Source organism: Bradyrhizobium iriomotense, assembly GCF_018130765.1.
In the GTDB taxonomy this organism is placed as follows: Bacteria; Pseudomonadota; Alphaproteobacteria; order Rhizobiales; family Xanthobacteraceae; genus Bradyrhizobium; species Bradyrhizobium iriomotense_A.
The window spans coordinates 227,102-273,346 of sequence record NZ_JAFCJZ010000009.1; the positions used below are offsets into that span (position 1 = coordinate 227,102).

The 46,245-nt window shown below is 64.3% G+C and carries 49 protein-coding genes and 1 pseudogene (1 of these 50 running past the window's edge); 23 read left to right on the forward strand and 27 right to left on the reverse strand.

Features of this window, described 5'->3' with window-relative positions; all coding sequences use genetic code 11:
- Both JQ635_RS17925 and JQ635_RS17930 read right to left on the reverse strand, forming a co-directional pair.
- On the reverse strand, positions 1-63 hold the 5' portion of the coding sequence (locus JQ635_RS17925) for a hypothetical protein (RefSeq protein WP_211411158.1). It extends 528 nt beyond the left edge of the window; only the first 63 of its 591 coding nucleotides appear in the window; its start codon is at positions 61-63; the stop codon falls past the left edge of the window.
- Entirely contained in the window at positions 35-508 is a 474-nt protein-coding gene (locus JQ635_RS17930) for a helix-turn-helix domain-containing protein (protein WP_246583606.1), read from the reverse strand. The genes JQ635_RS17925 and JQ635_RS17930 overlap by 29 nt, the downstream gene beginning before the upstream one ends.
- Before the next feature lie 150 nt (positions 509-658).
- On the opposite strand from JQ635_RS17930, the gene JQ635_RS17935 reads away from it, so the two are divergent.
- From JQ635_RS17935 to JQ635_RS17945, 3 genes are all read left to right on the forward strand, one after another.
- Complete coding sequence (locus JQ635_RS17935; protein ID WP_211411159.1) at positions 659-1,654, forward strand: GSU2403 family nucleotidyltransferase fold protein; 996 nt, start codon at positions 659-661, stop codon at positions 1,652-1,654.
- Positions 1,655-1,802: 148 nt separating this feature from the next.
- Positions 1,803-2,312 carry a hypothetical protein gene (locus JQ635_RS17940; protein ID WP_211411160.1) on the forward strand — a complete coding sequence of 170 codons (510 nt, stop codon included), beginning with the start codon at positions 1,803-1,805 and terminating at the stop codon, positions 2,310-2,312.
- A 9-nt stretch (positions 2,313-2,321) separates the two neighbouring features.
- Positions 2,322-2,726: a DUF6262 family protein gene (locus tag JQ635_RS17945; protein ID WP_211411161.1), complete on the forward strand. Its 405-nt coding sequence runs from the start codon at positions 2,322-2,324 to the stop codon at positions 2,724-2,726.
- A gap of 213 nt (positions 2,727-2,939) precedes the next feature.
- On the opposite strand, the gene JQ635_RS17950 is transcribed toward JQ635_RS17945, so the two are convergent.
- A complete protein-coding gene (locus JQ635_RS17950; RefSeq protein WP_211411162.1) occupies positions 2,940-3,725 on the reverse strand; it encodes a hypothetical protein in 786 nt (261 codons plus the stop codon).
- A gap of 148 nt (positions 3,726-3,873) precedes the next feature.
- On the opposite strand from JQ635_RS17950, the gene JQ635_RS17955 reads away from it, so the two are divergent.
- The 3 genes from JQ635_RS17955 (at position 3,874) to gyrA (ending at position 9,685) form a co-directional block, all read left to right on the forward strand.
- Positions 3,874-5,811, forward strand: a complete 1,938-nt coding sequence (locus JQ635_RS17955; RefSeq protein WP_211411163.1) for an AAA family ATPase — start codon at positions 3,874-3,876, stop codon at positions 5,809-5,811.
- A gap of 573 nt (positions 5,812-6,384) precedes the next feature.
- Positions 6,385-6,783 carry a DUF2306 domain-containing protein gene (locus JQ635_RS17960; protein WP_211411164.1) on the forward strand — a complete coding sequence of 133 codons (399 nt, stop codon included), beginning with the start codon at positions 6,385-6,387 and terminating at the stop codon, positions 6,781-6,783.
- A gap of 169 nt (positions 6,784-6,952) precedes the next feature.
- Complete coding sequence (gene gyrA / locus JQ635_RS17965) at positions 6,953-9,685, forward strand: DNA gyrase subunit A (protein WP_211411165.1); 2,733 nt, start codon at positions 6,953-6,955, stop codon at positions 9,683-9,685.
- A gap of 234 nt (positions 9,686-9,919) precedes the next feature.
- On the opposite strand, the gene JQ635_RS17970 is transcribed toward gyrA, so the two are convergent.
- Entirely contained in the window at positions 9,920-11,773 is a 1,854-nt protein-coding gene (locus tag JQ635_RS17970) for a potassium transporter Kup (protein WP_211411207.1), read from the reverse strand.
- Positions 11,774-11,968: 195 nt separating this feature from the next.
- Positions 11,969-12,226 (reverse strand): hypothetical protein, encoded by a 258-nt coding sequence (locus JQ635_RS17975; RefSeq protein WP_211411166.1) that lies wholly within the window; start codon positions 12,224-12,226, stop codon positions 11,969-11,971.
- A 270-nt stretch (positions 12,227-12,496) separates the two neighbouring features.
- Here JQ635_RS17975 and coaD point away from each other — a divergent pair, with 270 nt between their 5' ends.
- The 5 genes from coaD to queA all read left to right on the forward strand — a co-directional run bounded on the left by coaD (position 12,497) and on the right by queA (position 15,678).
- Positions 12,497-12,994: a pantetheine-phosphate adenylyltransferase gene (coaD, locus tag JQ635_RS17980; protein ID WP_211411167.1), complete on the forward strand. Its 498-nt coding sequence runs from the start codon at positions 12,497-12,499 to the stop codon at positions 12,992-12,994.
- Positions 12,995-13,031: 37 nt separating this feature from the next.
- Positions 13,032-13,607 (forward strand): peptidylprolyl isomerase, encoded by a 576-nt coding sequence (locus JQ635_RS17985; protein ID WP_211411168.1) that lies wholly within the window; start codon positions 13,032-13,034, stop codon positions 13,605-13,607.
- A gap of 9 nt (positions 13,608-13,616) precedes the next feature.
- Entirely contained in the window at positions 13,617-14,027 is a 411-nt protein-coding gene (locus JQ635_RS17990; RefSeq protein WP_211411169.1) for a hypothetical protein, read from the forward strand.
- On the forward strand, positions 14,024-14,488 hold the full coding sequence (locus JQ635_RS17995; protein ID WP_018642141.1) for a peptidylprolyl isomerase: 465 nt from the start codon (positions 14,024-14,026) through the stop codon (positions 14,486-14,488). The genes JQ635_RS17990 and JQ635_RS17995 overlap by 4 nt, the downstream gene beginning before the upstream one ends.
- A gap of 116 nt (positions 14,489-14,604) precedes the next feature.
- A complete protein-coding gene (gene queA, locus JQ635_RS18000) occupies positions 14,605-15,678 on the forward strand; it encodes a tRNA preQ1(34) S-adenosylmethionine ribosyltransferase-isomerase QueA (RefSeq protein WP_211411170.1) in 1,074 nt (357 codons plus the stop codon).
- A gap of 121 nt (positions 15,679-15,799) precedes the next feature.
- Here queA and JQ635_RS18005 read toward each other — a convergent pair whose 3' ends face one another.
- From JQ635_RS18005 to JQ635_RS18020, 4 genes are all read right to left on the reverse strand, one after another.
- Entirely contained in the window at positions 15,800-16,837 is a 1,038-nt protein-coding gene (locus JQ635_RS18005; RefSeq protein ID WP_211411171.1) for an aspartate-semialdehyde dehydrogenase, read from the reverse strand.
- Positions 16,838-17,063: 226 nt separating this feature from the next.
- Positions 17,064-17,666: a PepSY domain-containing protein gene (locus JQ635_RS18010; RefSeq protein WP_211411172.1), complete on the reverse strand. Its 603-nt coding sequence runs from the start codon at positions 17,664-17,666 to the stop codon at positions 17,064-17,066.
- A gap of 252 nt (positions 17,667-17,918) precedes the next feature.
- Entirely contained in the window at positions 17,919-18,665 is a 747-nt protein-coding gene (locus JQ635_RS18015) for a TetR/AcrR family transcriptional regulator (RefSeq protein ID WP_211411173.1), read from the reverse strand.
- A gap of 128 nt (positions 18,666-18,793) precedes the next feature.
- Positions 18,794-19,951, reverse strand: coding sequence for a patatin-like phospholipase family protein (locus tag JQ635_RS18020; RefSeq protein ID WP_211411174.1), 1,158 nt, complete (start codon positions 19,949-19,951; stop codon positions 18,794-18,796).
- A 230-nt stretch (positions 19,952-20,181) separates the two neighbouring features.
- On the opposite strand from JQ635_RS18020, the gene tgt reads away from it, so the two are divergent.
- Positions 20,182-21,330, forward strand: a complete 1,149-nt coding sequence (gene tgt, locus JQ635_RS18025) for a tRNA guanosine(34) transglycosylase Tgt (protein ID WP_211411175.1) — start codon at positions 20,182-20,184, stop codon at positions 21,328-21,330.
- 6 nt (positions 21,331-21,336) lie between these two features.
- On the opposite strand, the gene JQ635_RS18030 is transcribed toward tgt, so the two are convergent.
- A complete protein-coding gene (locus JQ635_RS18030) occupies positions 21,337-21,555 on the reverse strand; it encodes a hypothetical protein (protein ID WP_018642135.1) in 219 nt (72 codons plus the stop codon).
- A 207-nt stretch (positions 21,556-21,762) separates the two neighbouring features.
- Entirely contained in the window at positions 21,763-22,869 is a 1,107-nt protein-coding gene (locus tag JQ635_RS18035; RefSeq protein ID WP_211411176.1) for an acyltransferase family protein, read from the reverse strand.
- 288 nt (positions 22,870-23,157) lie between these two features.
- On the opposite strand from JQ635_RS18035, the gene cysK reads away from it, so the two are divergent.
- Positions 23,158-24,135 (forward strand): cysteine synthase A, encoded by a 978-nt coding sequence (gene cysK / locus JQ635_RS18040; protein WP_211411177.1) that lies wholly within the window; start codon positions 23,158-23,160, stop codon positions 24,133-24,135.
- 3 nt (positions 24,136-24,138) lie between these two features.
- Positions 24,139-24,378 (forward strand): BrnA antitoxin family protein, encoded by a 240-nt coding sequence (locus JQ635_RS18045; RefSeq protein WP_194461997.1) that lies wholly within the window; start codon positions 24,139-24,141, stop codon positions 24,376-24,378.
- 34 nt (positions 24,379-24,412) lie between these two features.
- Here the strand turns inward: JQ635_RS18045 and JQ635_RS18050 are convergent, their stop codons facing one another.
- The 5 genes from JQ635_RS18050 to solA form a co-directional block, all read right to left on the reverse strand.
- A complete protein-coding gene (locus JQ635_RS18050; protein ID WP_211411178.1) occupies positions 24,413-25,165 on the reverse strand; it encodes an amino acid ABC transporter ATP-binding protein in 753 nt (250 codons plus the stop codon).
- Positions 25,166-25,176: 11 nt separating this feature from the next.
- Positions 25,177-26,019 (reverse strand): amino acid ABC transporter permease, encoded by an 843-nt coding sequence (locus JQ635_RS18055; RefSeq protein ID WP_211411179.1) that lies wholly within the window; start codon positions 26,017-26,019, stop codon positions 25,177-25,179.
- Positions 26,016-26,759 (reverse strand): amino acid ABC transporter permease, encoded by a 744-nt coding sequence (locus tag JQ635_RS18060; RefSeq protein WP_211411180.1) that lies wholly within the window; start codon positions 26,757-26,759, stop codon positions 26,016-26,018. Before JQ635_RS18060 ends, JQ635_RS18055 begins: the two co-directional genes overlap by 4 nt.
- A 98-nt stretch (positions 26,760-26,857) precedes the next feature.
- Positions 26,858-27,670, reverse strand: a complete 813-nt coding sequence (locus JQ635_RS18065) for a transporter substrate-binding domain-containing protein (RefSeq protein WP_211411181.1) — start codon at positions 27,668-27,670, stop codon at positions 26,858-26,860.
- Between the two features lie 70 nt (positions 27,671-27,740).
- Complete coding sequence (gene solA / locus JQ635_RS18070) at positions 27,741-28,910, reverse strand: N-methyl-L-tryptophan oxidase (protein ID WP_211411182.1); 1,170 nt, start codon at positions 28,908-28,910, stop codon at positions 27,741-27,743.
- Between the two features lie 125 nt (positions 28,911-29,035).
- Between solA and JQ635_RS18075 the strand changes: the two genes are divergently transcribed.
- The gene (locus JQ635_RS18075; protein ID WP_211411183.1) at positions 29,036-29,995 is read left to right on the forward strand and encodes a LysR family transcriptional regulator; all 960 of its coding nucleotides are present in this window, start codon (positions 29,036-29,038) and stop codon (positions 29,993-29,995) included.
- Between the two features lie 55 nt (positions 29,996-30,050).
- On the opposite strand, the gene JQ635_RS18080 is transcribed toward JQ635_RS18075, so the two are convergent.
- Positions 30,051-31,490 (reverse strand): caspase family protein, encoded by a 1,440-nt coding sequence (locus JQ635_RS18080; RefSeq protein WP_211411184.1) that lies wholly within the window; start codon positions 31,488-31,490, stop codon positions 30,051-30,053.
- A 203-nt stretch (positions 31,491-31,693) separates the two neighbouring features.
- On the reverse strand, positions 31,694-32,566 hold the full coding sequence (locus tag JQ635_RS18085) for a DMT family transporter (protein WP_211411185.1): 873 nt from the start codon (positions 32,564-32,566) through the stop codon (positions 31,694-31,696).
- A 150-nt stretch (positions 32,567-32,716) separates the two neighbouring features.
- On the opposite strand from JQ635_RS18085, the gene JQ635_RS18090 reads away from it, so the two are divergent.
- Positions 32,717-33,115, forward strand: a complete 399-nt coding sequence (locus JQ635_RS18090; RefSeq protein ID WP_211411186.1) for a RidA family protein — start codon at positions 32,717-32,719, stop codon at positions 33,113-33,115.
- A gap of 53 nt (positions 33,116-33,168) precedes the next feature.
- Here JQ635_RS18090 and JQ635_RS18095 read toward each other — a convergent pair whose 3' ends face one another.
- From JQ635_RS18095 to JQ635_RS18105, 3 genes are all read right to left on the reverse strand, one after another.
- A complete protein-coding gene (locus tag JQ635_RS18095; RefSeq protein WP_211411187.1) occupies positions 33,169-33,714 on the reverse strand; it encodes a hypothetical protein in 546 nt (181 codons plus the stop codon).
- Entirely contained in the window at positions 33,659-34,009 is a 351-nt protein-coding gene (locus tag JQ635_RS18100; RefSeq protein WP_211411188.1) for a hypothetical protein, read from the reverse strand. The genes JQ635_RS18095 and JQ635_RS18100 overlap by 56 nt, the downstream gene beginning before the upstream one ends.
- Positions 34,010-34,181: 172 nt before the next feature.
- The gene (locus JQ635_RS18105; protein ID WP_211411189.1) at positions 34,182-34,769 is read right to left on the reverse strand and encodes a formyltransferase family protein; all 588 of its coding nucleotides are present in this window, start codon (positions 34,767-34,769) and stop codon (positions 34,182-34,184) included.
- A gap of 188 nt (positions 34,770-34,957) precedes the next feature.
- Between JQ635_RS18105 and JQ635_RS18110 the strand changes: the two genes are divergently transcribed.
- The 3 genes from JQ635_RS18110 to JQ635_RS18120 all read left to right on the forward strand — a co-directional run bounded on the left by JQ635_RS18110 (position 34,958) and on the right by JQ635_RS18120 (position 36,241).
- A complete protein-coding gene (locus JQ635_RS18110) occupies positions 34,958-35,242 on the forward strand; it encodes a hypothetical protein (RefSeq protein WP_211411190.1) in 285 nt (94 codons plus the stop codon).
- Between the two features lie 209 nt (positions 35,243-35,451).
- Positions 35,452-35,670, forward strand: coding sequence for a hypothetical protein (locus tag JQ635_RS18115; protein ID WP_211411191.1), 219 nt, complete (start codon positions 35,452-35,454; stop codon positions 35,668-35,670).
- 163 nt (positions 35,671-35,833) lie between these two features.
- Positions 35,834-36,241, forward strand: coding sequence for a hypothetical protein (locus JQ635_RS18120; RefSeq protein ID WP_211411192.1), 408 nt, complete (start codon positions 35,834-35,836; stop codon positions 36,239-36,241).
- Positions 36,242-36,363: 122 nt separating this feature from the next.
- Here the strand turns inward: JQ635_RS18120 and JQ635_RS18125 are convergent, their stop codons facing one another.
- A complete protein-coding gene (locus JQ635_RS18125) occupies positions 36,364-36,663 on the reverse strand; it encodes a hypothetical protein (RefSeq protein ID WP_211411193.1) in 300 nt (99 codons plus the stop codon).
- 198 nt (positions 36,664-36,861) lie between these two features.
- Between JQ635_RS18125 and JQ635_RS18130 the strand changes: the two genes are divergently transcribed.
- Entirely contained in the window at positions 36,862-37,074 is a 213-nt protein-coding gene (locus tag JQ635_RS18130; protein WP_211411194.1) for a hypothetical protein, read from the forward strand.
- A 6-nt stretch (positions 37,075-37,080) separates the two neighbouring features.
- Here the strand turns inward: JQ635_RS18130 and JQ635_RS18135 are convergent.
- The 3 genes and pseudogenes from JQ635_RS18135 to JQ635_RS18145 all read right to left on the reverse strand — a co-directional run bounded on the left by JQ635_RS18135 (position 37,081) and on the right by JQ635_RS18145 (position 39,796).
- Positions 37,081-39,129: pseudogene (locus JQ635_RS18135) on the reverse strand (acetoacetate--CoA ligase).
- Between the two features lie 95 nt (positions 39,130-39,224).
- Entirely contained in the window at positions 39,225-39,452 is a 228-nt protein-coding gene (locus JQ635_RS18140) for a hypothetical protein (protein WP_211401914.1), read from the reverse strand.
- 122 nt (positions 39,453-39,574) lie between these two features.
- Positions 39,575-39,796, reverse strand: a complete 222-nt coding sequence (locus JQ635_RS18145; RefSeq protein WP_211411195.1) for a hypothetical protein — start codon at positions 39,794-39,796, stop codon at positions 39,575-39,577.
- Between the two features lie 159 nt (positions 39,797-39,955).
- On the opposite strand from JQ635_RS18145, the gene JQ635_RS18150 reads away from it, so the two are divergent.
- Both JQ635_RS18150 and JQ635_RS18155 read left to right on the forward strand, forming a co-directional pair.
- Positions 39,956-41,047, forward strand: coding sequence for an AI-2E family transporter (locus JQ635_RS18150; RefSeq protein WP_349631868.1), 1,092 nt, complete (start codon positions 39,956-39,958; stop codon positions 41,045-41,047).
- 144 nt (positions 41,048-41,191) lie between these two features.
- Positions 41,192-41,584 carry an NUDIX hydrolase gene (locus JQ635_RS18155; RefSeq protein WP_211411197.1) on the forward strand — a complete coding sequence of 131 codons (393 nt, stop codon included), beginning with the start codon at positions 41,192-41,194 and terminating at the stop codon, positions 41,582-41,584.
- Between the two features lies 1 nt (position 41,585).
- Here the strand turns inward: JQ635_RS18155 and JQ635_RS18160 are convergent, their stop codons facing one another.
- Together JQ635_RS18160 and JQ635_RS18165 are read right to left on the reverse strand one after the other, a co-directional pair.
- A complete protein-coding gene (locus JQ635_RS18160; protein ID WP_211411198.1) occupies positions 41,586-41,870 on the reverse strand; it encodes a hypothetical protein in 285 nt (94 codons plus the stop codon).
- Positions 41,871-42,026: 156 nt separating this feature from the next.
- Positions 42,027-42,266: a hypothetical protein gene (locus JQ635_RS18165; protein ID WP_211411199.1), complete on the reverse strand. Its 240-nt coding sequence runs from the start codon at positions 42,264-42,266 to the stop codon at positions 42,027-42,029.
- 635 nt (positions 42,267-42,901) lie between these two features.
- Here JQ635_RS18165 and JQ635_RS18170 point away from each other — a divergent pair.
- Complete coding sequence (locus JQ635_RS18170; protein WP_211411208.1) at positions 42,902-46,006, forward strand: DEAD/DEAH box helicase; 3,105 nt, start codon at positions 42,902-42,904, stop codon at positions 46,004-46,006.
- The last annotated feature ends 239 nt before the right edge of the window (positions 46,007-46,245 follow it).

The window sequence follows — 46,245 nt, forward strand, 5'->3', positions numbered from 1 at the left end:
ATTACGCAGGTGGTTCGGATACAGGACGTTCGCGTCAAGAAGAGCTTTGACCGGGCTTTGCATAGTTTGCTTCGAGATCCTCGGTGTCGGCCGAAAGGGCCGCCGCCAACGCACGCCGCTCGTCCTCGGCCTTCTTCAGTGCCACGACATCGTCTACACGGACCCGGCGATGTGTCCCGACCGAACGAAACGGGAGCTTGCCCGCATCCATGCGCTGATAGACGAGGGGCCGCGAAATGCCGAGAATCTCGGCAGCATTTTCCGGTGAAATCTCCAGGTCGGGGGACAAGACAAGCGCTTCGCCGGTATCGGCCAATGTCCTCAGCAGGGTTTTCAGCACGAGCATCAGGGTCGGCGGCATCTCTACCGTCACCTTCTTGCCATTGGCGCTCGTGAGAAACAGCCCGGCGTGCTCAAGCGCAAGCGCTCGCTCGAGGAAGTTTGCTCCCTTGCGGGCTTCCTCGCGCTCGATCGCCTCGACCTTCAGTCGTGTCATCGCCTCGGCCATGGCAGGCCTCCATTTCCAGCACTCGCTATAACTGTAATATGTGTAAACCTTCGCTGGAAGTCCAGCCGTTCAACTGTTCCTTGAATTTCTACCGAAATATGGTAATATATATGCTTCTGGTGGAAAATGGCTAGCCTCGAACCCACCCCCATGAACCACGCCCAGCTTCGGCATCTGGAGGATGTCCGCGAATTCTGGGAGCGGTACGAGTTTCTGACCACGCTTCAGGAGAAGTTTCGTGGGGCGATGGGTTGGAAAACGGTCAGGGGTGCCGAATATCTGATCCAATATTGGACCCTTCCCGAAACCGGCAAAAAGACAATGCGGTCCCTGGGCCGCCGTTCACCAGAAACCGAGAAACAGAAAGACAGTTTCGACCGTACCCGTGTGGAAATCGACAAGGTGGTTGCCGAGATCAAGGACGACCTGGAGCCCCTCGTTCGCGTGGGCAAGGCACTGAAGATCGGCCGCCTCGAGCCTATCGCCGCCGACGTGCTGCGCGAGCTCGCTCGCCACGAACTATCTGGGCCCCGCTTTATGATTTTCGGGAGCGTCGCCATGCACCTTTACGAAGCCTCGGCCGGTGCTTTCCTGTCGCGCTCGATCCTGATCGAGGGAGACTTGGATCTCTTGTCGACCGCCAAAACGCCTTCGGAAGCGTTCAAAGAGCTGTTGCCGGCGCTCCGGCGGGCAGACAAATCCTTTGAGCTTCTCGACGACGGCCCAGTCGCCATCAACAAACGTGGCTACCGGGTTCATCTTCACACACGCAGGTCGTTCCGCGAGGCGATTGAAGACCTCGCGGAGGCTTCCGAGGAGCAGATCTCGGTGCTGCACAGCCTGCTGGATTTGGAGCCGGTGTCGACCGCGACAGTTGCCAGAGACGGCTCGCCGGTCGGAATGATCGGCATGGATCCGCGCGCCTTCGCCCTGACTAAACATGCCGTCGCAACGCTGGATGGCGAGGATGGCGCAGCCGCACGCATAGCAGCCGACCAAGCCTACGCCGTCGGCCGACTGGTGATGAAATTCGGTGCGAAGCCGTTCGAGGCAGAACATCTCGAGGCGTTTCCGGGCTTCGCCGAGCAGATCGATGTCGGAGATCCGGAGGCCACGACAATGGTCAGAAAGTTCTTCGGGCCGTAGCGATTTCAAAATCTCAGGTGTGGTGAACGACGAGCGTCTGATGCCTCGCGTGTAGGGAGGTTTTGCCTTGTTGAATCCTACGTCGGAAGACCCCTTCGAGACTCGGGCAGAATCAGCTTATCCCTTCGATCCTTCGGCGAAGGACTTGATGGCAAAACGAATCCTTGAAAGTTTGGGCAAGCAACCCGGCGCTGGCAGGGTGCCCCGAACCACAGCGCGCCGCGGTGCTCGCGGACGGCGCGTCCATATCAGCAAAACGGATGAAAACATCATCCGCACGATCATTGAAGAATGGTCGCGCCCTGAGATGGGCTGGGAGGATGTCGTCGAAGCTGTCCAGCAACGGCTCGGACGGAACTGGACGCGCCAGGCTCTCGCCTCCCACAGCAAGATCAAGCTGGCCTTCCAGCACAAGAAGGAGGAGCTGAAGAACGCCAAGCTCGGCCGAAAGCTCCGGCGCAGCCGGGTTGATGCAGACTACCAGCGTATGGCCAAGTTCACGCAGGACATCGGCGAGGTCGTTGAAGGCTTGCGCAAGCGGATCGAGACCCTGGAGGCCCGGTTCACACGGTGGCGGCACAACGCCTATTTGCACCGGTTGACTGTCGAGCAGCTTGATGCGCCTCTTCAGGAGAACGATCGCGGTCGGACCGACTGAGGTGTCTCCATGACGGCCCAAAAATCTGGAAGCGAGATCGGCGCTGAAAACGTCGAGCGGCTACAGGGCTATCTCGAGAGCCTCCGGCAAGAGGGTCGCAAGCTTCCGGAGCGGGGCGGCAAGGCCAATTTCTCGGCTATCGCGTTGGCCTGTGGCTTCGATCGGCAGGTTCTCTACAAAAATCCGGCGGCGAAGCGGCTTCTCGACGATGCGCTCCAGCAATTGGGCCTGGCGGAGGCCGCCGGTGATGAGAAGCCGGTCGCAAAGTCCGATCGCCGTGACCAGCGCATTCTGACGCTCGAGCAGCAGAATGCATCCCTGCGCGCTGAAAACGCCGGCCTTCGTGAAAAGCTGAGACATCTCGAACAGGTCGAGGACATCATGGTCGAGACCGGGCGACGGGTGTCCCGGTGAGATCCCGTCCCTTGGAGAGACTGGTGCCTGACCGTCCCTCGGAGCCGACCTGCGATCAGCAGGACCGCCGCGCGCAGCGAAAGGCAAGGGGCGACACGGGCCCGCGAAGCGGGCGTGGCGCGGGCTGCCCCTTGCCGGAGCGAGCACGGTGGTATGCTGTCGCGCAGTCGGTTCTCCCGGTCACGGCTAGATCAGCCGCAGCTTCTTGCGCAATCACATCCTAAAACTGCCGCGATCCGCATAACCCTTGGGGCGGATATCCAGCGCGGCGATCAGATCCAGGCGCTGCTTCCGACAGCTAAACTCGGGGGCATCTCCCACCTGAAGCCAGGCTCCGTCACGCCGCTCGAGCCAGCCGGATGCAAACACCTCGCCCGCCAGGAAACCGCAATTCGCCGTTCGGACCCACCGTTCGCCCTCGATCGTGGGCCACAAAGCAACGTGGATTGACAACTCGTCCCAGCCTGCGTCGTGAACGCTGGCGATCGCCGGAATATCCTCGATCATGAATCGGTACGTTCGAGGAGCGTCTCCGTACTTCGGATCCGGCAGCGGCCAGCTGTTTTCTCCCGCTCGCGGCGTAAACAATCCCTGGTCGATGCCGGCATTGATCCCGGCGACCATCACATTGCGCCAGGCCCGCCGCCTGCGCGAACCGTCGTACTTCACTTTGGCGGCGCCCTTGGATGCAGTCGGAAGAACGTCCGCACCCTCGTAGACAAGGCGATCGAAGGAGAAACCACGGAGGTCTCCATCCGATATCGGAACACCCGTCACCGCCGCGAGCCGGTTCAGGAACGGCAATTCCTCGAGCAATGCAAAGTCTGGATGCGCCGGTGCACGCTCCAACATGCGGGCCCGCAGCGCTGCATGACTTGCAAAGCCGCACGCGGCTGCGATCGCCTCGGTCAGATGGGATGATTTGTAGTTCGGATAGTCCTGCCTAACCGCACGCTTCACGGACGTGAGGGCAGATTCAGTTAAGGGGATAGCGGTCAAAGGATCCACCTGTTCATATCAGCGGCCGATGTCCACAGATTACGCACCGACCTGGATATGACGGTCGATCCAAGGCAACTTGAAATAATGTCCACTTTGACCCTGTGGCAGGTCCGGCGAGACGGCCGATTCGGAGAATGCACGGTCAATGAGCAGCTTTCAAGGACCCAGGCACCTCACAGCAGCTGATCGGAAGAAACCGGTTAACTCAGGCGGCACGGTCGTCCGCCATCTGGCCGAGGATCCTGCTTTCGAAGGCATCGGATACGCAACTGCGTCCCGGCTGTGGGAGACGTTCGGCGAGCGGCTTTATGCCGTCCTCGGCAACGGTGACGTTGAGCGCCTGACCACGGTTCTGAGCCGTGAGCGCGCGGAGGCGCTCGCCCAGGCCTGGAAGGCCAAGCTCGCCGAAGGTGATGTCGTCGTTTGGCTGGACGAGCACAGGTTCGACGCTCGGCTCGCCAAGAAGATCGTCCGCCTCTGGGGTGAACACGCCGCGGCAAAGCTCCGCGAGACGCCGTACGTTATGATGGCGCTGGCCGATTGGAACGTCGTGGATGCCGCTGGGCGACAGCTCGGCATGGATGAGCGAGCTCCGCAGCGCCTGGTTGCAGCGGTAGAGGCTGCACTTTACGGCCGGCTGGAGCGACACCACACCTGGACGCATCATCGCGACCTGGTCGCCGAGGTCCGTCGTCTCCTGAAGTGCACGACCACCCTGGTGGAGCAGGCGATTGATCTGGCGGTCCAGGAGAGGGCCGCGATCGCGATCGGAGAGGGTTTCCAGGCCGCCGGCGCCCACATGATGGAGCGCTACGTCGCTGATCGGATCCGGACCATGCTCGAGGAACCGGTCATGGGCGATCTGATCGCCCGGGAAGTCTCGACGACCGAGCTCGAGAACTGGCTTGATGCCGTTGACCTCGGGATCGCGCTCGATGCCGAGCAGCGGGAAGCCGTTCGGATTGCCGTGCAACAGCGTTGCGGCATCATCCGCGGCGGCGCCGGCGTTGGGAAGACAACGGTCCTGAGAGCCATCGCCCGCGCGTGCACGGCATTCGGCCGGACCGTGCACATGATGGCGCTGGCCGGTCGGGCCGCGGTTCGGATACGGGAGGCCACCGGCTGGCCGGCCACCACGATCGCTGCCTTCCTGAAGGCCGTAGAGGCGCAATCAGTGGCCTTGGGACCGGAATCCGTGGTGGTGGTCGACGAGTCCTCGATGCTCGACCTGCCGACCGCCTACCGGGTCCTGCGACACCTACCGGATGGGTGCCGGCTGCTGCTCGTAGGCGATCCGGGCCAACTTCCTCCGATCGGCTTCGGGCTGGTTCTCCACGCGCTCATTGATCGACGTGAGATCCCGGCCGTGGAGCTGACGAAGGTCTACCGTCAGACCGAAGCCACCGGCATCCCAGCCGTCGCCCAAGCGGTCCGCTCCGGACGACTGCCGTCTCTGCCCGGGATCGCCGAGCAGGCCCGCCACGGGGTTGCACACCTCCAAATCGAGAAGGCCGCAACCGAGGACATAGTCGACATCGTCGCCGATCTCGGAGGCTTTACCGAGGACCTCCGGATTCTTTGTGCGGTCAAGGCCGGACCGGTCGGAACCGAAGCCCTGAACCGGCGCTTTCACGACATCTTTGCCGTCGGCAAGCCCCGGCATCCGACCAAGCATTTTGCGGAAGGCGAGCCGGTCATGTTCCTCCGGAACGACTATCGGCTCGATCTCCGGAATGGCAGCCTCGGGCGCGTCGTCGGCATCGACGGGGCCACCCTGCAGGTCGATTTCGACGGGTTCACCCACGAGCTGGGCGGCCGCACGCTCGAGGACCTCACTCTCGCGTACGCCATCACCGTCCACAAAGCCCAGGGATCCAGCTTCCGGCGTGTGGTCATTCCGGTCCAGGCGACCCGGCTGCTTGACCGGTCGCTCGTCTACACCGCCATCACCCGCGCCACGGATCTCGCTGTCCTGGTCGGCGATCGGGAGGTGCTCCGGAGCTGTCTCGAGCGCAGCGCCCACGCCGAGCGGCGGGAGATTGCACTGGGGGCCATGATCGCGGGGCAGACGTTCAAGGCTTGAAACCTAGCTCCTTGGCTCTTTCCGCCATCGCTTCAGCTATCCACCGGTCCATCTCGGCATTCGCTTCCGCGTGGTTGCGGTACCGATAAACGCCTTTAGGCGCCCGGATGAAGGGGAGCTTTGCGTGCTCTTCGCTGGCGCGAACTTCGTCCTCGGTGGGCCCTCTGAGACCGACCTCAGGCAGCCTTCGTCGTCCGATGATTTTCATTCTGATAAGGTGTCGAGAGAGATTCCCGACTGTTCCAGGTCTCGCAAGCCGACGCATCTGTTGTCAGATTTTCCGTCCATCTTGACAAGTTGAATCCTTCCGGGCGAAGATTCGATTGTGAGGTCAAGGGGCTAACACACACAGTTTCCGCGCAGAACTGTATACTTAGGAGCTGAGGCGGGCGGACCGCTGCGCCTTGCTCGCGTAAAGCGACAGGATTTCTTACCAATTGATCGGCCTAGCTCGGTTTTCCGGGCTTTCCTCATGTGCCGCCTCAAGTCTTTGACGGGCTGCGATGTGAATGGTATTAACTTCATGTTAATTGTATTCACATCGATCGTCGCCCGACCTGAGAGAGCCCCCGCATGAGCCTTGCGCCGCTGCTTGAGGCCGCGCCAGCGATCCCGCTGCATGCCTTTGCCGCCATGGCCGCCTTCATGCTCGGCCTCGTCCAGTTCGCCGCGCCCAAGGGCACGCTGCCGCACCGGACGATTGGCTGGATCTGGGTGGTCCTGATGGTGGTCGTGGCCGCGTCGTCATTCTGGATCCACCAGATCCGCTTGGTCGGGGCCTTCAGCCCGATCCATCTCTTGTCGATCTTCACCCTGGTGGTTCTGCCGCTGGCGGTGTGGCGGGCGCACACCCATCGCGTCGCCGACCACCGGCGGATGATGATCCTCATCTTCGCCGGCGCGCTGGTGGTGGCGGGCCTGTTCACGCTGGTGCCCGGGCGCATCATGCACCGGGTGATTTTCGGGGCGTAAGAGCCGGTTCCGCCCGGTCCGTTCCGGCCCAGTCCGGGCTGGTGCCGGGAAGGGCGTAAGTCTCTGGAAAAACAGTCGGAAAAAGCGCTTCCCTAGAACCCGGCAAGGGTGGTTATCAGGGGTGTGATGCGCTATATGATTCCCAGACAAAAACTCACCGGATTCCCCCTTGGCTGACGACGACAACAAGCCCGGCGACCAGCCGGCGCATCCCTCGGACATTCGCCCCGTTTCCATCTACGAGGAGATGAAGAAGTCCTATCTCGATTACGCCATGAGCGTGATCGTGGCGCGTGCGCTGCCCGATGCGCGCGACGGGTTGAAGCCGGTCCACCGCCGCATCCTGTTCGCGATGCACAATCGCGGCGACACCCCGGACAAGAAGCACAAGAAGTCCGCCGGTGCCGTCGGCGAGGTCATGGGTAAGTATCACCCGCACGGCGACCAGGCGATCTACGACGCCTTGGTGCGCATGGCGCAGGACTTTTCGATGCGCGCGCCGCTGATCGACGGGCAGGGCAATTTCGGCTCGGTCGACGGCGATCCGCCGGCGGCGATGCGCTACACCGAGTCCCGCCTGACCAAGATCGCGCTGAAGCTGCTCGAGGACATCGACGACGACACGGTCGACTTCCAGGACAATTACGACGGCTCGGAAAAGGAGCCGGTGGTTCTGCCCGCGCGGTTTCCGAACCTGCTGGTCAACGGCGCCGGCGGCATTGCGGTCGGCATGGCCACCAACATCCCGCCGCACAATCTCGGCGAGGTGATCGACGCCTGCGTCGCGCTGATCGACAACCCGTCGCTGACCATCGACGAGCTCAACGGCATCATCCCGGGCCCGGATTTCCCGACCGGCGGCATCATCCTCGGTCGCCAGGGCATCCGCAGCGCCTACCATCTCGGCCGCGGCTCGATCGTGATGCGCGGCAAGGTCACCTTCGAGACGGTCCGGAAGGAGCGCGAGGCGATCGTCATCACCGAGATCCCGTATCAGGTGAACAAGGCGACGATGGTCGAGCGCATCGCCGAGCTCTACAAGGAAAAGAAGATCGAGGGCATTTCCGACCTGCGCGACGAGTCCGACCGCGACGGCTATCGCGTCGTCGTCGAGCTCAAGCGCGATGCCGTACCCGACGTGGTGCTGAACCAGCTCTACAAGTTCACGCCGCTGCAGACCTCTTTCGGCGTCAACGCCGTCGCGCTCGATAGCGGCCGTCCGCAGACGATGAACCTGAAGGACATGCTGACGATCTTCGTCGGCTTCCGCGAGCAGGTCGTCACCCGCCGCACCAAATACAAGCTGCGCAAGGCGCGCGAGCGCGCGCATGAGCAGGTCGGCCTCGCCATTGCGGTCGCCAACATCGACGAGATCATCAAGGTGATCCGGCACTCGCCGACGCCGGCTGCCGCGCGCGAGACGTTGATGACGCGCGACTGGCCTGCGCGCGACGTCGAGGACATCATCACGCTGATCGACGATCCCCGCCATCGCATCAACGAGGACGGCACCATCCGCCTGTCGCTGGAGCAGGCGAGGGCGATCCTGGAGCTGCGCCTCGCACGCCTCACCGCGCTCGGCCGCGACGAGATCGGCGACGAGCTTGCCAAGCTCGCCGGCGAGATCAGCGACTATCTCGAGATCTTGCGCTCGCGCGCCCGCATCCTCGACATCATCAAGACCGAGCTTGCCGAGGTGAAGGCGGAATTCGCGACGCCCCGCCGCACCGTGATCATGGAGCAGGAAGGCGAGGTCGAGGACGAGGACCTGATCCAGCGCGAGGACATGGTCGTCACCGTCTCGCACGCCGGCTACGTCAAGCGCGTGCCGCTGTCGGCCTACCGGGCGCAGCGCCGCGGCGGCAAGGGCCGCTCCGGCATGCAGACCCGCGACGAGGATTTCGTCAGCCGCCTGTTCGTGGCCTCCACGCACACGCCGGTGTTGTTCTTCTCCTCACGCGGCCAGGTCTACAAGGAAAAGGTCTGGCGGCTGCCGATGGCCGCGCCGAACGCGCGCGGCAAGGCCATGATCAACATCCTGCCGCTGGAGCAGGGCGAGCGCATCACCACCATCATGCCGCTGCCGGAGGATGAATCGACCTGGGGCCAGCTCGACGTGATGTTCGCCACTACGGGCGGCAACGTCCGGCGCAACAAGCTGTCCGACTTCGTCGACGTTCGCCGCTCCGGCATTATCGCGATGAAGCTCGACGACAACGAGGCGATCGTCGACGTGCAGATCTGCACCGAGCACGACGACGTGCTGCTGACCGCGGCCGGAGGCCAGTGCATCCGCTTCCCCGTCACCGACGTGCGCGTGTTCACCGGGCGCACCTCGATGGGCGTGCGCGGCATTGCGCTTGGCGAGGGCGACAAGGTGATCTCGCTGGCGATCCTGCGCCACGTCGAGACCACATCCGACGAGCGCTCGGCCTACCTGAAGATGCGCCGCGCAGTGGCCGGCGAAGCCGCGACGGAGGAGGCTCCGGCAGACGCCGAGGCCGAGGAGACCTCCGGCAGCTTCCAGCTCGCCCAGGAGCGCTATGTCGCGATGTCGGCGGCCGAGCAGGTCGTGCTGACGGTCTCCGTCAACGGCTATGGCAAGCGGACCTCGTCCTACGAGTACCGCACCACGGGTCGCGGCGGCAAAGGCATCGTCGCCATGAGCGTCAACAACCGCAACGGCAACCTCGTCGCGTCCTTCCCCGTGGAGGAGGCCGACCAGATCATGCTGGTCACCGACAAGGGCCAGCTGATCCGCTGCCCCGTCGAAGGCATCCGCATCGCCGGCCGCTCGACGCAAGGCGTGATCGTGTTCGACACCGCCGAGGACGAGCACGTCGTCTCGGTCGAGCACATCACCGAAGAGGCCGAGAGCGGCAACGGAACGAACGGGGAGTGACTTGTAGCCTTTGGCGCTCACGTCCCACTCTCCATTGTCGTCCCGGACGAGCGAAGCGCGGATCCGGGACCCATAGCCACAGGGAGACGTTTGGCGAAGACGCGGAGTTGCCTGTCTCGCGCCGGAACTGCTCCCTGTGGTTATGGATCCCCGCGTACGCGGGGACGACACCGAAGATGTTGCGCGGTTAATCGAACCACGCTCGCCTCGCTGCATCCGGGCTGCGCGCCAGCCTTAGATCTCCAGCTCCGTGCCGAACTCCACGACCTGCTTGGTCGGCACGCCGAAGAACGCGGCGGAGCGTTCAGCGTTGCGCTGGAGGAAGGCGAACACGCCTTCGCGCCAGACCCACATGCCCGGGACGTCCTCGCGCGGGATGATGGTCTCGCGGCCGACGTAATAGGTGATGTCGGCGAGGTCGATGCCGGGCAGCTTGCCCTGCCGGCATGTGAGAGTCAGCCCTTCGAAGATGGTCGGGTTCTGCATGAAGCCGTAATGCAGGATCACGCGGGTGATGCCCGGGATGATCTCGATCACCTCGGCGCGTTCCTCGTCGGGAATGTGCGGGGATTCCTCGATCAGCACGGTGACCAGCAGCACGCGTTCATGCAGCACGCGATTGTGCTTGACGAACTGGGTCAGCGCGAGCGGCACGCCGCGCGGCGCCGACGCAAGGAACACGGCGGTGCCGGGGAGCCTTGCGCTGCATTTGTTAATCGCGGTCTCTATCAGATCCTCCTCGGGCTGGCGCAGCCGGGCGCGTGCCGCTTCGACCAGCTTCACGCCGGCACGCCAGGTCAGCATCAGGAAGGCGACGAGGCCGGCGAGCAGCAGCGGAAACCAGCCGCCCTCGAACAGCTTGATCGAATTGGCGGAGAAGAAGATCACGTCGATGACGAAGAAGGCGCCGTTCACGGCGACCACGAGCCAGGGCGAGTAGCCCCATTGGATCGCCACCAGCGCGGCGAGCAGGGTGGTGATGGCCATCAGCAGCGACACAGCGATGCCATAGGCGCCGGCGAGCGCGTCCGATGTGCCGAAGCTCAGCACTGCCCCGAGCGTGGCCGCAGCGAGCAGCCAGTTCACCAGCGGCACGTAGATCTGGCCGATCGCATCGCTGGTGGTGTGGCGGATCTGCATGCGCGGCAGGAAGCCGAGCTGGATCGACTGCTGGGTCAGCGAGAACACGCCGGAGATGATCGCCTGCGAGGCGATCACGGTTGCGACCGCCGAGAACGCGACCAGCGGATAGTGCAGGGCGTCGGGGCAGAGCTGGAAGAACGGGTTCTCGATCATCGAGGGATCGGTGATCAGCAGCGCGGCCTGGCCGAAATAATTCAGCACCAGTGCGGGCAGGCAGATCGCGAACCAGGCGAGCCGGATCGGCATGCGGCCGAAATGCCCCATATCGGCATACATGGCTTCGCCGCCGGTCACCGCGAGGAAGGCCGCGCCGAGGATTCCGAACGAGATGTGGAAGTCCTGGTGGATCAGGAAGTTGAAGGCATAGAACGGGCTGAGCGCGGCCAGCACCGCCGGCGCCTTGACGATGCCGTGGATGCCGAGGGCGGCGAGCACGAAAAACCAGGCCAGCATCACCGGGCCGAAGATGCGGCCGATGAAGCCGGTGCCCTGCTTCTGCATCATGAACAGGCCGATCAGGATTGCGACGGTCACCGGCACGACCGCCGGCGCCAGCGAAGGCGCGTCGACCTTGAGGCCCTCGATGGCGCTGAGCACGGAGATGGCCGGCGTGATCGCGCCGTCGCCATAGAGCAGGGCGGCGCCGACGAGGCCGACCACCAGCAGATGCGCGCGCCAGGTGCCAGCTTGCGCGTGGCGCGCATGAAGCAGCGCCAGCAGCGCGACGATGCCGCCTTCGCCGCGATTGTCCGCGCGCAGGATCAGCAGCGCATACTTTAGCGAGATGATCAGCAGCAACGCCCAGAGGATCAGCGAGGCAACCCCCAGGACAGCGTCGTGACTTAGCGTGCCGCCATGGGCGGCCGCCTTGGCGGCTTCCTTAAGGGCATAGAGCGGGCTGGTGCCGATATCGCCATAGACCACCCCGAGGGCGCCCATCGTCATGGCAAGCGGCAGTGGATCAGGATGATGGCCGGAAGCGACTGCGGGCGTACTGGACAATGGCAACCCCCCGATGGGATCGCGCCCGGCGGGCCATTCCGACGGGCGCGAGCATCACGCAGTCTGCGACGAGACGTCGCAAATATCTATGGGGTTTATTTTTGGGAGGCGTAGCTGACGCGAAGCTGACAGATCCGACTACGGCGTGCGGTCGGCGGTCACGAGGCGAGCCTCGCGGACATCGGCCTTGGTGCCGGCGCGGCGCAGGCAGGACGCCTCGAAATTCGGCCAGGCCTGCTGCGAGCAGTCACGGCCGATGGTGCGGATATCGAGCCGGTCGCTCTTGGCGAGCGGCTGCGGCACGCTGGCTTCGACCGTCGGGGCAAAGCCGGGCAGGAGGGTGAGGGCCGCGGCAACACACGCAGAGAGAGCGATCGCTGAAAGAGCCTTGATCATTGACAGTCCCCTGTGATGCGGCCGCCTACGCCCAGTATGCGGCCCGTCATTTGTTGGCCGGATTAGTAACCATGGCCAGTTTCCGGACGTCTTCGCGGAGGCTGGAAATGGTTTCGTTCGCGCTCCGTTTTGTTTCGTAGCCACCCTAGGGACGAAACAAACCGGCCATTGCCGACACCCCCAGCGGACATTTCCCGGCAAACGGGCCGGAAAACGGACAAGGAACCTGCCCGGCTTGCCGGGCCGGGCCGGGCGCGGTAGGAGGGGGCCATGCCGCGCATCGCCTTCTATCCGGGTTCCTTCGACCCCATCACCAACGGCCATCTGGACGTGGTCCGGCATGCCGTTCCGCTGTGCGACCGCCTGGTGGTTGCGATCGGCGTCCATCCCGGCAAGAAGCCGCTATTCTCGACCGAGGAGCGACTGAAAATGCTCGAGGACGTCTGCGGCCCGATCGCGGCCCAGGCCGGCTGCGTGCTCGAAGCCGTGACGTTTGACGATCTGTCAGTGACAGCGGCACGCAAGCACGGCGCCACCATCATGATTCGGGGCCTGCGCGACGGCACCGACCTCGATTACGAGATGCAGCTTGCCGGCATGAACGAGGCCATGGCGCCCGAGGTGCACACGGTATTCCTGCCGGCTTCTCCCATGGTCCGCCCGATCACCGCCACTTTGGTGCGCCAGATCGCCGGGATGGGCGGCGACGTTTCGACCTTCGTGCCGCCGCTCGTTGCCACCCTGCTCAAGGCCAAATTCGCCGGATAACGGCGCGCTTCTTCAATTCACCAGATCCGGAGTTTTCATGATCCGTCGTCTCGCAATTCTTGCCACGATCTTTGCCGCGCTCATCAGCGCGGTCCCGGCGATGGCGCAGCAACTGCCGGCAAACCTCGACAAGGCCAACGCGCTGGTCATCGACACCACCAAGGGCCGCATCGTCATCAAGCTCAGGACGGATCTCGCGCCGCAGCACGCCGAGCGCCTCAAGACGCTTGCGCGCGAGGGTTATTACAACAACGTGCCGTTCCACCGCGTGATGGACGGCTTCATGGCGCAGACCGGCGACGGCGAGAAATTCAACGGCACCGGCGGCTCGAAATATCCGAACCTGAAGCAGGAATTCTCCAAGGTGCATTTCGCCCGCGGCATCGTCGGCATGGCCCGGCGCGGCGACAGCGTCGACACCGCCAACTCGCAGTTTTTCATCATGTTTGCGGATGGCGGCAGCCTCGATGGCCAGTACACCGTGATCGGCGAGGTCGTGCAGGGCATGGACGTCGTCGACAAGCTGAAGAAGGCGCCTCCCGGATCAGGCAGCGGCACCGTCACCGATCCCGACAAGATGGTGAAGGTGCAGGTCGCTTCCGACATCAAGTAGGGAAAAGCGATGGCGCGCTGCGGCAACAGGCTTCTGGTCGCTGCCGCGGTGCTGCTGCTCGGTGCCTCAGGCGCGAAGGCCGAGGACGCGCAGGTCAACACTCTCCAGGACCTCTTCCGGCGTCTGCACAGTTGCTGGAAGCCGCCGCCGGCCGCCAAGGCTCGCCCACTCGACATCACCGTCGTCGTGAGCTTTAACCGGGCCGGAAACATTCTGGGCCATCCGAGGATTACCTATGAATCCGCGGAGGCCTCCGACAATGACCGGCTGCAATACCGGATCGCGGTGATGGAGGCGTTGCAACGCTGCACGCCGATGCCATTTACCGAAGCGATGGCCGGCGCCGCTGCGGGGCGTCCATTCGCGATCCAGTTCCGTAACCGGAAGACTTCACCTCCAACGCAAGAGAGACGAGCATGAGCGTCACCGAAAACACCTTGATCCTCGAGACCACGCAGGGCCCCGTCACCATCGAGATGCGGCCCGACCTCGCGCCCGGCCATGTCGCGCGCATCAAGGAACTGGTCCGTGAAGGCTTCTACGACGGCATCGTGTTCCACCGCGTGATCGAGGGCTTCATGGCCCAGACCGGCTGCCCGCATGGCACCGGCACCGGCGGCTCGGGCAAGAAGCTGAAGGCCGAGTTCAACAAGGAGCCGCATGTGCGCGGCACCGCCTCGATGGCGCGCGCCGCCAACCCCGATTCCGGCGACAGCCAGTTCTTCATCTGCTTCGACGATGCCCGCTTCCTCGACAACCAGTACACGGTGTGGGGCAAGGTCACCGAGGGCATGGAGAACGTCGACAAGATCAAGCGCGGCGAGCCGGTGCAGAACCCCGACAAGATCGTCAAGGCGCGGATGGCCGCGGACAAGGAATAGTCACCCGTCATTCCGGGGCGCGCCTAGGCGCGACCCCGGAATCTCGCGCCACAATCTCGGGATTCCGGAGCGCCGCGCTCGAGGCGCGGCGTCCGGAATGACGGTGCTAGTGAAACATGCGCACCGATCTCTTCGATTTCGACCTGCCCGCCGAGCGCATCGCCTTGCGCCCGGCGAGCCCTCGCGACTCCGCGAAGATGCTGGTGGTCGAGAACGGCGCGCTGCGCGACCAGATCATTGCCGACCTGCCGCAATGGCTGAGGCCCGGCGACCAGCTCGTCGTCAACGACACCAAGGTGATCGCGGCACAGCTGAAAGGCCGCCGCATCGGCCGCGAGACCGAGCCGAAGATCGAGGCGACGCTGATCAAGCGTCTCGACGGCTCGCGCTGGCAGGCGCTGGTGAAACCCGCCAAGAAGCTCGTCGCCGGTGACCGCATCCGCTTCGGCAATGAGGGCAAGGTCTGCCTGCTCGGCCATCTCGATGCCGAAGTCGAGGCCAAGGGCGTTGAGGGCGAGGTGACGCTTGGCTTCTCGTTCCACGGCCCGGCACTCGACCAGGCCATCGCCGATCTCGGCAGCCCGCCGCTGCCACCCTACATCGCCTCCAAGCGCACGCCTGACGATCAGGATTTTGCGGATTACCAGACCATGTTCGCGGTCAACGAGGGCGCGGTTGCTGCCCCAACCGCAGGCCTGCATTTCACGCCCGCGCTGGAGCAGGCGCTGCGCGCGCGTGGCGTCGGTCTCAACCGCGTCACGCTACATGTCGGGGCAGGGACCTTCCTGCCGGTGAAGGTCGACGACACCGAAGGCCACAAGATGCACCCCGAGTGGGGCACGATCCCGGCGGAGACTGCCGAGCGCCTCAACTCTGCGCGGAAGAACGGCGGCCGCATTGTTGCGGTTGGCACGACGTCATTGCGGCTGCTCGAAAGCGCGGCGAGCGAAGACGGCACGATCCAGCCCTTCGCGGCCGAGACCTCGATCTTCATCACCCCCGGCTATCGCTTCCGCGCGGTCGATGTCCTGATGACCAATTTCCATTTGCCGAAGTCGACACTGTTCATGCTGGTGTCGGCCTTCTCCGGGCTCGCGACGATGAAGCAGGCCTACGCGCACGCGATCGCGAACGGGTATCGGTTCTATTCGTACGGCGATGCGTGTTTGTTATTTCGGGCAGAGCCGTAGGGTGGGTTAGCCCTGCAGATGCGCAAAGCATCTGCTCGGCGTAACCCACCACTGTCTCTAACCGCGGAAGCAGAAGAGATGGGTTACGCCTTACGGCTAACCCACCCTACGTATCTCTCCGCTACGCCATCACCCGCTGCGGCAACAGCTCTGCGATTTGCACCGCATTCAGCGCCGCGCCCTTGAGCAGCTGATCGGCCGCCACGAACATCGAAATCGAATGTCCTGAGGGATCGCTGAGGTCCTTGCGGATGCGGCCGACCAGGACGTCGTCCTGGCCCGAGGCATCGATCGGCATCGGGAAGTAGTTCTTCACGCGGTCGTCGACGACCTTCACGCCGGGAGCCCGCGCCATGATGGCACGGACCTGGTCCTCGCTGATGGGCTTCTCGCATTCGAAGGTGATGGCCTCGCAATGGGCGCGCAGCACCGGCACGCGCACGCAGGTGACGCCGACCGCGATGCTCTCGTCCTCGAAGATCTTGCGGGTTTCCTTGATCACCTTGGTCTCTTCGTCGTTGTAGCCGGTCTCGGGGTCGACAGCGGTGTTGTGGTTGAAGAGATTGAAGGCGTAGGGGTGCGGCATCACCTTGGGCGTATAGACCTGCCCGTTGAGATTGGCGCGGGTGGATTCGACGAGCTCCTCCATCGCGGCGGCGCCGGCGCCGGACGCTGCCTGGTAGGTCGAGATGATGACGCGCTTGATGCGGTTCTTCTGGTGGATCGGCCAGAGCGGGACCAGCGCGGTGATCGCGGCGCAGTTCGGGTTCGCAATGATGCCCTTGTGGTCGCGGATGCGGTTCGCGTTGATCTCGGGGATCACCAGCGGAACATTGGGATCCATGCGGAAGGCGGAGGAATTGTCGACCACGACGGCGCCCGACTTGACCGCGATCGGCGCGAACTTCCTGGAGATGCTGCCGCCGGCGGAGAACAGGGCGATGTCGACGCCCTCGAAAGACCGCTCGGTCACCTCCTCGATGACGACATCCTTGCCGCGGAACGACACCGTCTTGCCGGCCGAGCGGGCGCTGGCGAGCGCCTTGAGCTTGCCGACGCGGAAACCACGCTTGTCCATGGTGGCGATGAATTCGGCGCCCACCGCACCGGTGACGCCGACAATCGCGACGACGGGATCGTTACTCACATTCTCCTCCATTGAGTTTTAGACAACAAAAAAGCCCCGGACCATCGAGGCGGGGCTTCGGTAGAGCTGATGCGTTTAAGTCGACGACCTACGCGCGCACGCCTCCCCGGGCCCCTGGGGCCGTGGTGGTTTTGGTCGTGCGTTTGGTGGTCGTGAACATGGCGGCGACTTATGCGGGAGAGTTTTGCGCCCGTCAATGGCTTTTCGGCGGGAATGTGGCCGGGTGGCCGACCTGCCGCTATTTGGCGCGGGCGCCCGGCGGCTCCAGGATGACCTCCTTGAGGTCGTCGCCGCTGATCACGACGATCGCGAAACTGAGCCGGCCGCGCTCGCGCACGAGGCCGCCGCTGATCGCCTTGCCCGACGCTGCGCGCTCGGCGACGCGCACCGCATCGGCAAGGCGGTGCCTGATGGCACCGAGCGCTGCGAGGTTGCTGCGGTCCTCAAGGTCGAGCTCGGCGAGGGGCAGGGCGGCTTCACCGCCGACGAGCTCGCCGGTCGCCGCATTGATGGTGTGGCGCCAGATGCGGTCGTTGTGCAGGGTCTTCACCCGGTAGACCGGCACGCCGGAGGCGCCGTCGAAACTCACATCGGCAGTCGTGGCGCCGGCATGGCGGGCTTCCGCAATCGCCATGGCCTGGCTGATCGTGATCGAGGAGCCGCGGAATCGTTCGATCTCGCGGCTGACCGCCTGGCGGTCCGCTTCGGCATCACCATCTGTGTCGCTGTGAAGCGCGGTCGGCGTGCCCGCGCTCACGGTTGCCTGTGCCGGTGCGGCGATAAGCAGCGCGGGCAAGGCGATCGCAAGCAGTTGCGAGGTCCATCGTTTGGCTGTCGTCATGCTCGAAACCCTCAGCCAGCGAGTGTGCCGGATGATCGTAAAGAATTCGCGGCCGACCTTGGGCAAAGGCCGGCCGCGGAACGTCGTGGCGGGCTGTACCCGCCGCGGCGATCGAAGCGGCACGGACCTCTTTTGGGGCTGGTGAAAAAAGCGGCCCGTACCAACTTATAACTAAACCATACCGTATCGTTTTATTTTGGTCAATGCCGTTGCGCCGGCCCCTCGGGGAAAGAACGCAAGCTCACGGAATTGTCAGCGGGAGGAGCGGCGCCGCGAGGTGACCTTAGCGGCGTCCTGGACGCGATCGGCCGGGCCCAGCGCGCCGGCCAGGAACAGTTTGATCGCGGTGCGCATCCGCTTTTCTGCGGCCTTCAGTTCCAGCACCGTGCCGAACGTTGCCAAGCGGTGGGTGTGACCGACGACGACGTCGAGGAACACCTCGGCTGCGATGGTGGTGTCATCGACGTCGAGCGCGCCCTGCGCCACCAGATGGTCGAAGAAGCGCGCCGTGGTGGCGACGGCCTTGAGCCAGCCTTCCTCCTTGCCGAGCTTGGCGATGTCGGGGAAGTTGATCGCCTGTGACGTCATCATGCGGCTGAAGGCGACAGCATCAGGCCCGCAGGTGAAGCTCAGCATCTCGCGCCCGATCTCGACCAGGCGCTGCTCGACCGGGATGTCCGAGGCGCTGGAGAGCTGCGTCTCCGCCGCCGCCGATAGCGGCGCAAGCCAGCGCGCGATTTCGCGCCTCAGCACCGCCGCAAACAGGCCGCGTTTGTCGCCATAGCGGGAATAGACGGTGGGCTTGCTGACCCGCGCTGCTTCCGCGACCGCGTCGAGAGAGGTGGCGTCGAAGCCACGATCGAGGAACAGGCGGGTGGCAACCTCGATCAGCCGCTGGTCGCGTTCGATCGCGGCGGTCTTGGTCGGCCGGCCGCCGCGCGATTTCGGCACCTCGCGCCGTGGCGTTACCGATCGTGTTTTGGTCGCAGTCAATCCCATGCCCAATGATTCCTGCGCGTTTCCTGTCATTCGCTCTATATCGCGCAGGAGCGGGGGCGTCATCGCGAATCTGGCCGAATTGGCCGTATCGTCAACGGTTTCGACAGGACCTCGTTCCGCTGCCGGCGTCACGGCAGCGTCGAAGTCCAGGCCTCGCCCGACGCGGCCTTCTCATACCCGTACTGATAGAGCGCTCGCATATAGCCGGTGTCGAACCCTTCCGAGGGCGGGGCGGGATAGTCGCGCGCGATATAGGAGAGATGGAAGCCCAGGCGGTTGCGCTTGGCGAAATCGTAGGTCGAGAAGATGATCGAACGGGTCTGCGACTGGGTGATCGCGGACAGGCTGCGCGAAGCGACGTCGATCGTGCTGTTGGACACCAGCTCGAAGTTGCGCTCGATCTTCTTGTTGACGAGGATGTAGATGTCCATCTTCGCAGTGCCCGGCAGGCGGCTGCCCTGGAACAGCAGGGCTTCCGGCAGCGTCAGAACCGGTGCCGTCACGCCGCCGTCGACATGCATCTCCTGAAACCGGCGGCCCTGGCCTTCGGCGTCGATCATGATGGGCGGAAACACCAGGGGAATGCTGGCGGAAGCCGCCATCACGTCGCGAAACAGCTTGAGCGCTTCGGGCGTGCCGACGGCCGCAATCTTGCCCATGTCCCAGATGGCGGTGCGCTGGGTGTCGAGATCGGTCGTCACGATCAGCAGCCTGCGGCCCCTGGCATTTTCGCGCGCGACCTGCGCCATGATCTCCGGCCCGACATAGCGGGCGACGAGCTCGCGCAGGCGCGTGTTGCCGAACAGGCCGGAGCCGAACAGCACGCGCATGATGCTGGGATCGTTCAAGAGGCTCTCTGCGATGCCGCTGGTGTAGACCTCCTTCAGCGTGTCGTCATATTGGGAGCCGAGAAAGGCAAACGGCGCGATCAGGCCGCCGGTGCTGACACCCGAAACGACTGTGAAGGTGGGGCGGGTTCTGGCCGCGGACCAGCCGTTGAGCACGCCGACGCCGTAGGCGCCGTCGGCGCCGCCGCCGGAGAGCGCCAGATAGGTTTTCGTCGCGGTGCTGGTGTCCTTCTCGAAGCTGAATTTCGTGACCGGCTCGTCGGCGTAGCGCCTGAGGCCGTCGATATCGAGCACGCGCGAGGCCTGGGCTTCAGCGGCCGTGTAGGGCGTGCGGGGCAGGGAGGTGCAGGCGCCGAGCGCCAGCCCCAAGGCGAGCACCAGGAGTCCAGTCAGGCGGGCGCCTGTTTGCCGGATCCGGCCCTGCGATGGGCCGGACATTTCAGTCGAAGATGAAGCGGAGGGCATTGTCGGCGGCTGGCGATCACGCAAATACGGCCGCGGCACATTCACCGCGGCATCTCGTCCAGGCCCCGCGGTAAAACTACACTGTATCGTTTTATTTGGCAAGCCGGGCGGAACCTCAGGTGCACATCAAATCTGTCCCAGTCTGAGGCATCGTGGGGTTCGGGCGGGTTGATCGGCCTCGCCCGGCACGCAATAAGCACGCCATGAATCGTCCCGACGCCGATCTTCCCAATCATTTCGAGTTGCTCGCCACCGATGGCGCCGCGCGTACCGGCCGCCTGACCACGCCCCACGGCGTGGTGCGCACGCCGGCCTTCATGCCGGTCGGCACCGCCGGCGCCATGAAGGGCATGCACTGGCGCGAGGTGCGCGAGGCCGGCGCCGACATCGTGCTCGGCAACACCTATCATCTGATGCTGCGCCCCGGCGCCGAGCGGATCGCAGCTCTCGGCGGCTTGCAGCGGTTCACCGGCTGGAACGGGCCGATGCTGACGGATTCCGGCGGATTCCAGGTGATGTCGCTGGCGGATTTGCGCAAGGTGACCGAGAACGCCGTCACCTTCCGCTCGCATATCGACGGCGCCAAGGTCGAGCTGTCGCCGGAGCGCTCGATCGAGGTGCAGCGCTTCCTCGGCTCCGACATCGCCATGCAGATGGACGAATGCGTGCGGCTGCCCGCCGAGCGCGACGACATCGACCGCGCGATGCGCCTGTCGCTGCGCTGGGCCGAGCGCTCCAAGCGGGCCTTCGAGAGCGCGCCCGACGGCTACATGCTGTTCGGCATCGTGCAGGGCGGCGACATCCCGCAGCTCCGTCACGCGAGCGCTGAAGGCCTCGTCGAGATCGGATTCCACGGCTACGCGATCGGCGGCCTCGCGGTCGGCGAGCCGCAGGAGGTGATGCTGGCGATGATCGACGAGACCGCGCCGATGCTGCCGAAAGAGCGGCCGCGCTATCTCATGGGCGTCGGAACGCCCGACGACATCCTCGAAGCGGTGAAGCGCGGCATCGACATGTTCGACTGCGTGATGCCGACGCGCAATGGCCGCCATGGCGTCGCCTTCACACGCTTCGGTCAGGTGAATTTGCGCAACGCACGCCACGCCGATGATCCGCGCCCGCTCGATGAAGAGAGCTCATGGCCGTCGACGCGCAACTACGCACGCGCCTATCTCCATCATCTCGTCAAGGCAGGCGAGACGCTGGGGGCAATGCTGCTGTCCGAGATCAATATCGCATACTACCAGTCCCTGATGCAGGGCATCAGGGACGCAATCGCACACGGAACGTTCGACGAGTTCTATCAGCGTACGCGCGACGACTGGGCGAGGGGCGATATCGCCCCGCGCTGATCAGCGTCAATTGCAGACGATCCGCTGCTTGACGGCATGCTTGGTCACGAAGCCGTAGCCGCAATTGTCGCAGGTCCAGAGATAGCTGATCATGTGGTCCGAGACGTAGGCGGATGCTTCGGCGGCGACCATGGAGTCGGCGCAGACCGGACAGGTGGGCAACTCGCTGCAACGCGGATCGCGGTTCAGCGCGACGGTCGACATCACTTCAGCAACTGCTGACATCGTGGTGACCTCCCTGCTTTATTAAGACGTAAGTCTAACATAAGCAGAAGTACTTGACGAGGTCGCAACACAAACGCGCTGGCTTTTATAAAATTGCCGTCACCACGACGTGACCCGCAGCCGTTTCGGACACGCTATCGCAGCGCAAACAATCCGTGTGCATTGCGATAGTTCACCACGCTGTGCTTTGCGCGTCATGACGTTCAATTACTGCGCCGCACCCTGGCGGCCGAGGGCTGGCTCGAGCGCGACCGTCTTGCTGCGTTCCGAACGGAGCCTGCGCGCGAACGAAATCCAGGGTTTCTCGACGAGGAAGTATGTCATCCAGCTGACAAGGATCGACGACGTCACGACCTCGGCGACGAAGACAAGCCATGCCAGCGGCCCGTCGCCAGGCCAGGCGTAATGATGAACCCAGACCATTGCGAACGGTGACATCAGGTAGACCGAGTAGCTGATGAGGCCGACGAACGCGAGCGGGCGCCAGGCCATCCGCTCGCCGAACGCGGCAAACACGATGAAAACGAGAGCCGCGCAGACATAGGCGGCTCCGATCGAATAGCTGTAGAAGAAGTTGTCTTCGTACGCCCCGCCATAGCGCTTGCCGGCCAGCGTGATCGCGAAGACGGTGTAAAGCGCCGTGCAGACGGCCACATGCCGCCATCGCAGCGTTCCGCCGACGACAGTGTCGCGAATGATCTTGCCGAGGAACATCGCCGAAAGGTTCAGCCCAATCTCCATCATCACCCAGGCTGCCCGTTCCTCGACCAGGAGAGCCACGGCCGTCCCGGCCAGCGCGGTCACAACGACGATCGCGACGGCGGTGAGGCGCCGGGTCAGCAGTCCTGCCGTGAAGAGAATGATGCAGACAACGTAGAACAGCAGCTCGATGGTCAGCGTCCAGTAGAAGTCCCAGAGGTGACGGACCTCCAGGAAACTCTGGAGCATCGTGATGTTGGCGACGATCTGCGACAGGGGATAGGTCCTCAACTCCACCGCCTGCATCGTGACGAGCCCGATCGCTATCGAGGTCCAGTAGGCCGGATAGAGGCGGAAGAAGCGACTGACCGCGAAGTCGTTCACGGGGGACGCGCTGGCGGGAAAACTGAACGGAATGACGAAACCGCTGACGAAGAAGAACAGCGCGACGCCGAACCGGCCGAAATTCATGTAGTAGCCGATCGCGTCGTGAAAGATCGAATGATACGCGCCGGTCGGATGTTCCCGCACGATCACCTCGAGCGCGTGCTGAACGACCACTGCCAGGACGGCGATGCCGCGTAGGGTATCGATGAAGGCGAGCCGTTGATGCATCAGGCGTTCTCTGCGCTCCCGCCGCCCGCAACGGACGCCGCCTGTCGGGAGGGTATTTGGCTAAGGCACAAGCGATGATCAGGAGGCTGGACGCTGGTCCGGCAGTTCAGCATGGCAATCGTGAACAGATTGACAACAACGGCCGGCAGAGCGGTAAACTCGGGCCTCCTGCAAATGGGGCAACAGCCGGCCGGATCACGTGATTGCCGCTTGCGCGTCGTAGCAGGCTGTCTGTAACTGCGGAACAGCTGCGACAGCGGTAAAAGTCGTCGCCAAAGGGAGTTCATGATGGACGCATCGTCCAAAACGGGTGCAGCGCACCAACCCGGCCGCGGCCGGATCTACTCTTCGATCGTCGAGGCTTTTGGCGACACGCCGATCGTGCGCTTGCGCCGCCTGCCGGGCCAGCACGGGGTGAACGCGACGATTTTGGCAAAACTTGAATATTTCAATCCGGCCGCGAGCGTGAAGGACCGTATCGGCGCGGCCATGATCATCGCCATGGAGAAGGCCGGCATCATCAAGCCCGACACCGTGCTGATCGAACCGACCTCCGGCAATACCGGCATTGCGCTCGCCTTCGTGGCGGCTTCGCGCGGTTACCGGCTCAAGCTGGTGATGCCGGAATCCATGTCGATCGAGCGGCGCAAGATGCTGGCCTTTCTCGGCGCCGAGTTGGTGCTGACCCCGGCCGCGCAAGGCATGAAAGGCGCGATCGCCGCCGCCGAGGAGCTCTTGAAGACGACCCCGAACTCGGTGATGCCGCAGCAGTTCAAGAACCTCGCCAATCCGGAAGTCCACCGCCGCACCACCGCCGAGGAGATCTGGAACGACACCGGCGGTAACATCGACTTCTTCGTCGCCGGCGTCGGCACCGGGGGCACGATCACCGGCGTCGGCCAGGTGCTCAAGCCGCGCAAGCCGTCGCTGCGGGTGATCGCGGTCGAGCCGGAGGAAAGCCCGGTGCTGTCGGGCGGCCAACATACGCCCCACAAGATCCAGGGCATCGGCGCCGGCTTCGTCCCTGACATCCTCGACCGCTCGGTGATCGACGAGATCGTGAAGATCAATTCGACCACGGCGATCGAGACCTCGCGCGCGCTGGCGCGGCATGAGGGCATTCCGGGGGGCATCTCCTCGGGCGCTGCGATCGCCGCCGCGCTCCAGATCGGCAAGCGGCCGGAGGCCGCGGGAAAGACCATTCTGGCGATCGTGCCGTCCTTCTCGGAGCGGTATCTTTCGACGGCTCTGTTCGAGGGAATCTAGGATATGGCGGATCAACCGAGGCGGCCGCGCACGCTTGGCGATGCCCGGACCGAAGCTGAGGCGGCGTTCAAGAAGGTGACGGCCAAGGTCGCCGCACCGCTGCCGAAGCAGAACGTGGCACCTGGCATCAAGGAGCAGGTCACGCTGCGCATCGACCAGGACGTGCTGGAGTTCTTCCAGGAGGGCGGCCCCGGCTGGCAGGACCGCATCAACGAAGCACTGCGCAAGGCGGCGGGGAAGTAGGCGCGAGAAGGGCGTCGCCCGCGCACCGGCGAGCTCACAGCACCTGCGACAGGAACCGCTGCGTTCGTTCGTCCTTGGCCGCCGTAAACAATGTTTCCGGCGGCCCGTGCTCGACGATCACACCGCGGTCGGTGAAGTAGACATGATCGGCGACCTCACGCGCGAAGTTCATTTCATGAGTGACAAGGATGCATGTCATCCCATCCTCGGCGAGCTCGCGGATGGTGACGAGGACTTCCTTGACCGTCTCCGGATCGAGGGCGGCCGTGACTTCGTCGAACAGCATGATGTCCGGCCGCATCGCCAGTGAACGGGCGATGGCCACGCGCTGCTGCTGTCCGCCTGAGAGTTCTCCGGGATAGGTGTCCTCCTTGCCTGCGAGCCGCACCTTGGCGAGCAGCGCCCGGGCGCGCACTTCGACCTCGGCGCGCTTCTGGCCGAGAACATGGATCGGCGCCATCATCACGTTCTGAAGCGCGGTCTTGTGTGGGAAAAGGTTGTACTGCTGAAACACCATCCCGACCTTGCGGCGGAGCGCCAGCTTGTCGAGCCTGGGATCGGACACCTCGATGCCCTCGATCTGAATGCTGCCGGACGTGATCGGCTGCAGCGCGTTGATGCAGCGGATCAACGTGGATTTCCCCGATCCGGATGGGCCGATGATGCAGATCACCTCGCCCTTCCTAACCGACAGGCTGATGCCCTTGAGGACCTCGAGAGCGCCGAATGATTTTCTGACATCGACGCATTGAACGATGGGCCGATCCGGAGTCCAGCTCGTGGCCATGCTCTGCATCCTCAGCGTACGCGGAAACGACGCTCGAGACGAGCGGTCCAGATGTTGATCGGATAACAGTAGAGAAAGAAGCACAGCAGCGCGAAGCCGTAGAGCGGCGCGAACAGCTCCGGCCTGCCGCCCTCGGCGGCATGCACCTGCGCCGTCAGGGTGAGCATTTCCGAAACGCCGACGATCGATGCGAGCACCGTCGACATCGCGACGATCGCATAGATGTTCATCCAGGGTGGCAGCATGCGCTTGATGCATTGCGGCAGCATGATCAGCCACATGGTCTGGCGCCGCGTGAAGGAGAGCGACTCCGCCGCTTCCCATTGCGTCGATGGAATCGAGCGGACGGCCCCGCGCACGACCTCGGCGACATTCGCCATGACAGGCAGGGCGAAGCCGACCGTCGCCTTGATCCAGTCCGGCAACGGGATGGTCGTCTTGAACATTATGACCTGGAAGGGCACCAGGAACATCACGAAGAACAGCAGCACCAGCCAGGGCGCGTTGCGGAAGAATTGCGTGACGAGCCAACTGACGGCGGCGAGCAGCCGGGACTCCGACAGCAAAGCGAGACCCAGGCCAAGCCCGGCGATGGTCCCCAACAGCATAGACAGTAGGGAGATCAGGATGTTGAAGGCGAACCCGCGCAGCAGCAGCGGCGACCATTTCACGATGACCTGCAGCGGCGACAGCATCGCCGGTCCAGTCTGCGCCCACGCCGTGGATGCGGCCATGATGGCGCAGAAGCAGAGAAGCGCAGCAGGCAGCGGGCCAATCCGAACGGACATCCGGACCGGCGCGGGGCGATACGGCAGAAGGACGGCAAGCCTGTGCCCGGGCTCGCCGGTCTTCATCGCGCATATCCGGGGATGTTCATCGCCCGCTCCCAGCGATGCATCAGCCAGACGAGGACCCCGACAAGGATGCCGTAGGTTGCGAGCAATACGACCATCATTTCGAACACGTTCTGCGATTCCGACCAGATCTGCTTGACCGCATACAGTGTCTCAGGAACGGCGATCGCGTAGGCGAGGGTGGTGGTCTTGAGCAGGTTGACGAGGTTGTTGTTCAGCGCGGGAAGGCAGACGCGAATGGCCAGCGGAAGCACGATATGGATGTAGGCCTTGAGGCGCGTGTATCCGAGCGCCTCAGCGGCTTCCAGCGTCGTCCTCGGCACCGCCTCGATGCCGGAGCGGAAGATTTCCACGTTGAAGGCACCTGCGAACAGCGACAGCGAAATGATTGCCCACTGGACGTTGCTCAGCAGCGGCACGCGCATGCCCGCCGCCTCGACGGCCGGAAGCATGGTGCCGAGGCCGAAATAGAAAAAGAACAGCTGGACCAGCGGCGGCGTGTTGCGAAACAACACCACGAAAGCGTTGACGGGCAGCCGCAACAGCATCGACGGACTACCCTGCAGCAAGGCGCCGATCGCGCCGATGACGAGGCTCAGCAGGATGGTCGTGACACTCAACAGCAGCGTCATGTTGAGGCCGCTGAAATAGCGGCCCCAATCGTAGGCGTCGTAGAAAACGGAGAAATTCAGCCCCGTCGTCTCGTAGAGCTGCTGAAACCAGTCGCCGATTGCCTGCATGTTGCGCGACACCGAAGTGTTGAGGCGATGCCTCGTATCAGTGCATTGGTTCGACCTGTTCGGAGCGCAGGACCGTTCCGGCGCTCCGCCTCACGGGCTCATTTGCCCTTGAATTGCTCGTACATGGAGAGCGAATACTCGGTCGGCGTAATGCCCCACTTCTTTTCCGCGGCCACGATGAGGCCGGTCTTCATCCAGTCCTTTGTCGTGTCTTCGAGCAGCTTCTGAAGACTGGTGTTTTCGAGCGCGACGGCGATCATCCATGGCGATGGCAGAACGCCTTTGAGCGGAAGGTCGTAATCCGTCTTCCACTCGTCCTCGAGCAGTTTGCCTTGCAGGAACGTCTGATCGTAGACATAGCCGATACAGTTGCCCTGCTTCATGGCGAACAGGGGCTTCTCCGAGCCGTCAAAGGCAACAATTTCGGGGCCATAGGATTTGGCGACGTCCTTGTTGTACCAGGCTCCCGACGTGGCGCAGACGGGCTTTCCCTTGAGGTCGGCCCAGTCCTTGATGCCGGCCTTCTTGTTGAGAAGGATGTTCACATAGTCCGAATAATACAGTGGCTCGATGGCTTGAACGACGCGGCGGCGTTCTGGCCTGTCCGACATGGTCGCGATCAGCAGGTCAACCTTGCCTTGCTGCAGAAATTCGATCCTGTTGGAGGCTGCGACGGGAACGAGCTCGAGTTTGACGCCAAGGCGCTTGCCGATATCAGCGGCAAGGTCCGGCTCAATGCCGACCACGTTGCCCGTGGGGTCGCGGAAACCGAAGGGCTTGTAGTCGGCCTTGACGCCGACATTCAATGTGCCGCGCTGCTTGATGGCATCGACGCCATCAGCTGCCTGAGCGCTGCCGAGCATCAGCAGCAGCGTGGCACTTGTCATCATGGAACGGGCCAGCTTCTTCATCGGATGACACCTCCAGAATTGCAATCACGATACGCGTCGTTTCTTCGCGGTACAAAGTTCGTGCCAGATCTCACGAAAATCGGGACAAGGAGAACGGCGCAAGGTCGATCGCGCTTCGGCCGTCGGTCACCATCGCGGCTGCGACGTTGCCGATCCCTGCCGAGTGCTTGAAGCCGTGGCCCGAGCAGGCCGAGATGACGAAGACTCTGTCCTGGGCGGGATGCCGGTCGATGATGAAGCCCCGATCGGGTGTCACCGTGTAGATGCAGGCGGCTGCCTGCGCGACGCGCGACGTGGCGCCGGCGAGCCGCCCCTCGACGTGCCTCCGGTACATGTCCGCCGACTCCCTGGGATCAACGGTGCGGTCGATGGTGTCGGCCGTCGTGCTGGTCTCATACTGCTCGGTCGCCACCTTGAGGCGATGATCGCCCGGCAGGGGCGGGAAGCCGTAGAGGTAATCGACGTCGGTCGCGCCGTGCATCCAGATGAACACGGGGGCGTTGGCGCGATACGCGCTGGTGTCGTCGAGCTCAAACCAATGCAGCACCTGACGCTTCACGGTGAGCACGCGGTCAAACGGCGCGCCGAGCAGGGGCGCGTTCCAGCCGCCGGCCGACACCACCACCTGGTCCGCTTCGAATGTGCCTGAGGACGTTTCCACCCGAACGGCGGAGCCTCTCTGCACGATCGAGAGAACCTCGACGCCCGTCCGTATCTTTGCGCCGAGCTGCTCCGCGCGCGTCAGCTGCGCCTTGATGCAACGCTCCGGAAAAACGTAGCCCCCGCCGGGTTCGTAATAGGCCTTCTCGTTGCCCTCGAGGTTCAGGAATTGCGGGAAGCGGTGAGCCACCTCGCGCCCGTCGATCACTTCATGCGCGATGCCGAAATCACGCGCAGCAGCAATCGAGCGTGCGACGAAATCCGGCTTGCCGTGGTGCGAGGTCTCGCCAACGCCGGGCGCCATGACGACGAGGCCGCATGGGTTCAGCAGCTCGGCCGACGTCTCGGCTTCGAGCTCGCGCCAGATCCGGTGGGTATCGAGCACCAGGGGGACGTAATCACGGCCTTCGCCGACCGCCTGCCGGGTGATGCGGGTTTCGCCGCGGCTGGATCCCATCGTGTGGGGAGGGGCAAAGCGATCGAGGCCGACCGCCTTCACCCCTCGCTTGGCCAGTTGATAGAGGGCCGCGCTGCCCATGGCACCGAGGCCGATTACCAGAATATCCGCTCGCTCGCTCATCGATGGAAGCTGCTCAATTGTTAGGACAGCATGAATTCTGCTTTCAGATGCGGCTCACCTACAAGAATAATTCATGTAATGAAGCAAATTTGCATTTTCATATGACTTTTGCTTAAGTCATGGGGATGCAGCTGCCCGTCCCAGACCTGCGAAGCCTACAGATTGTCGCAGCTGTCGCGGACTCCGGCAGCATGCTGGAGGCGTCGCGACAATTCGGGATGACGCAATCCGCCGTGTCTCAGGCGGTCCGGCGCGCCGAAGCCGCGGTCGGTGTCGCATTCTTCAACCGGAGCCGCAGGCCGCTGACGCCGACCCGGGCAGGGCGCATCCTTGCGGACCGCGTCCTCGATCTGAACCGCGACCTTGACGTGCTTCTCAGCACGCTGCGGGCCGCGGCCGAACAGTCCGAGCGCATTGATCTTCGACTCGGCCTCGTCGACTCCTACGCAGGCACCGTCGGCGCGCACCTCGTCAAGGAGCTGATGTCGGGGTCGATCGCGCTAAGCCTGTCGGCATGGTCGGGTCTTGCCCATTCTCATGCAGAGGCGCTGGTTCGTCGCATGATCGACGCGGCGATCACGTGCGATGCCATGGACGATCTCTATGACGTCGAGCGCTTTCCGTTCTACCGCGAGCCGTATCTGCTCTTAGTGCCGCGCGGATTGGAGGCCGAATTTGCCGACCTCGATTTGCGCGAGATTCTCGCCCGGCATCGTCTGGTCCGGCATAGCGAACGCTCTTATGTCGGTGCACAGGTCGAACGCCATCTGAGCCGTCTGGGCATTCGTCCTCCACGGGCCTTCGAGTTTGACACCTCGGACAGCCTGGTCGCCATGGTCGCGACCGGCATGGGCGTGGCGATCACCACGCCGCTGTGTCTGTTGCAGGGGCTTGCCCACGCGGCTCAAGTCCGTGCTGTTCCTTTGCCGGGTCCCGGATTTTTCCGTGAACTGCTTCTGGTGACCCGCCGCGGAGATCTGTCATCGCTGGCGCCGCGCATCGCAGAGATGGCGCGAACGAGCATTACGACGCAGGCGATGCCGCGCATCCGCACGCTCGTGCCCTGGTTCACCCAGGATTATTAGTAACGAAAAAGCCCGGCGCAAGCCGGGCTTTTGTTTTTGAATCTGCCGTCCTGCCTCAGCGGCGGAACATGCCGCCCATCATGCCGCCGACGACACCGCCGACGAAGGCCGCACCGGCGGCATCGCCGGGGCTGCTGCTGCGCTGTTGAGGCGCCGGTGCCGGCGCGCTGCTCGGAGCCGGGGCGCTGGCGGCGCGCCGGGCCGCCTTCTGGCTGTTGTCGCTCGCCGTCGGCGGTGTGGCCACGACCTCCGAGAGCAGGGCCTTGTGCTGGGGCTTGTTGAGATAGCCTGACGAGGGATAGCCGCGCGCGGCCTGCCAGCGCTTGATGACGGTCCGGGTTTCCTCGCTGAACGCGCCGGTCTGCTTGGTGTCGAAGCCGAGCCCGGTGAGGCGACGCTGCACGTCGCGGCGCTGGTTCTTGTCGAGGCCGATCTGGTCCTCGGTGAGCTGAGAGGCCTCATCGGTAAAGGCTGCGGGATCGACGCCGGCGTTGAGGGTGCGGGTCGTCGTCGACGGTCCGCTCTTGATCGCGGCAATCCGCGCCAGCGCCAGTGCCTTGAACTGGCCGTTGGGATAGGCGGTGAGGTAGGCGTTGAGCTCTTCCGGCTTGTTCGACTCCTTCACCGAGCGCCAGTATTCGAGCTCGACACCATCCGAGCTGCCGGCGGCCGCCACGGGGACGCTGCCAGCCGCTGTCGGCGCCGCGTTGGCAACCTGCGTCGTCGGAGCCTGGTTGAGATAGACCGCGCCGATCAGGTTGGTGTGGCCCCAGGGCAGCTGGCCCTTGTGGGTCTCCTCGTTGACCTGGGCGCGGACTGAGGTCATCGCCTGCTGGATCTCGATGCCAGGCTTGGTGATGTTGTCGATCAGCGCGCGAGTGAACGGGCTGTTGTTGCCTTCCTGTCCGTCGAGGGCTGTCTGGCCCGGGCCGGTCGCGAACGCGATCAGCGTGCCTTCGCCGGACTTCATCTCGGCAAGGCCGCTCTGCACGTTGACGCTGCGGGTCGCCGAGTTCGACTTGATCTTGGCGGCGAACGGATTGTCGCGGCAGGCATCGAGGAAGACGAGCTTGACCTTGGCATCGCCCATGGTCTGCTCGAGCGTCAGGTCGATGTTGATGGCAGCGCCCAGCTTGACGTCCATCTCAGTCTTGATGTCGGCATCGACCGGCAGCAGGTAGTTGGTGCCGCCGACGGCGATGCCGTGGCCGGCATAATAGAACAGTGCGATATCGGAGCCCTGCGCCTTGCGGCCGAAGTCGAGCAGCTTCTCCGTCATCTGGTCGCGGCTGAGGTTGGACCCTTCGATCACCTCGAATCCGACATTGCGCAGCGTCGCCGCCATGGCCTTGGCGTCGATCGGCGGGTTCGGCAATTGCGCGACGTTCTTGTAGGAGCCGTTGCCGACGACGAAGGCGACGCGACGGTCGGCCTTCGCGGCACTGACCGACAGTGCCACGCACATCAGCGAGGCGAGCAGGGTGAGATAGCGCATTCTGAAATCCCCAGAATCGAATTGCAGGCAGCAACAAATTGGCAACGAACCTACACGAAGTGCCCGACTTCGCGCCACCAAAACGGCGGTACGTCGCGTTCAACCCGCTGCTGTGTGGCCGAATGTGCACGATGGAGGGGCTCTCCAACGTGATCCAAATCACGCTCGACCACTCTGTTTGTCGCGCAAAGCAGCGCGCGGGTTCACTGGGCGCGGGCGAGAACCGGCGCCGGCTTCAAATTCAGGAGATTCCCGCACAGGATCAGCGCCGCGCCGAGGACGGTCCAGGCGTCGAGCCGCTCCGAATACAGCAGCCAACCTGCGGTTGCGGTCAGCGGAACCCGGAGGAAGTCCATGGGAACCACGATCGTCGCATCGGCATAGCGCATCGCGCTGGCGAGGCAGTAGTGCGAAAACGTTCCGCAGACGGCGATCACGCCGACCCAGGCCCAGGCGTAGGACGACGGCCAGGTCCAGACCAGCAGCGTCGGCACGAAGCCCGCGACCGACTGCACCACCAGCATCCAGAACAGGATCGACAGCGCACTTTCGGTGCGGGTCAGCGATTTCACCAGCGCCATCGAGACGCCGAATCCGATGGCGGCCCCGAGCGCGATGAGCTGGCCCTGGTTGATCTCGCCGGTGGCCGGCCGCACGATCACGATCACACCGACGAGGCCGAGCACGATGGCGGCGATCTTCCACGGCGTCATGCGCTCGGAGAGGAAGCTCGCCGCGAGGATCGCGGTCCAGATCGGCATGGTGAACTCGATCGCCACGACCTGGCCGATCGGGATTAGCGTCAGCGCAAAGAACCAGCCGAGCTGGGCAACATAGTGCACCAGGTTGCGCGCGACGTGGTGTTGCAGGCGCGATGTCCTGAGCACCCCAAAGCCGCCGGCGCGATAGATGATCGGCGCCAGCAGGACGAAGCCCGCCAGCGAACGGATCTCCATGATCTCGAAGACGTTGAGCTCGCGTGCGGTCTCGCGCCCGGCCACCGCCATGATCAGCGTCAGCGACAGCCAGCCGGACATCCACAGTGCAGCCATCGTTTTGGACGGTGTCGTGCTCATTGCGGCGGATGCGGAAAGGGTGAAATCCGAAGGGACGGCCGGTATCGGCGACATCGCCGCCGTTTGCAACGGCCAAATCTGCGGATGCAGCGATGCAGGGCGGCGTGTTAAGGCATCAGCGAACAACGAGAAGATCGGGAGATATTGCCCATGCGCATCTTGCAGCCGGCCGAGTGGAAAAAACCGCGCGGCTTTTCCCATGGTGTCGTGGTCGAAGGGCCGGGCAGGTGGGTGGTGCTCGCCGGACAGACCGGCGGCGACGAGGCGGGCAATTACGCGCCTGACATGGCGGCGCAGGTCGGAGCCGCGCTGCAGCGGATCATCAAGCTGCTGGGCGAGGCCGGCGCCGGCCCCGAGCACATCGTCCGCCTGACCTGGTACCTGACCAGCCGCAGCGAATATGAGGCCGCGGGTGCCGGCATCGGCGCGGCCTGGAAGGAGACGCTGGGGCGCAATTTCCCGCCCTCGACGCTGCTCTATATCGGCGGTCTCGTGGACGAGCGGGCCAAGGTCGAGATCGAGGTCACCGCGTTCGTGCCGGGCGCATAAAAAAATCGATCCGGCGAAGGTCGCCGGATCGATTGTCGTGTCACCCTGGCGTGTTACTTCGACATCGAGATGTTGGCGCCGCGGAACTGGCTATCCGCACGGATCGCGACGGTCTGCTTGTTGCCGCTCGTCCGTAGCGCGAGGTTGGCGTTGAAGCCGGCGGCAGAGACGACCACCTCGAAGTTTCCACCACCGCCGCGGCCCTGGAGCGAGCCGGAGATGTTACGGCTGGCCTCGGACCAGCTGCCGGTGACGGCGCCGCCCTCGGCCCTCACGCTGGCGGCGAGATTGAACTTGTAAGCGTCGCTGGCACAGGTCAGCGACATCTCCATCGTGGGGCCGATCGGGGCGTATTTGGCCCGGCAGCGGATGCGTTCGGTGGACCCGTCGTCCAGTGTCACGATGCCGCCGCCGCTCCAGCTGCCCGCAAGCGGGGCGAACGGGCCGGCCTGGGCCTTGCTTTCAGAGTTGGCGAGCCCCGCCGCAAACAAAACGGCGGCCGCAATCAGCAGCCGCCGGCTCCGGGCGCGAGCCTCGATTGGTTTATTGGCGCGATGCTTCCCACCGCCCGCTGCACGGTATGCCTGCAGATGCTCCATTCCACTTCCCCGATCCGGCGTTGCCGTTGAGTTGACCGTTGGCATATGCACCATTGATCGAAACTTTCACAAGTCCCCCACTGCCGATGGTGCCGGAAACGTTAGCGCCGGGCGCGGTGATCTTGCCGTCGGCAACCGTCAGCATCGAGCTCGCGGTCGGCTCGCACGAGCCGCTCTTGGTCACGATGGTGACCTGCCAGTTGCCGTCATAGGGGCTCTGGGCGAAGGCGGGAGCGGCGACGGTGCCGGTGAAAACTGAAGCGGCACAGAACGCCGCGATGCGAGCAAAACGCATGAATTCCGTCCTTGAGTATGTCTGATATGCTGTCGCTTATTCGGACAAAATGTGACGGAAATTTGTTGCGCTGCCAAATCGAAAATTGTTCCTGTGGAAACAATGGTTTATTTGTGTTTTTGGCCCCGATTTTTCAAGCAGAATCAATGCACCCTCACGTTAAGGGTAAACGTCAGGAGAGACTCGGGGCCGAGGTCGCGAACTGCTCGTCCTGGACTTTCTCCGGCAGGGCCTTGTGGACCTTGATGTAGTCGATCACGTCGGCCAGCAATTTGAGCCCGAGTGGGGCGAGCGCACGCTCCCAGAGCTCGCGGGCGGTCTCGCCCTTCTTGACGAAGCACCAGTCCTGGGCGGCGATGGCGCCGGCATCCATGCGGTCGGCGAGACGATAGATGGTGCCGCCGGCGATCGGATCGCCTTCCTTGATGGTCCATTCCACGGCGGCCTTGCCGCGGTGACGCGGCAGCAGCGAGGGATGGTAGCCGATCCCGCCGAACCTGGCCGCAGCGAGCGCGTCCCTGCCGATCCGGGCATGGCTATGTGCCGTGATGATCAAATCGGTGTCAGGAGCGATCTCGGAGGCCACCACCAGCTTCGGATTGGCCTGCACCACGACCTCGATGCCGGCCGCCTTGGCCGCCGCGGCCAGGCGATCGTCGGCGTCCGCCACCACGATCCGCGCGATCGAGACGCTGTGCTCTCGGAGCATGTTCAGAGTGGTCACACCGAAATGGCGGGAGCCGACGAGGGTAATGCGCATGGGGGGTCCGATCCGTCTCGCAACTGCGTCATACCCCGATAACATGTCCGGCAGCCGTGTCACCATCCGCGGGCCGTTTGCGGCGGTTATCAACAATGCGCCGGGCGCGGGACGGCTGTTTTCCGCGATTGCGCGGCCGGTCGTTCCGGTGCTTCCATAGGCACATTGCACCAGCTCGGAGCGAGCGCATGCGCAGCGCGTGGTTTTTCCTTCTCATTGCACTGATCGTGGCCACGCCGGCTCGCGCCGGAGGGCCTTATCCGGCGGTGCCGCCGGAAATCGGCGTGGCGCCGTTCATCGGCCCGACCTGGGATACCTATCGCTGCGCTGAGGGGACCATCCACAACTTCTATCACGACGCCTATTACGGCGAGGAGCCGCCGGCGCTTTATCGCGGTTACGCCTACCGGCCGTACTATCGCTACAGCGCCTATCGCAAAGCGCCGCGGACATATTTCTGCGTCACGGATTAGCGTTGCCGGGCGGCGACGGCTGTGGCCGCTGGCGTAATCGCCAGCGGCTTTTTCATGCCGTGCGTCACGAAATCATCTGACGGTAATACGTTCTCAACCAGCTTGTCGTATCGACGAATCCGTCGCGGATTTGTATTGCGTACCGCGACACCAAAAATGTCCCCGCCGGCGTGGGTGCGCCGTGCGGACATTTTTGCCGGGACCGATTTATGCCGAGCGCAATTGAGCAGATCGTGGACGCCTATGTGCGGCTGAAGAACCGCCGCGGCCTCGACCAGCTGATGATGCACAGGCAGCGTCTCGCGGTCGATTTGAAGAGCAGGTCGGGCTACGATTTCAGCCTGCCGATCGGCCAGATCGACGAGGAGATCGCGATCATCGAGGCGGGGCTCAGCCGGCTGAAGGCGGCGAATTCCACGGCAGCGTAGCGCGGCTCAGCGAGGTGAACTTTTGCGCGGACTGAGGTGCTGCGCATCGTCGCTGGTCGATTCCGGTTCATGCAAGGTTCAGCCCGGCCATGTCTCTATCGGCCGGTCATTCCGTGGGACACGAATCCTGCGAGGTTTGTCTCGGAGATTTGGAGGAGACGTCATGATCGAGCTTGCGCTGGCTGGCCTGATTGCGTTTGCAAGCGCGCCTGCGGCATCGCCGGCGCCCATCGTGGAGCAGGTTCAGTTCCGAGGTGGTCCAGGTGGGCAATGTCCGGACGGCTATGATTTCAACCACTCGAACGGCCGTTGCTATCCGAACAACTATCACGCGCCCGGCTACTACACGGCTCCCGAGCCGACCTACCGGGGTGGACTCTGCCCGGACGGGTACGACTACAATTATTCCAACGGCAATTGCTATCCGAACCGTGCGCGGGCACCCGGCATGTACGGGCAACCCGAATATGGCCGCCGCGGCGGACTTTGTCCCGACGGCTACGACTACAATTATTCGAGCGGACGGTGCTATCCGAGCGGTGCACGCGCCCCCGGCATGTACGGGCGCTAGAGCATGATCGATCCGGACCCGGAGGGACGCGTTAGCGCAAAGTGCGCTACGGTTTTCCGAGAAGATCATGCTCAGATCATGATCCAAAGCGCGATGACGATTCACCCCAATTTCATCGCGCTTTAGGATTTCCCGCCGTCGATCACCGTGAACAGCGGTCGGGCCTTGGTCGGTTCGACCAGCAGTTCCTCGACCATGGCACTCGCAGCCTCGACATATTTCCGAGTGGGCTTGTCCAGGGGACGCTGTGCCTCGTCGTCGAGCGCGACCTTGGCGGCCTCAACCAGCTTGCGCATGCGCTCAGCATGGTCGTCGCCTGCGGTCAGCGTCGCGCGCGCCAGCGAGCGCAGCACGAACAGCTCGCCCTCGAGGCGGAGCAGGCGGTCGTTGAGCCTGGTGAGGACGGCGTTGAGGTCGGCCATGTCAGGTGTTCGTCGCTGTGGATTCGTCCTGATCTAGCGGCGATCGGTGAACGGAGTGCAAACGGCATCGGCGCAATTGGGCTGATCGTCCGCATGTCGCGGTGCCGCCGTTGTGACCGGTCGTGACGACGCGATGCGTGGGCACAGCATGGTTCCCGCACCACATGTCGGCCTGGGTGGACGTTTGGAGCCCATGCGATGCGGTTTATCCCGGTTGTGATCCTCTTGATGTCGGCATGCGCGGCTGCCGCCGCCGCGCCGGCGCACCACGCCCGCCCGCATCACCCCGTGGTCGTCCGTCCGTCCGAGGACGCGCCGGTGCCGCCCGGCTGGTACAAATTTCCCGGCTGGCCGCCGATCCCGCCGTCGGAGAACAGGAATCTCGATCCCTCCAATTTCGGCGGGGGCTGATCGAAACTACGCCGCGCTTCGCGCCAGATCGTCGCGCGCGAAGGCGAGGTACCAGTCGAGGCAGGCGGGGTTGGCCATCGCCTCCTTGTTGATGACCTTCTCGACGGGGTGGCCGAGCAGCAGCTTCTTGATCGGCAGCTCCTGCTTCTTGCCCGACAGCGTGCGCGGGATCTCGGCGACGGCGAAGATTTCATTCGGCAGGAAGCGGCGTGACAGACCGGCCTCGATCGCCTTGTTGATCTTCGCCTGCATCGCGGCATCGAGCGCTGTGCCCTCGCGCAGCACCACGAACAGCGGCATTTAGCTGTCGCGGCCGAGATATTCGAGGTCGACGACGAGGCTATCGAGCACCTCCGGCAGCGCCTCGATCGCCGAATAGAGCTCGCTCGTACCCATGCGCAGGCCGTGCCGGTTGATGGTGGCGTCGCTGCGGCCGTAGATGATGCAGGAGCCGTCGGGATTGACCTTGAGCCAGTCGCCGTGTCGCCACACCGGCCCGCGACCGCTGCCGTCGAAATTGTCCGGATAGGTCTCGAAATAACTGGCGCGATAGCGCGCACCGTCCTTGTCGTTCCAGAAATAGAGCGGCATCGAGGGCATTGGCTCGGTGCAGACGAGCTCGCCGACCTCGTCAATAACGGCGCGGCCCTGTTCGCTGAAGGCTTCGACGGCCGCGCCGAGCAGGCGGCATTGCATCGCGCCCGGTGTTTGCGGCAGTTCGCGATTTCCCCCGATGAAGGCGCCGGCGAAATCGGTGCCGCCAGAGATGTTCGCCCACCAGATGTCAGCCTGCGCCTTGCTGCCGTTGGTCTTCGACAGCGCAGCGAAGCGCGCGTTGAACCAGGCTTGGGTGTCGGCGCTGAGCGGCGAGCCGGTCGAGCCGAGGCAGCGCAGACGTGACAGATCGCCGGCGGCGGCAAGATCGATCTCGGCCTTGGCGCAGCTCGCGAAGAACGCCGCGCCGGCGCCGAAGAAGGTCGCCTTCGACTGCGCCACGAAGCGCCACAGCGTGCTCCAGTCCGGCTTGTCTTTTGCGCCGCCGGGGCTGCCGTCGAAGATGCAGCAGGTGGTGCCGCTGAGCAGGCCGCCGACTTGCGAATTCCACATGATCCAGCCGGTCGAAGAGTACCAGTGATAGCGCTCGCCGAACGAGTTTGGGTGATAGGAGCAGCCGATGTCGTTGTGCAGGCCGAGCAGCGCCAGCACCACGATGACGATGCCGCCATGGCCGTGCACGATCGGTTTCGGCAGGCCGGTGGTGCCGCTGGAATAGACGATCCAGAGCGGATGATCGAACGGCAGCCACATCGGCTCGAACGCGTCGATCGCGGCGCCGGTTCTTACGGTGATCTCGGAGAGCAGGGCATCTGGGGTAGCCGCAGCTTCAGCCTCACTGTGCAGGATGACGTGCTCGACCGTGGGCAGTGATCGTCGTAACTCCGCGACGACATCGCGTCGGTCGTGCCGCCGGCCGGCATAGGTGACGGCGTCGCAGGCGATCAACACTTTCGGCTCGATCTGCTTGAAGCGATCGATCACGGCGGGCGCGGCCATGTCGGGCGCGCAGACGCTCCAGACCGCGCCGATGCTGGCGCTGGCGAGAAAACCGATGATGGTCTCGGGGACGTTGGGCAGATAGGCCGCAACACGATCGCCCGGCTTGATGCCCTTCTCCTTCAGATGCAGCGCGAGCGCCGCCGCCTTGCGCCGCAGCTCCGGCCAGCTCGTCTCCCTGAGCTTGCCGTCCTCGCCGCTGCTGACGATCGCGGGCAGGCCGGCTGCATCGGCCGCCTCGACATGCCGGAACACCTGCCGCGCATAGTTGACCTGCGCACCCGGAAACCAGACCGCGCCCGGCATCTTGCGCTCGGTGATCACGGCCGCGAACGGTGCCGGCGATTGCAGATCGTAATAATCCCAGATGCTGCGCCAGAAGCCGTCGAGGTCGCGCACCGACCATTGCCGCATGTCCTCGTAGCTCGCGAAGGAGAGGCCGCGCTGCTCGGCGAGCCAGTTGCGGTAGAGGGCGATCTGGGGAACGAAAGCTGCGGTCATTGCGTGTCGGCTTCAGTTGCGGGGAGGAAAGTCTAGCTCGCACCGCAGACGAGCAGAAGCCATCGTTCGTGCAGACCGCAATGGCCGCTTTTAGCCTACCACTCCACGCCCGCCCAGCGGCGTCCGAACACCGGCGGCTTCGTCTTCACCGCCTGCCAGCCGAAGAAGTGATGCTTGCCGGACCAGCTGTGCACCACGCTGCTACAGATGTTGCACCTGAAGTGGCCGACATGCGCCTCAGCGTGCTCCTCCCGTGTCGCGGTGTAGTTCATGCTGCAACCGGTGCAGGTGAATTCTTCAATCGTCCAGATGCTGTTGGCCATTGCACGCGTTGTTTCCAGGGACCTCGATGCAGGGTAGGGACGGGCCTTTGCATCGGCGTAAACCGGTCCAGGGAAATCCGGTTAATCGCCGTTAGCCAAATCGTGCCGGCGTCACGGCAGGATCAGCCCTCGGTCCGGCCGGTCCGCATGTCCCTGTCGATGCGCATCTGCACGCGCCGGATGGCGAGCAGTGGCAGCCTGCCTTGCACCCGCCCAGTGCGGACCTTGTCGTCGATCGCGTAGGCATAGTGCCAATAGCCGGGCGCGCTGTTTCGCTTGATCGAAAAGCGGATGGTGCGGTGAATTCCCGCATGCTGATCGGGCTCTTGGAGGCGGCGCGGCATTGTCTCTGAATGCTTTTTGGGCCGATGCGTTCCAAAACCCGTGGCCGGCGGGTCCGAAGCGGGCGGGCGGTCGTCTTGACGCCCGCCCCGGGGCTGGCAATAACGGCTGCCCGTGCAAGTGCCGGAACCCGCGTCGATGCCGCAAGGAAGGTCGTGCCCGTGAAAAGCCTCCGTCAGCTCCTCACGGGAGAGGACATCATCCAGCTCGTGATCCGGCTCGGCCTGCTCGCCCTGCTGATCATCTGGACCTTCCTGATTATCCGTCCGTTCGTGCCGATCCTGGCCTGGAGCGGCGTGCTCGCGGTGGCGTTCTATCCGGCCTTCAGCTGGGTCGCCAAGATCCTCGGCGGACGTCCCAAGACTGCGGCGGCGATCCTCACCCTCATCACGCTCGGCATCGTCATCGGCCCCGCGACCTGGCTCGGCATCAGCGCGGTGGACGGCGTGCGCGAGCTGGCGCACCAGCTCGGCACCGGCGACCTCGCGCTGCAGTCGGCGCCGGAGCAGCTCAAATCGTGGCCGCTGGTCGGCCCCTGGCTCTATGAGCTCTGGGACCAGGCCTACACCAACATCCGCGCAGTGCTGCGCGAGGTGGCGCCGTATCTTCAGCCGCTGGCGGGGCCGCTGCTGTCGCTCGCGGGCGATGCCGGCGTCGGCACGCTCCAGTTTCTGGTCTCGGTGTTCGTGGCGGGCTTCCTGTTTCCGCATGGGCCGCGGCTGGTTGCTGCCGGCCGCGGCTTCCTGTTTCGCATCGTGCCCGAGCAGAGCGAGCATTTCCTGGGGCTCGCGGGCGCGACCATCCGCGCCGTGGCGCAAGGCGTGATCGGCGTCGCGATCGTGCAGGCATTGCTCGCCGGCATCGGTTTCAAGCTTGCGGCGGTGCCGAGTGCGGGCTTGCTCGCCTTCATCGTGCTGCTGCTCTCGATCGTGCAGATCGGCGCCTTCCTCGTGCTGCTTCCTGTCATCATCTGGATCTGGACCGCCAAGGACGTTACCACGGCGCTGGTGCTCACGGTGTTTCTGGTCCTGGTCGGCTTCATCGACACCATGCTGAAGCCGCTGGTGATGGGGCGCGGCCTGACCACGCCGACCATCGTGATCTTCGTCGGCGTGATCGGCGGCACGCTCGCCCATGGCATCGTCGGCCTGTTCATCGGGCCGATCATCCTGTCGGTGGCCTGGGAGATGATGATGGCCTGGATCAGGACGGAGGACCGGGGGGAGGCAGGAGCGAGCGCCAGCGAAGGCTGATTTCGCGGCCCGACCGGCGCGCTTCTGCGCTCTCTCATCGCCCGACCCGACGTCCCGCAGGCTGTGATCAAGACGCGCCCCGAACTTGTCTGTCCAACTAGACAAGTTACGATCGGGACGATTCTATTCTCGATTACGGCAGCAATGGCGAAGTCTTCCAAGCTGGTTGCCGCCAAGCGCGGCAAGGTATTGTTGGTCAGACGCCGGTCGGACGGCCTGTGGATGTTCCCGGGCGGCCGCAAACGCGCGCGCGAGTCCGAGAAGGATTGCCTGCGGCGGGAGATCAAGGAGGAGCTGCCCAAGCTGAAGCTCGGCAGGATCAGCCTCTGGAAGGAAGTGAAGGCCAGGAACAAGCGCTCCGGTCGCAAGATGAGCGACGCGATCTTCATCGCCAAGGGCGCCAAGGGCAGGCTGGCGATCGGCGACAAGAAGGAGATCGACCGCGCTGCCTGGCAGAAGCCGCGCGGCATCCGCCTGACGCCGACCTCGCGCTACATCCGCGACCGCCTGTTTCCGAGGAAGCGGCGGCGCAGGTGAGCTAGTCGTCTCGCTCCACCGATTGCGTCCGCCCGGTGAATGACCTCGACCGCGCCAGGCGCGGCTCCGGCGCGGCGCGCCTCACCGCCTCGGCCTCGCGCAGCTCCTTGCGGACCTTGCGCGCGTTGCGCATCGCGCGCTTGACGAAGGGGTGCTGGGAATCCTCGGCGAAGAACAGCACCACCTCGCAACTCGGACACTGCCTGGAATAACCGTCCTGCAACCGCGCGGCGCGATCGCGGAACACGTTCTTGCAGCGCGTGCACTGAATCTGGACGGAGCCCATGCGCGATCGACAATGACTGATGGAAATGATCGTCAGCTGATCGCAAATGTCTGAAGAAAGCCTGAAGCCCTTTTGCGAATTCACCGCCAGCCTGCCGCAAGCCGATGCAGCGGGCGCGAGCATGTCGGCGATGCTCGCGTCACGCGCGCGGCGAAGCTATTGCTTGGCCGCCATGGTCTCCAGGCAATGATTGAGAAATGCGGTGCGATCTCTCGGCAGCACCTTCTCGAGATCCGCTTTCAGCGCGCATTCGCGCTGCCGGATCTGTTCGGCACGGCGCTTCTCGGCGGCTTCGCGGAATTCGGGAGCGACCTTGCTGGGATCGACCAGCGCCTGCGAGCGGGCGGGTGTGGCTGCAAGCAGCACGCTGGCAGCGATGAAAATGAATGGTTTCAAATGAGCCTCCGTAAAAGAGGCATCCTAGCGCGCGGCGCGCCAACGCTCAAATCGGAGCCACGCGGTACCCCGTTCCGCGGCAGCTGCCCCGACAGGGCGTGTGAACCAGTTCACAAGCGCTCGGCCAATTCGCTGCTATGAAGGCACATTGCTTCACCAAATCATTTTCCAACGAAACGCCCCGGCGTCCAAGCGCCGGGGTTTTTCGTGCTGGCGATGCGGTCCTCGATCGCATCAGCCTTTGCCTCAAGTGAGGCACGATCCCACGCCGCGTTGTAAGGTTCGGACGGGGCCCGGTTCCCCTCTGTCGAGGCACGGAACGTTGCCGGAAGGCGTGCGTTCGCCGGGCAAATCCCATATGGATGGCGGCGCGTCACCGAATCGACACGAGGGCGGCGCGTGTTCAGTTGGCGGCGGTTTACGACCAGAAACGGATTCACGTGAGGCTTGCAAAGAAGGCGCGGGCGGCCAAGGCATCGCTGAAGAGGGCATCGCCAAAGACCAGGATATCGCCCAAGTCCAGGACATCGCTGAAAGCCAAGACGACCAAGGCATCGCTCAAGACCAAGGCATCGCCCAGGAAGAGCGAGGTGGCGCAGCGCGCCACGATCTCGTCGTCGTCGCCGCTCGGCTCGATGGCTCTTCATCTGCTCGCGCAATGGAAGCAGTCCGGACCCAGCGGCATCGTGTTTCTCGCCGAGAACGAGAGCAGGGCGGAGCGGCTGGGCAGCGTCATTCACGCGCTCGATCCGTCCTGCGAGGTCTTGGTCTTTCCGCGGCTGAACACCTTGCCGTTCGATCAGCTCGAGCCCTCGCATGAGCTTGCAGGGCGCAGGGCCTCCGTGCTGCGGCGCCTCGCAAGATCCAAGAAGCCGCTGTTTCTCGTCTCGACCGCGGAGGCGGTGATGGAGCGTCTGCCGCCGCCGGCGAGCCTGTTGCGCCTCAGCGTCAGTCTGAAGGCGGGCGGCGCATTTTCGGAGCGGGAGCTCGAGACCCGCCTCGAATCCCTCGGATACGATCTCGACGACGAGCCGGACTATCCGGGCGGGGCGCTGTTTCATGGACAGACGTTCGAGATATTTCCCGCAGGCGCGCTCGGCCCGTTCCGTATCGAGCATTCCAATCGCGCGATCGACCGGATCGTGGCGTTCGATCCGAAAGAGCACGACATCATCTTCGAGACGAAGGAGCTCGTGGTCGATCCGATGTCGGAGCGGCTTGGCTTTGCCGGCAAGGGTGGCAAGCGCGCCAGCCTGTTCGACTATTGCGGACGCGCCAAATGGATCGCCGATGCAGGGGTCCCAGCGCATGCCGACGGCTGGCTTGATACGATCGAGGAGGCCGCGCCGCGCGCGGAGCGGGAGCGCGAATATCTCGGACGCCGCGACTGGAAGCAGCTCTCCAGGGGCATGAAGGTGCTGCCGCGGACCGCATCGTTCCAGGCCGTGCCCGAGTTCTCGAAGCTGACATCCGCACGGAAAGCGCTGCGCGCCTTTGTCGAGGAGACGCGGCGGGCCGGTTCGCGACTGATCCTCGTCGCCGCGCAAGAGGAAGATCTGCGCGTGATGGAGCGGATGAGCGGCGTCAAGGCACAGCGCTGCGAGGATTGGGAGGACGCGACGCGCGGGGGAAGCGGCGAGGCGGCGCTTGTGGCCGATCTCGATGCGGGCTTCGTCGTGCCGGGACGAAAGCCTCTCGTCGTCGTGACGGCGTCCGACGTGCTCGGCAGCCGGGCGCATCATGCGCAGCCGATGGCGCGCGCCTGGAGCGCGGCCTTCGACCATGCCGATGTGCCCGAGCAGGGCACCGTGGTGGTTCATCTCCAGCGCGGCCTAGCCGTGCTCGATGGCCTGCAGACGGTCAACACCGGCGGCGGCGCGATGCGGGAGATGATCCGCCTGAAGTTCGCGGGCGACAATGCGGTTCTGGTGCCGCCGACTGATCTGGCGCTCATGTGGCCTTACGCCGCCGAGCTCGGCAAGCTGGCGCTCGACAAGGCGGACGGCAGCACGTGGTGGGCACGGCGCAGCGAGGCCGAGCGCGAGATCCAGATCGCCGGCAAGGTGCTGGCCAAGCACATCAGCCAGCGCCGGCGGCGGCGCGCCGAAAAGCTGGTGCCACCGGGATCGGCCTACGAGAAGTTCGTCGCGCGGTTTCCCTATTTCACCACCACCGACCAGGCCAAGGCGATCCACGACGTGCTGGATGATCTTGCCTCCGGTCACCCGATGGACCGGGTGGTTTGCGGCGATGTCGGCTTTGGCAAGACCGAGGTGGCGCTGCGCGCGGCGGCCGCCGTGGTGCTGTCCGGCAAGCAGGTGGCGATCGCGGTGCCGACGACGGTGCTGGCCCGGCAGCACGTCGCAACGTTCCAGAAGCGTTTTGCGCCGTTCGGCATCGAGGTCGGAAACCTGTCGCGGGCAACGTCCGGTGCGGAGCTGCGCGAGACCAGGGAGGGCCTGCGCAGCGGCCGGATCAAGGTCGTGATCGGCACGCAGGCGCTTACGGCGAAGGACGTGAAGTTCGATGATCTCGGCCTCGTCATCATCGACGAGGAGCAGCATTTTGGCGCGGCCGAGAAGGTAAAGCTCGCCGGCCTCGCCAAGAACGCCCATGTGCTGATGATGAGCGCGACGCCGATCCCGCGGACGCTTGCTGCGGGCCTTGCCGGCTTCCGCGACCTCAGCGTGATCGCCTCGCCGCCGGTGCACCGGCTTCCGGTCGCAACCCGGATCGCGCCGCTGTCGGATGCCGCCATCGCCTCCGCGCTGCTGCGCGAGCAGCGCCGCCACGGGCAGAGCTTCCTGATCTGTCCGCGCATCCAGGACCTCGATCCGATGCTGGCGCGGGTGCAGGCGGTCGCACCGGACCTTCGCATCGTCTGCCTGCACGGCAGGCTGGCCGCCGACGAGATCGACGATCGCATGATGAGCTTCGTCGAGGGCAGGGCCGACGTCCTGCTCGCGACCAACATCGTCGAGAGCGGCCTCGACATTCCCCGCGCCAACACCATCGTGGTGTGCTGGCCCGAAAAATTCGGCCTCGCTCAGCTGCATCAGCTGCGCGGACGCGTCGGGCGCGGCGGCATCCGCGCCTTCGCCCATCTCTTGACCGAGACGGAGTCCGGGCACTCCGAGAAGCGGCTCGCCGTGCTCGAGGAGTTCAGCCGGCCGGGCGCGGGCTTTGCCATCAGCGAGCGCGATCTGGATCTGCGAGGCGCGGGCGATCTGTTTTCGGAGCAGCAATCCGGCCACGTCCAGGTGTTCGGCCCCGTGCTCTACAGCCATCTCCTGAAAATGGCCTCGGAGAAGGTCGACGAGGAGCGCGCCGCGGTGTGGGTGCCCGACCTCAACCTGCCGGTCGGGGACATGCTTCCCGAGACCTATGTGCAGTCCGAGCCCGTGCGGCTCGAGCTCTATGCGCGCGCCGCACGATGCAGCAACGAGGACGATCTCGAGGACCTCGAGGAGGAAACCTCCCGCCGCTTCGGACCCTTGCCGAAGGTCGCCCGCGATTTCTTCGCCGCGGCCATGCTCAGGATCGCGTGCAAGCGGCGCGGCATCATCCGCCTCGACGTCGGCCCCGGCGCGGTGGCCGCGACGTTCCTGCCGGGGCGGTTGCGGAAGTCGAGAGGAAAGTCACTCCCGCGCGACGGCGATCGCGTCGTCTATCACAGCCCGATGCGCGATGCGCCGTTGGAGCGGGTGGAGGAGTTGTTCGAAGCGCTGGATGAGGGGTAGGGCATCTTAAAGATGTGAAAACAACCCCATGCACAGTAGCAAAGTGCTGCTGGCACAATGTGTTGTGCAGCCGGCGGAAAGGCCGGCGCGGGCCCGTGATCAGGTTCAGCCGCTCTCCGTCACGGCGCATCGTTCGACGCCATGCTTCCGGCTCGCAGCCCGTTGACCCGTCGAGGCTGGGCAAGAATTGGTGGTTTGGTTGCTCAGGCTGGAACGAACCGGCCGATTGCGAGGCGCGG

Coding starts and splice junctions, on each gene's coding strand:
- JQ635_RS17930 (WP_246583606.1), bottom strand. CDS start 508: ATGGCCGAGGCGATGACACGACTGAAGGTCGAGGCGATCGAGCGCGAG.
- JQ635_RS17935 (WP_211411159.1), top strand. CDS start 659: ATGAACCACGCCCAGCTTCGGCATCTGGAGGATGTCCGCGAATTCTGG.
- JQ635_RS17940 (WP_211411160.1), top strand. CDS start 1,803: ATGGCAAAACGAATCCTTGAAAGTTTGGGCAAGCAACCCGGCGCTGGC.
- JQ635_RS17945 (WP_211411161.1), top strand. CDS start 2,322: ATGACGGCCCAAAAATCTGGAAGCGAGATCGGCGCTGAAAACGTCGAG.
- JQ635_RS17955 (WP_211411163.1), top strand. CDS start 3,874: ATGAGCAGCTTTCAAGGACCCAGGCACCTCACAGCAGCTGATCGGAAG.
- JQ635_RS17960 (WP_211411164.1), top strand. CDS start 6,385: ATGAGCCTTGCGCCGCTGCTTGAGGCCGCGCCAGCGATCCCGCTGCAT.
- JQ635_RS17970 (WP_211411207.1), bottom strand. CDS start 11,773: ATGACGATGGGCGCCCTCGGGGTGGTCTATGGCGATATCGGCACCAGC.
- JQ635_RS17975 (WP_211411166.1), bottom strand. CDS start 12,226: ATGATCAAGGCTCTTTCAGCGATCGCTCTCTCTGCGTGTGTTGCCGCG.
- coaD (WP_211411167.1), top strand. CDS start 12,497: ATGCCGCGCATCGCCTTCTATCCGGGTTCCTTCGACCCCATCACCAAC.
- JQ635_RS17985 (WP_211411168.1), top strand. CDS start 13,032: ATGATCCGTCGTCTCGCAATTCTTGCCACGATCTTTGCCGCGCTCATC.
- JQ635_RS17990 (WP_211411169.1), top strand. CDS start 13,617: ATGGCGCGCTGCGGCAACAGGCTTCTGGTCGCTGCCGCGGTGCTGCTG.
- JQ635_RS17995 (WP_018642141.1), top strand. CDS start 14,024: ATGAGCGTCACCGAAAACACCTTGATCCTCGAGACCACGCAGGGCCCC.
- queA (WP_211411170.1), top strand. CDS start 14,605: ATGCGCACCGATCTCTTCGATTTCGACCTGCCCGCCGAGCGCATCGCC.
- JQ635_RS18005 (WP_211411171.1), bottom strand. CDS start 16,837: ATGGAGGAGAATGTGAGTAACGATCCCGTCGTCGCGATTGTCGGCGTC.
- JQ635_RS18010 (WP_211411172.1), bottom strand. CDS start 17,666: ATGACGACAGCCAAACGATGGACCTCGCAACTGCTTGCGATCGCCTTG.
- JQ635_RS18015 (WP_211411173.1), bottom strand. CDS start 18,665: ATGGGATTGACTGCGACCAAAACACGATCGGTAACGCCACGGCGCGAG.
- JQ635_RS18020 (WP_211411174.1), bottom strand. CDS start 19,951: ATGTCCGGCCCATCGCAGGGCCGGATCCGGCAAACAGGCGCCCGCCTG.
- tgt (WP_211411175.1), top strand. CDS start 20,182: ATGAATCGTCCCGACGCCGATCTTCCCAATCATTTCGAGTTGCTCGCC.
- JQ635_RS18030 (WP_018642135.1), bottom strand. CDS start 21,555: ATGTCAGCAGTTGCTGAAGTGATGTCGACCGTCGCGCTGAACCGCGAT.
- JQ635_RS18035 (WP_211411176.1), bottom strand. CDS start 22,869: ATGCATCAACGGCTCGCCTTCATCGATACCCTACGCGGCATCGCCGTC.
- cysK (WP_211411177.1), top strand. CDS start 23,158: ATGGACGCATCGTCCAAAACGGGTGCAGCGCACCAACCCGGCCGCGGC.
- JQ635_RS18045 (WP_194461997.1), top strand. CDS start 24,139: ATGGCGGATCAACCGAGGCGGCCGCGCACGCTTGGCGATGCCCGGACC.
- JQ635_RS18050 (WP_211411178.1), bottom strand. CDS start 25,165: ATGGCCACGAGCTGGACTCCGGATCGGCCCATCGTTCAATGCGTCGAT.
- JQ635_RS18055 (WP_211411179.1), bottom strand. CDS start 26,019: ATGAAGACCGGCGAGCCCGGGCACAGGCTTGCCGTCCTTCTGCCGTAT.
- JQ635_RS18060 (WP_211411180.1), bottom strand. CDS start 26,759: ATGCAGGCAATCGGCGACTGGTTTCAGCAGCTCTACGAGACGACGGGG.
- JQ635_RS18065 (WP_211411181.1), bottom strand. CDS start 27,670: ATGAAGAAGCTGGCCCGTTCCATGATGACAAGTGCCACGCTGCTGCTG.
- solA (WP_211411182.1), bottom strand. CDS start 28,910: ATGAGCGAGCGAGCGGATATTCTGGTAATCGGCCTCGGTGCCATGGGC.
- JQ635_RS18075 (WP_211411183.1), top strand. CDS start 29,036: ATGCAGCTGCCCGTCCCAGACCTGCGAAGCCTACAGATTGTCGCAGCT.
- JQ635_RS18080 (WP_211411184.1), bottom strand. CDS start 31,490: ATGCGCTATCTCACCCTGCTCGCCTCGCTGATGTGCGTGGCACTGTCG.
- JQ635_RS18085 (WP_211411185.1), bottom strand. CDS start 32,566: ATGAGCACGACACCGTCCAAAACGATGGCTGCACTGTGGATGTCCGGC.
- JQ635_RS18090 (WP_211411186.1), top strand. CDS start 32,717: ATGCGCATCTTGCAGCCGGCCGAGTGGAAAAAACCGCGCGGCTTTTCC.
- JQ635_RS18095 (WP_211411187.1), bottom strand. CDS start 33,714: ATGGAGCATCTGCAGGCATACCGTGCAGCGGGCGGTGGGAAGCATCGC.
- JQ635_RS18100 (WP_211411188.1), bottom strand. CDS start 34,009: ATGCGTTTTGCTCGCATCGCGGCGTTCTGTGCCGCTTCAGTTTTCACC.
- JQ635_RS18105 (WP_211411189.1), bottom strand. CDS start 34,769: ATGCGCATTACCCTCGTCGGCTCCCGCCATTTCGGTGTGACCACTCTG.
- JQ635_RS18110 (WP_211411190.1), top strand. CDS start 34,958: ATGCGCAGCGCGTGGTTTTTCCTTCTCATTGCACTGATCGTGGCCACG.
- JQ635_RS18115 (WP_211411191.1), top strand. CDS start 35,452: ATGCCGAGCGCAATTGAGCAGATCGTGGACGCCTATGTGCGGCTGAAG.
- JQ635_RS18120 (WP_211411192.1), top strand. CDS start 35,834: ATGATCGAGCTTGCGCTGGCTGGCCTGATTGCGTTTGCAAGCGCGCCT.
- JQ635_RS18125 (WP_211411193.1), bottom strand. CDS start 36,663: ATGGCCGACCTCAACGCCGTCCTCACCAGGCTCAACGACCGCCTGCTC.
- JQ635_RS18130 (WP_211411194.1), top strand. CDS start 36,862: ATGCGGTTTATCCCGGTTGTGATCCTCTTGATGTCGGCATGCGCGGCT.
- JQ635_RS18140 (WP_211401914.1), bottom strand. CDS start 39,452: ATGGCCAACAGCATCTGGACGATTGAAGAATTCACCTGCACCGGTTGC.
- JQ635_RS18145 (WP_211411195.1), bottom strand. CDS start 39,796: ATGCCGCGCCGCCTCCAAGAGCCCGATCAGCATGCGGGAATTCACCGC.
- JQ635_RS18155 (WP_211411197.1), top strand. CDS start 41,192: ATGGCGAAGTCTTCCAAGCTGGTTGCCGCCAAGCGCGGCAAGGTATTG.
- JQ635_RS18160 (WP_211411198.1), bottom strand. CDS start 41,870: ATGGGCTCCGTCCAGATTCAGTGCACGCGCTGCAAGAACGTGTTCCGC.
- JQ635_RS18170 (WP_211411208.1), top strand. CDS start 42,902: ATGGCTCTTCATCTGCTCGCGCAATGGAAGCAGTCCGGACCCAGCGGC.